47 protein-coding genes and 1 riboswitch (1 of these 48 cut by a window edge) are annotated in these 57,227 nt (G+C 72.4%); of the genes, 27 read left to right on the forward strand and 20 right to left on the reverse strand.

All coding sequences use genetic code 11. The features are described from left to right. Positions 1-255: 255 nt before the first annotated feature. Positions 256-723: a DUF4265 domain-containing protein gene (locus tag ACFPZN_RS00740; protein WP_378279011.1), complete on the reverse strand. Its 468-nt coding sequence runs from the start codon at positions 721-723 to the stop codon at positions 256-258. 1,220 nt (positions 724-1,943) lie between these two features. Between ACFPZN_RS00740 and ACFPZN_RS00745 the strand changes: the two genes are divergently transcribed. From ACFPZN_RS00745 to ACFPZN_RS00770, 6 genes are all read left to right on the forward strand, one after another. Further along, positions 1,944-3,548 carry a protein kinase domain-containing protein gene (locus tag ACFPZN_RS00745; protein WP_378279013.1) on the forward strand — a complete coding sequence of 535 codons (1,605 nt, stop codon included), beginning with the start codon at positions 1,944-1,946 and terminating at the stop codon, positions 3,546-3,548. An 868-nt stretch (positions 3,549-4,416) separates the two neighbouring features. Continuing rightward, the gene (locus ACFPZN_RS00750; RefSeq protein WP_378279237.1) at positions 4,417-5,274 is read left to right on the forward strand and encodes a DUF4232 domain-containing protein; all 858 of its coding nucleotides are present in this window, start codon (positions 4,417-4,419) and stop codon (positions 5,272-5,274) included. Between the two features lie 368 nt (positions 5,275-5,642). Beyond that, positions 5,643-6,407: a PIG-L deacetylase family protein gene (locus tag ACFPZN_RS00755; protein WP_378279014.1), complete on the forward strand. Its 765-nt coding sequence runs from the start codon at positions 5,643-5,645 to the stop codon at positions 6,405-6,407. 4 nt (positions 6,408-6,411) lie between these two features. Continuing rightward, entirely contained in the window at positions 6,412-6,825 is a 414-nt protein-coding gene (locus ACFPZN_RS00760; protein WP_378279016.1) for a YchJ family protein, read from the forward strand. 195 nt (positions 6,826-7,020) lie between these two features. Next, on the forward strand, positions 7,021-8,451 hold the full coding sequence (locus tag ACFPZN_RS00765) for a hypothetical protein (protein ID WP_378279018.1): 1,431 nt from the start codon (positions 7,021-7,023) through the stop codon (positions 8,449-8,451). 120 nt (positions 8,452-8,571) lie between these two features. Continuing rightward, positions 8,572-9,435 (forward strand): class I SAM-dependent methyltransferase, encoded by an 864-nt coding sequence (locus tag ACFPZN_RS00770; protein ID WP_378279020.1) that lies wholly within the window; start codon positions 8,572-8,574, stop codon positions 9,433-9,435. 575 nt (positions 9,436-10,010) lie between these two features. Here ACFPZN_RS00770 and ACFPZN_RS00775 read toward each other — a convergent pair. The 3 genes from ACFPZN_RS00775 to ACFPZN_RS00785 all read right to left on the reverse strand — a co-directional run bounded on the left by ACFPZN_RS00775 (position 10,011) and on the right by ACFPZN_RS00785 (position 15,076). Continuing rightward, positions 10,011-10,940 carry an SRPBCC family protein gene (locus tag ACFPZN_RS00775; protein WP_378279022.1) on the reverse strand — a complete coding sequence of 310 codons (930 nt, stop codon included), beginning with the start codon at positions 10,938-10,940 and terminating at the stop codon, positions 10,011-10,013. Positions 10,941-10,974: 34 nt separating this feature from the next. After that, positions 10,975-11,454 (reverse strand): SRPBCC family protein, encoded by a 480-nt coding sequence (locus tag ACFPZN_RS00780; RefSeq protein WP_378279024.1) that lies wholly within the window; start codon positions 11,452-11,454, stop codon positions 10,975-10,977. Positions 11,455-13,189: 1,735 nt separating this feature from the next. Then, complete coding sequence (locus ACFPZN_RS00785; RefSeq protein WP_378279026.1) at positions 13,190-15,076, reverse strand: ABC transporter ATP-binding protein; 1,887 nt, start codon at positions 15,074-15,076, stop codon at positions 13,190-13,192. A gap of 100 nt (positions 15,077-15,176) precedes the next feature. Here ACFPZN_RS00785 and ACFPZN_RS00790 point away from each other — a divergent pair, with 100 nt between their 5' ends. After that, positions 15,177-16,400, forward strand: a complete 1,224-nt coding sequence (locus ACFPZN_RS00790) for an aminotransferase class V-fold PLP-dependent enzyme (protein ID WP_378279028.1) — start codon at positions 15,177-15,179, stop codon at positions 16,398-16,400. A 3-nt stretch (positions 16,401-16,403) separates the two neighbouring features. On the opposite strand, the gene ACFPZN_RS00795 is transcribed toward ACFPZN_RS00790, so the two are convergent. Continuing rightward, positions 16,404-16,823, reverse strand: coding sequence for a CBS domain-containing protein (locus ACFPZN_RS00795; RefSeq protein ID WP_378279030.1), 420 nt, complete (start codon positions 16,821-16,823; stop codon positions 16,404-16,406). Between the two features lie 236 nt (positions 16,824-17,059). On the opposite strand from ACFPZN_RS00795, the gene ACFPZN_RS00800 reads away from it, so the two are divergent. Then, positions 17,060-19,534 (forward strand): D-alanyl-D-alanine carboxypeptidase family protein, encoded by a 2,475-nt coding sequence (locus ACFPZN_RS00800; protein ID WP_378279032.1) that lies wholly within the window; start codon positions 17,060-17,062, stop codon positions 19,532-19,534. A gap of 16 nt (positions 19,535-19,550) precedes the next feature. On the opposite strand, the gene ACFPZN_RS00805 is transcribed toward ACFPZN_RS00800, so the two are convergent. From ACFPZN_RS00805 to ACFPZN_RS00815, 3 genes are read right to left on the reverse strand one after another with little or no spacing between them, the layout of a single operon-like run. Beyond that, positions 19,551-21,026: a pyridoxal phosphate-dependent decarboxylase family protein gene (locus ACFPZN_RS00805; protein ID WP_378279033.1), complete on the reverse strand. Its 1,476-nt coding sequence runs from the start codon at positions 21,024-21,026 to the stop codon at positions 19,551-19,553. Then, positions 21,016-22,398, reverse strand: coding sequence for an MFS transporter (locus tag ACFPZN_RS00810; protein ID WP_378279035.1), 1,383 nt, complete (start codon positions 22,396-22,398; stop codon positions 21,016-21,018). Before ACFPZN_RS00810 ends, ACFPZN_RS00805 begins: the two co-directional genes overlap by 11 nt. Next, positions 22,395-23,000: a TetR/AcrR family transcriptional regulator gene (locus ACFPZN_RS00815; RefSeq protein ID WP_378279037.1), complete on the reverse strand. Its 606-nt coding sequence runs from the start codon at positions 22,998-23,000 to the stop codon at positions 22,395-22,397. Before ACFPZN_RS00815 ends, ACFPZN_RS00810 begins: the two co-directional genes overlap by 4 nt. A 200-nt stretch (positions 23,001-23,200) precedes the next feature. Between ACFPZN_RS00815 and ACFPZN_RS00820 the strand changes: the two genes are divergently transcribed. Both ACFPZN_RS00820 and ACFPZN_RS00825 read left to right on the forward strand, forming a co-directional pair. Beyond that, positions 23,201-24,037: a hypothetical protein gene (locus ACFPZN_RS00820; RefSeq protein WP_378279038.1), complete on the forward strand. Its 837-nt coding sequence runs from the start codon at positions 23,201-23,203 to the stop codon at positions 24,035-24,037. 195 nt (positions 24,038-24,232) lie between these two features. Further along, positions 24,233-25,189, forward strand: coding sequence for an ATP-binding cassette domain-containing protein (locus ACFPZN_RS00825; RefSeq protein WP_378279040.1), 957 nt, complete (start codon positions 24,233-24,235; stop codon positions 25,187-25,189). Positions 25,190-25,216: 27 nt separating this feature from the next. On the opposite strand, the gene ACFPZN_RS00830 is transcribed toward ACFPZN_RS00825, so the two are convergent. The 4 genes from ACFPZN_RS00830 to ACFPZN_RS00845 form a co-directional block, all read right to left on the reverse strand. Continuing rightward, positions 25,217-26,482 (reverse strand): PucR family transcriptional regulator, encoded by a 1,266-nt coding sequence (locus ACFPZN_RS00830; protein ID WP_378279042.1) that lies wholly within the window; start codon positions 26,480-26,482, stop codon positions 25,217-25,219. 276 nt (positions 26,483-26,758) lie between these two features. After that, entirely contained in the window at positions 26,759-27,388 is a 630-nt protein-coding gene (locus ACFPZN_RS00835) for a LysE family translocator (RefSeq protein ID WP_378279044.1), read from the reverse strand. 21 nt (positions 27,389-27,409) lie between these two features. Then, positions 27,410-28,627 (reverse strand): glycosyltransferase, encoded by a 1,218-nt coding sequence (locus ACFPZN_RS00840; RefSeq protein ID WP_378279239.1) that lies wholly within the window; start codon positions 28,625-28,627, stop codon positions 27,410-27,412. A gap of 229 nt (positions 28,628-28,856) precedes the next feature. After that, positions 28,857-29,705 carry a CHAP domain-containing protein gene (locus tag ACFPZN_RS00845; RefSeq protein ID WP_378279046.1) on the reverse strand — a complete coding sequence of 283 codons (849 nt, stop codon included), beginning with the start codon at positions 29,703-29,705 and terminating at the stop codon, positions 28,857-28,859. Between the two features lie 14 nt (positions 29,706-29,719). Further along, positions 29,720-29,857, reverse strand: a riboswitch (cyclic di-AMP (ydaO/yuaA leader). Between the two features lie 307 nt (positions 29,858-30,164). On the opposite strand from ACFPZN_RS00845, the gene ACFPZN_RS00850 reads away from it, so the two are divergent. Beyond that, a complete protein-coding gene (locus ACFPZN_RS00850) occupies positions 30,165-30,419 on the forward strand; it encodes a hypothetical protein (RefSeq protein ID WP_378279048.1) in 255 nt (84 codons plus the stop codon). Positions 30,420-30,480: 61 nt separating this feature from the next. Here ACFPZN_RS00850 and ACFPZN_RS00855 read toward each other — a convergent pair whose 3' ends face one another. Together ACFPZN_RS00855 and ACFPZN_RS00860 are read right to left on the reverse strand one after the other, a co-directional pair. Beyond that, positions 30,481-31,098, reverse strand: coding sequence for a TetR/AcrR family transcriptional regulator (locus ACFPZN_RS00855; RefSeq protein ID WP_378279050.1), 618 nt, complete (start codon positions 31,096-31,098; stop codon positions 30,481-30,483). A 98-nt stretch (positions 31,099-31,196) separates the two neighbouring features. After that, complete coding sequence (locus tag ACFPZN_RS00860) at positions 31,197-32,252, reverse strand: NAD-dependent epimerase/dehydratase family protein (RefSeq protein WP_378279051.1); 1,056 nt, start codon at positions 32,250-32,252, stop codon at positions 31,197-31,199. A gap of 306 nt (positions 32,253-32,558) precedes the next feature. Between ACFPZN_RS00860 and ACFPZN_RS00865 the strand changes: the two genes are divergently transcribed. From ACFPZN_RS00865 to ACFPZN_RS00905, 9 genes are all read left to right on the forward strand, one after another. Further along, positions 32,559-33,218, forward strand: coding sequence for a response regulator transcription factor (locus tag ACFPZN_RS00865; RefSeq protein ID WP_378279053.1), 660 nt, complete (start codon positions 32,559-32,561; stop codon positions 33,216-33,218). A gap of 66 nt (positions 33,219-33,284) precedes the next feature. Continuing rightward, entirely contained in the window at positions 33,285-34,811 is a 1,527-nt protein-coding gene (locus tag ACFPZN_RS00870; RefSeq protein ID WP_378279055.1) for a hypothetical protein, read from the forward strand. Positions 34,812-34,813: 2 nt separating this feature from the next. Beyond that, positions 34,814-35,989, forward strand: a complete 1,176-nt coding sequence (locus ACFPZN_RS00875; RefSeq protein WP_378279057.1) for a DegT/DnrJ/EryC1/StrS family aminotransferase — start codon at positions 34,814-34,816, stop codon at positions 35,987-35,989. A gap of 2 nt (positions 35,990-35,991) precedes the next feature. Then, a complete protein-coding gene (locus ACFPZN_RS00880; RefSeq protein ID WP_378279059.1) occupies positions 35,992-37,185 on the forward strand; it encodes an SDR family NAD(P)-dependent oxidoreductase in 1,194 nt (397 codons plus the stop codon). 70 nt (positions 37,186-37,255) lie between these two features. Further along, positions 37,256-38,455, forward strand: coding sequence for a glycosyltransferase (locus ACFPZN_RS00885; RefSeq protein ID WP_378279060.1), 1,200 nt, complete (start codon positions 37,256-37,258; stop codon positions 38,453-38,455). Further along, a complete protein-coding gene (locus ACFPZN_RS00890) occupies positions 38,452-39,852 on the forward strand; it encodes an O-antigen ligase family protein (protein WP_378279062.1) in 1,401 nt (466 codons plus the stop codon). Before ACFPZN_RS00885 ends, ACFPZN_RS00890 begins: the two co-directional genes overlap by 4 nt. Continuing rightward, complete coding sequence (locus tag ACFPZN_RS00895) at positions 39,849-41,213, forward strand: lipopolysaccharide biosynthesis protein (protein ID WP_378279064.1); 1,365 nt, start codon at positions 39,849-39,851, stop codon at positions 41,211-41,213. The genes ACFPZN_RS00890 and ACFPZN_RS00895 overlap by 4 nt, the downstream gene beginning before the upstream one ends. Positions 41,214-41,217: 4 nt before the next feature. Continuing rightward, on the forward strand, positions 41,218-41,970 hold the full coding sequence (locus ACFPZN_RS00900; RefSeq protein ID WP_378279066.1) for a sugar transferase: 753 nt from the start codon (positions 41,218-41,220) through the stop codon (positions 41,968-41,970). A gap of 25 nt (positions 41,971-41,995) precedes the next feature. After that, entirely contained in the window at positions 41,996-42,910 is a 915-nt protein-coding gene (locus tag ACFPZN_RS00905; RefSeq protein WP_378279068.1) for a hypothetical protein, read from the forward strand. Positions 42,911-42,953: 43 nt separating this feature from the next. Here ACFPZN_RS00905 and ACFPZN_RS00910 read toward each other — a convergent pair whose 3' ends face one another. Further along, positions 42,954-43,097 (reverse strand): hypothetical protein, encoded by a 144-nt coding sequence (locus ACFPZN_RS00910; RefSeq protein WP_378279070.1) that lies wholly within the window; start codon positions 43,095-43,097, stop codon positions 42,954-42,956. A 130-nt stretch (positions 43,098-43,227) separates the two neighbouring features. Beyond that, positions 43,228-44,793, reverse strand: coding sequence for a Rieske 2Fe-2S domain-containing protein (locus ACFPZN_RS00915; protein WP_378279072.1), 1,566 nt, complete (start codon positions 44,791-44,793; stop codon positions 43,228-43,230). Between the two features lie 328 nt (positions 44,794-45,121). Here ACFPZN_RS00915 and ACFPZN_RS00920 point away from each other — a divergent pair, with 328 nt between their 5' ends. The 3 genes from ACFPZN_RS00920 to ACFPZN_RS00930 all read left to right on the forward strand — a co-directional run bounded on the left by ACFPZN_RS00920 (position 45,122) and on the right by ACFPZN_RS00930 (position 47,585). Continuing rightward, positions 45,122-45,904 (forward strand): sensor histidine kinase, encoded by a 783-nt coding sequence (locus ACFPZN_RS00920; RefSeq protein WP_378279074.1) that lies wholly within the window; start codon positions 45,122-45,124, stop codon positions 45,902-45,904. Next, a complete protein-coding gene (locus ACFPZN_RS00925) occupies positions 45,901-46,593 on the forward strand; it encodes a response regulator (RefSeq protein WP_378279076.1) in 693 nt (230 codons plus the stop codon). Before ACFPZN_RS00920 ends, ACFPZN_RS00925 begins: the two co-directional genes overlap by 4 nt. A gap of 86 nt (positions 46,594-46,679) precedes the next feature. Continuing rightward, positions 46,680-47,585, forward strand: a complete 906-nt coding sequence (locus ACFPZN_RS00930) for a cytochrome P450 (protein ID WP_378279078.1) — start codon at positions 46,680-46,682, stop codon at positions 47,583-47,585. Here the strand turns inward: ACFPZN_RS00930 and ACFPZN_RS00935 are convergent. Then, a complete protein-coding gene (locus ACFPZN_RS00935) occupies positions 47,473-47,838 on the reverse strand; it encodes a hypothetical protein (RefSeq protein ID WP_378279080.1) in 366 nt (121 codons plus the stop codon). The genes ACFPZN_RS00930 and ACFPZN_RS00935 overlap by 113 nt on opposite strands. A 169-nt stretch (positions 47,839-48,007) precedes the next feature. On the opposite strand from ACFPZN_RS00935, the gene ACFPZN_RS00940 reads away from it, so the two are divergent. The 3 genes from ACFPZN_RS00940 (at position 48,008) to ACFPZN_RS00950 (ending at position 50,812) form a co-directional block, all read left to right on the forward strand. Next, positions 48,008-49,399: a sensor histidine kinase gene (locus ACFPZN_RS00940; protein WP_378279082.1), complete on the forward strand. Its 1,392-nt coding sequence runs from the start codon at positions 48,008-48,010 to the stop codon at positions 49,397-49,399. Further along, complete coding sequence (locus ACFPZN_RS00945) at positions 49,396-50,061, forward strand: response regulator (protein WP_378279084.1); 666 nt, start codon at positions 49,396-49,398, stop codon at positions 50,059-50,061. The genes ACFPZN_RS00940 and ACFPZN_RS00945 overlap by 4 nt, the downstream gene beginning before the upstream one ends. 136 nt (positions 50,062-50,197) lie before the next feature. Beyond that, positions 50,198-50,812 (forward strand): response regulator, encoded by a 615-nt coding sequence (locus tag ACFPZN_RS00950; protein ID WP_378279086.1) that lies wholly within the window; start codon positions 50,198-50,200, stop codon positions 50,810-50,812. A 37-nt stretch (positions 50,813-50,849) separates the two neighbouring features. On the opposite strand, the gene ACFPZN_RS00955 is transcribed toward ACFPZN_RS00950, so the two are convergent. From ACFPZN_RS00955 to ACFPZN_RS00965, 3 genes are all read right to left on the reverse strand, one after another. Continuing rightward, a complete protein-coding gene (locus ACFPZN_RS00955; protein ID WP_378279088.1) occupies positions 50,850-52,391 on the reverse strand; it encodes a serine/threonine-protein kinase in 1,542 nt (513 codons plus the stop codon). Between the two features lie 114 nt (positions 52,392-52,505). Next, positions 52,506-54,200: a serine/threonine-protein kinase gene (locus ACFPZN_RS00960; protein WP_378279090.1), complete on the reverse strand. Its 1,695-nt coding sequence runs from the start codon at positions 54,198-54,200 to the stop codon at positions 52,506-52,508. 199 nt (positions 54,201-54,399) lie between these two features. Further along, positions 54,400-56,148, reverse strand: a complete 1,749-nt coding sequence (locus tag ACFPZN_RS00965) for a serine/threonine-protein kinase (protein WP_378279092.1) — start codon at positions 56,146-56,148, stop codon at positions 54,400-54,402. A 174-nt stretch (positions 56,149-56,322) separates the two neighbouring features. Here ACFPZN_RS00965 and lysX point away from each other — a divergent pair, with 174 nt between their 5' ends. Continuing rightward, positions 56,323-57,227, forward strand: the start of a protein-coding gene (lysX, locus tag ACFPZN_RS00970) for a bifunctional lysylphosphatidylglycerol synthetase/lysine--tRNA ligase LysX (protein WP_378279093.1). It continues 2,413 nt past the right edge of the window; the window shows 905 of its 3,318 coding nt (coding positions 1-905); the start codon lies at positions 56,323-56,325; its stop codon lies off the right edge, out of view.

Below are 57,227 nucleotides of genomic sequence, written 5' to 3' on the forward strand. Positions count from 1 at the left end.
GGGCGTGCCTGTGGTCGAGCACTGTTGGAGTCGTCAGGGAAGATTGCCGGAAGACCGGTTGCGCGTGCGCTATTGGGGAACCCCGTGGTTCCCCAGACCCCTCCTGGAGCCGGAAGGCACTCCCGCGCGAATCTGTCTGTCAAGGGTTGCGCGCCGTTCGCGCGGGAGCACCCTCCGGACAGGTCCGTCCGTCCCTGTGCGGAGCACGGGATCGACGACAGACGAAAGACCAGGCGGTGAGAGGCGTGCGGGCCCTTACCACCAGTTCAGCGGGGCACCCTCATCATCCGTGACATTGCCGTACCACCATTGGGCGTTCGCGGTAGTGGCCCACTCGTCCATGATCGATTCGATGCGGGGAAAACTCACCGCCGCAGGGACGGTCACAACCACGAACCGCAGATCAGCAGGAGCTTCGACCAGTCCCCTCAGCGAAATCATCGTCTCGCGCAACCGATCGATGTCCGAGACATCGAAGTCCGCGGCAGGAGCCGCTTGCACCGCCACGTTGCCGCCCCGCTGGAGCACCTGAACCCGCATCGACTCGTCTAGGGACACAGTGTCGCCGGCAGCACATCCGAGCACGAGCGCAGGTGTTCCGACGAGCTTGTATCGATCCTCAAGCAGTCGTTCCGCGGGTACCAACTCATAGACCGGTTCCCCGTTTGACTTGGTCCCGGCCCAGACTTTGACGTGGTCATGAACGGTTTGGTCACTGGTCACACGCCATGCTCCCATGCAAGAGGGCCGTGCCCGTTGCGCACCCGTCTGAGGGAGCGACCACGATCAGGAACGGTCGCCAACGGGAGGACGTTGCTCATTACAGGTTAGAGGCATGCCGATGATCGTTGATCTAGGGAAGTGACTTTCCCAAGCAGACATTACCGACCCGAGGAACCATGATCCGGAACGGAACGGTGGACCGGGCAATGACGGCGAGGGAGCGCCCGCACGCAGGTCAGAGGGGCTCTCCGGGTTGATAAGGTACGCGCCCTCCGAAGCCGTGTGCGCAGGTTCAAATCCTGCAGGGGCACCCCACAACGATCAGCCGGTTTTTGGGCTTGAGCTGCGGAAACCGGCTGATTTCGTTCTCGGGTCGGGTGACGTCGCGGGACGTCGTGTGCCGAGGTGCGCGTTCCGTTGTTCCAGGGACTAGCGGCCTGGGGCGTCCTCTATGAGCCCCTCCCGCACGCGGTCTGGCCGGCGATGACCTTGGCGTAGATCTTCAGAAACACCGCGACGCTGTGGCCGCCCCAATCGGCGGTCTGGGTTGGCGGAACGCCGGGGTTGAGCCGTAGTGAGACGCCGGCGTGCCCGCAGGTCGTACGGTCAGGTCCGATGCCTTCTCGGCGGGTGTGAGCGCCAGCGGGCGTGCCTTGTGCCAGGTGCACCCGTAGCCGAAGGGGGAAACACTCCTCCGCGCGCAGCAGTCGGCCGGCTAGTGGCAACGCCGTACTGGTTGACGTGGTCTCGCAGGATCCGGACGAGTTCCGGCGGGATCGGTACGGGGTACTTGGCTTTGCGGTTCCGCCCTTTGGGTCCGAGACCATCGTGGTACTCCCCCGAATCCGTTCGCTCGGTTCTGGCTGAGGGCTTGGAACCGACGAACATTAGTCGCCCCCATCCCGCTACAGGAAGCTCACAGTCGGCTTTGCACAGATAGGCCAACTCCTGGCTGCAGCGTCGTAAAAATGGACGTGCGCGAAGAACGCCATCATTCGAGGGCAGCGCCGCAGCCGAATCTGCCTACTTCCACGCTTCATCATCTTCGGTTGACTTCCGACTGGGAGGCGTTTTTGCTGAGCGGCGCATTTGAGCACGTTGCCGCTTCTAGGTGGGGTCACTCTCCTCGGGTTGAGGCACGGCATGAGGTGGGAGAGATGGCCGAAAGGGGCTACTGGTGTCAGCCCGAAAGAAGTAGTGCCGCGGGTTAGGCTCGCCGCATGACGCATCCGGCGAATATCGGCCGTTATGAGATCCTGCGCCCGCTCGGGGCAGGCGGGATGGGCAAGGTGTACCTCGCCCGAGACGGCAACGGGCGGATGGCCGCAGTTAAGATCATGCATGAGCACATCGCTCAGCACTCGGACGGGCTCCCCCGCCTGCGCCGGGAGGTCGAAGCACTGCGCCGGGTCAAGAGCCCCCACGTGGCCCAGATCCTCGACTACGACGTCGATGGTGCCGTCGCCCACGTCGCGACCCGGTACGTCGAGGGCCTCACCCTCCAGGAGATCGTCACACGGCGGGGGCCTCTCTCCCGGGCGGAGCTGAGGCGTCTGGGGATCGGTCTGGGCCGCGCCCTGGAGGTCCTTCACCGGGCCGAGATCGTCCACCGCGACCTCAAGCCGAGCAATGTCATGATGGTCAACGGCGATCCCGTGGTCATCGACCTCGGCATCGCGCTCGTCGTCGGGATGACGCGCATGACGCACGGCATCGTCGGGACGCCCGCCTACCTTGCTCCCGAGGTCAGGGCGGGACGCACAGCGGAACCGGCCGCCGATGTCTATGGCTGGGGCGTGGTCATGGCCTTCGCGGCTACCGGAGGCGACGGTTCTTCCCTTCCTCGGGACCTGGCCCCTGTGGTCGAAGCCGCGCTCGCCGCCGATCCGGCGCGGCGCCCTCAGGCGAACGAGCTCGTCGACGCGGTCGAGCAGGCACTGGGACTGGAATCCGCCCGTTCGTCCTATCAACTGGCTCTGCAGAACGATGAGAGCGCTCAGGCAGAAGTGATCGCGGCACAGATCGATGCGCTCCTGCCGGAAATCTCCGACCTCGGTCAAGCCGTGCAGGTGTTGCTCGACGTGGCGCGTGACGCGCGCAACCACGAAGCCCTGGATCGCTCTGCGGACTGGTACGCGCGCGCACGGGCGCTTTCGATCGAGGACGGCGCCCGGGCGTCCGAAGGATGGGCTCTCGATGGCCTGGCGTTCTGCGCCCGGGCACGCGGCGATCACGATCGAGCCGCCCGGTACTCCGCCGAGGCGCTCGGCATCGCCGTGCAGATCGGCGAGCCCGCCATGCAGGCATGGAGCCTCTCCCACCTCGGCCATTGGGCCAGGCACACCGGCAAGGCCCAACGGGCGGTCGAGTTGTACGAGCAGGCCCGCGAGTTCGCCGGTCGGCACGGCCTCCGAGACGTCGAAGGCTGGGCCGGCGATGGCCTCGGCGGCACGCTCTTGGATATGGGCTCGCTGGAACGCGCGGCCACCGTTTTTGCAGAGACCCGGGATATTGCCCTGGAACACGGCGACCTCGCCCTGGCCGCGTGGAGCATGGACAATCTGGGTAACTGCTCGCGCCGCAATAACGCCCCAGCCACGGCCGAGACGGCCTACCAAGGAGCGCTCGAACTCGCGCGCCGCATCGGACACCGCGAAATCGAAGGCTGGGCCCTGGTGAACCTCGCCCGCTGCCGTGAATCCCTGGGCGACCCGCGCGCCGCCAGTGAACTATTCGACCGAGCCGAACCGATCGCCCGCGCTCTTGACAACGCGACGATGCAGGCGGAAGTGGCCGAAGGCTTCGACCGACTCCGACTCACCTGACACGACCCGGCGCCTGCAGCGTGGGCGGGTGGTGATGTGCGTCAGAAATGTTTCAGGCAGCTCGGCCGGCGGGCAGGCAGGCGGACCTGGGCCAGGTTCTCGGCGTCGTCCGCGAGGTAGCGAACCAGGTGACGCTGTAGGTCATCAAGTGGTGAGCCCGAACCGGCGCCGTACTTCAGCCTGCGGGATCGCGGTCACCTGCTGCATCTTGCTGGGCTCGGTACTCAGTTAGGGCTTGTTCCTCTTCCGCGTCGGTTTGCTCGGGGTTTCGAGTTCACGCAGCCGCCGGTACTCGTCTAGGTGGATGACCTGGTGGCTGTCGACTTCCGGAGGGTCGGTCATGGCCGGCATGATAAATGAGGGGCCTGACCAAGCAGAGGTGACTTGATCGTCGTCTACTATTCACTGGGCGAATTGTGAGGTGGCGGTTGGCGGTGACGGTATTGAGTGAGGTTAGTAGGTGATCGATTGGGGGCGTTTGTTTGGGGGATGAGTGGTCACCGTGGTTTTCACGGCAGCGTCCATAAGGGCGGTGCTGATCTCCGGCAAACTTCTGGCCGCCTTTGAGTCGGGTGTGTGTGGCGCCGTCAGCGAATCAGTAGACGGTCCGCCGCCCATCTCTGGGGATGGGACCAATGTGCTCGTCCTCGCTGATCTCCTAAGCGGCTCTATGCGTGGGTCGGCATCGGGGCGACGTCTTTGTTGTGACGGAGCGGAGCTGGATTGTTACCGGTGGCGGAGGGGCGCGCTGGACGGGCCATGATCGGCCACTTTCTTAGGCCGGATGGCTGGTTCCATATCGGACATGAGAAACCATCGTGCCGTTGCCGCCCTGACGGTGGTCCTTGCGGTGTCGGGTTGCGGGGACATGCTTGCGGAGGAGCCCTCCGGGCGGTCGGGCCCTGCGGCGGCGGGCACTGGTCGTCCGGCCCCATGCCCTGAGTCGGGGATTGCGATGTGGGTTCGCGAACCGGACGCGGCGATGGGGCTCAGGTCGATGAGCGTCGAGCTTTACAACTGCGGCGCCAAGGTCCGCGTGCTCGAGGGCTACCCCAAGGTCAAACTGCTGGACGCCCACCTGAAGTCGATCAAGGTGAAGGTGGGGCACGGGTCCTCCTCTGTGGCCATGGTGGAGTCCTACGATCGGCCGCCGGGGAAGGTGACGCTGAAACCCGGCGAGGTGGCCACCGCCGGGATCCTGTGGCGCAACCTGGTGACGGGCGATCCAGACGGCGCCGTTCTTGCGGAGACCTTGGAGGTCACGCCGGGACCGGGGCACCGGGCCGAGCGGGTACCGGCCGTCGGGATCGACCTCGGGACGACGCGCAAACTCGGTCTGAGTCCATGGGCGAGGGCCCGTCAGGTCAACGGGGGCAGGTCCAGTAATGCCCCTCATTACGGCGCGAAGCGTGTCTGGAAGCAGCGCTTGGAGCTGAGTCCGGCTGACCGGTGGACGGGTGAGCTGGCAGCCAGGAGGATCCGTCCCGCGCTGGAACAGCTCCGAGCCAAGGGCGGCTTCACCGCGGCTTCGGTTCGGACCACACTGCTGGGCCTGGGGTTCCCGGGGAACACCACTACCGCCTACCCGCTCAAGACGTCGCCGGGTATCGGGTTCGAGGTCTATCCCGGGGGCGCCTCGTGCGTCCACGGCTCGCTCCAAGCCGACCGGCGGGTGACGGCGAAGGTGGACGGTGTCCGCGAGGAAGGCGGTTGCGCCAACTTCTGACCGATGTCACGCTCGGCGGTCCACACGCGGATGGCGCGGCAAGCCGTCGGCGGTCCTGCTGCCCTCGGGGACGATGCCCCGACACGGTCAACGGCTTGGGCGCCTCGCTGGACCAAGTGCAACGCCTGCACTCTGGCCCCTTGGTCACAGGCGCCGGCTCGGTGGCGTCGGCCTTCGCTGCCGAGGTCCGTAGTCGGCAAGGGCACGACGGTCTATGTGACCGGGCCGCGGACGTTTTCGCCCTCCACCCGTCCGGGTGGTCATGCGGCTCGCCTGGGATCGGTCCGAGATTGTCCTGTCGCACCTCGGAGCGGTGTGGGCTCGGTGAGTTGACGGATCTTGCTTCCGGGCTGGGCCATGATGGGGGGATGGCGACGGTCGTGGCTCTGCATGCGCATCCGGACGACGAGGTGATCACGACCGGAGGGACCCTGGCCCAGGCCGCCGCCTCCGGCCATCGAGTGGTGATCGTGGTGGCCTCCGACGGGATCATGGGGGCCGCGTACGATGCCGAGCCGACGCGGATCAACGAGCTTCGGGCGAGCGCGGCGATCCTCGGCGCGGAGCGCGTCGTCCACCTGGGGTATGCCGACAGTGGGCACGGTCCCATCTTCTATCCCGATCCCCCGGACCGGGTGCGCTTCGCCAGGGCGGACACCGAGGAGGCGGCCGGGCGGCTCGCGGCGATCCTGCGTGAGGAGAACGCGGCCCTCCTGCTCAGCTACGACGCCAATGGCGGCTACGGGCACCGCGACCACGTGAAGGTGCACGAGGTGGGCCGGCGCGCCGCCGAACTGGCCGGGGTGCCGCGTGTCCTGGAGGCGACGATGCCGCGGGACTTCGCCGAGCGCATGCTGGCGCTGGCCCGGTTCCTGCGCATTCCCGTCCGGTACGACCCGGCGGACCTCCGCAACACGTTCAGCCCGAGCTCCGCCATCACGCACCGCATCGATGTGCGGCGGTTCGCGCGGCAGAAGCAGGCCGCCCTGGCCGCGCATCGTTCACAGGTGAACGGGTCGGGACGGCTTTCGCCCGCCATGAGGTTCCTGATCCGGGTTCCGGCGCCGGTTTTCGGGGTGTTGCTGGGCCGCGAGTGGTTCGTCGAGGCCAGACGCAAACGGCCGTCACAATAGACGCATGGCCAAGCGTCGCACTCCAAGCCGTTCCGGTGGTCCATGTCCCTGCGGGCTGCCCGCGACGTACGACGAATGCTGCGGGCGGCTGCACCGCGGCGAGGCCCAGGCGAAGACCGCCGAGGAGCTCATGCGCTCCCGCTACAGCGCCTTCGTGGTCCAGGACGGTGCCTACCTGCTGAAGAGCTGGCATCCCGCGACCCGGCCGCAGTCTGTTGATGTGGAGAACGACCTGCGCTGGGATCGCCTGGAAATCCTTGGCGCGTCCGAAGGCAGCCCGTTCCACACCAAGGGCACGGTGGAGTTCCGGGCCCACTACACCCAGGGTGGCCGGAAAGGGCTGCTTCATGAGCGCAGCGACTTCGTCCGGCACGAGGGCGCCTGGGTGTACGTGAAAGGCACGCATCCCTCTCCGTGAACGTTCTGTCGGAGGCATTCCCTATGCTTCTCGTGCGCCTGCGGGCGGGGCCCGGTGCGATGGCCGCGGTTCGCGACAGGAGGGATGGAGCGGCCGCACCCCTGGGTGTGACGGCTCACCCCTCGCCGGTTACCAGCCTGCCGCCTGACTGATCTCGGGTCGCCCGCCCGCAGGCGCGCACCCTGGAAGGAGGCGGTGATCGAGAAGCCGGAAGAGCTGTTCCTTGCTGCGCTGACCCGGCTCGGGCACGCTGACGGCTTCTTCCTGTGGAAGCCTGCGGCCCGCGACCGTTTCAGAGCGCTCGTCCGCGACGCCACCCGGCAGGACCCCGAGTGGACGGCGCGGTTCCTGAGCTGGCTGCGCACCGCGACGCCGATGCGGTACGTGGCGCTCGTCGGCGCGGCGGCGTTCGCGCACGAGCGCTTGGCGGCGGGACAGCCGGGCATGTCCCGTCAGGTGGTCGACTCGGTGCTGCGGCGTGCCGACGATCCGGGCCTGTTCCTCGCGTACTGGAGATGCGCCCACGGCCGCGCCCTGCCCAAGCCGGTCAAGCGAGGCATCTCCGACGCCGTCACCCGCCTGTACGACGAGCGTGCGCTCCTCGCCCACGACACCGGCCACGCCGACCTGTCGGTACCCCGGTCGCTCCTCACGGTCAGGACGTTCCGCCACTCCCACGAGGCGGAGCCGACGCCCGCGCCGTACCGGTTCGGCGACGTGATCGAGCTGGTCCATCCGCGCGCCCGCGACCCGCGCCAGGCCGACCTCTACCGCCACGCCCTCGACCGGCGGCGCCGCTCGCGCCCGGAGATCCCCGCGTCCCTGCCGCTCGTCGGCCGGCACCGGCGGTTCCTGGACGGCGGTCTGCTTCCGGTGGCGGGCGACGATCTCGGGCTGACCTGGCAGCGTGCGAGCGGCGTGCTGCGCCGCCCGCTCGGCGCCGATGATTGGGAGCGGCTCATCCCGTCGATGTCCCTGGGCGATCTCGTGCGCTGCCTGACCCACTTCGACGCGGCGGGCATCTCGTTCGAGGCGGCGATGGCGGTCGCGTCCCGGCTCGCCGACCCCGCCGCGATCCGCGCCGCCGGGCTGCTCCCACTACGGCTCGCCGCCGCCCGCAAGGCCCTGACCCACCAGCGCTGGGCGCCCCTTCTCGAACGCGCCGCCGCCCACGGCCTCGCGACGCTCCCGCGCATCCCCGGCCGCACGCTCATCGTCTTCGACGACACCGTTGACGACGCCGCCGTTCTCGGCCTGACCCTCGCGCAGTGCTGCGACACCGCCGACATCGTGACGGCCGAGGGCAAGCCGTTCAGCGTCGTGCCCGGAGAGTCGCCCCTGCACGGCCTGCACCGCTGGCGCTCGGGCGACCTTCCCGGGGTGCCGCTGCCGTTCGAGCCCGCGGTGCGGAACGCCTTCGCGGGCCACGACCGGGTCGTGATCGCCGACGGGTACCGCGAGAAACTGGACGATCTGGACGTCCCCGCGCCCGTCTACCTCTGGACGCTGAACGGCGAACCGGCCGCCCCGTCCCGCGACCGGCTGGTCCTCGCCGGTATGACGGACGCCGCCTATCCCGCCATTCCGTGGGCCGAGGCCGCCGCCCAAGGAATCTGGCCTTTCTGAAGAAACAGAACCTCACCCGGCCCGTTATCGAGAATTTATTTGTTTCTGCCATGCTTGAAACATAAGCCTTTTCTCTTGGCTAGCATCGCCATTCCTGACGGCGCTGAAGGGAAACGGCTCATGGAGAACGGGCGGCTCAGCCAGACCGCGGTGTCGGCCGCCGCGGCACGGGCGGCGCACCTCCTCGTGGACGGCGAACCGCACATCTTCCGCGACACCCTCGCCGCGACGCTCCTGGACGGCCTCGCGGACGAGATGATCGGCTACCACCGCACCCACGGCGACCACATCATCCTGGCGGGAACCCGGGCGATCACCACCGCACGCGGCCGCTACACCGAAGACCGCGTGGCCCGGCTCGGCTCCCCCGCCCGGTACGTGATCCTCGGAGCCGGCCTCGACACCTTCGCGTACCGTACGCCCCGCGAAGCCGGCGTCCAGGTCGTCGAGATCGACCATCCCGCGACCCAGAAGGGAAAACTCGCCCTCCTTGAATCCGCCGGAATCCCGGTACCCGAGAACGTCACCTTCGTTCCGGCCGATTTCGAGTCGGCGCCTTTCACCGGCCTCTCCCCCTCGCCGCTCCCGACCCTGGTGAGCTGGCTGGGCGTCAGCGTCTATCTCACGCGCGAAGCCATCGAGGCCACGCTCGCCGCGGTCGCCGCCCTGGGACCCGGCACGCAATTCATCATGGAATACATGCTCCCGGCCGGCCTCCGCGACTCCACGGGGAACAGCTACGCCGACATCGCCACGCAGGCGGTCTCCGACCGCGGCGAGCCGTACGCGACCTTCCTGACCCCGGAAGAAGTAGCGGACCTCCTCACCGGCCAAGGTTTCGAGGTCCTCGAACAGACCTCCATGCGGGAGGCCGTCCCCGCGGCCCTCTGGACACGCGACGACGCCCTCCGGCCCTTCGCCTTCACCCACCTCGTCCACGCCACCACGACCCCCTCCAGTCGTTCGCGTACAGGACGGCGTTGAGCGGCCACGGAACGCCCCGACGGAGCCGCGGCCTTGAAACCCGGAGATCGGAGAGCAGCGCTTTGGTCCCGGCGGTCTCGTCCCGGGTCGCGCCCGGCAGGCGGCGCTCGCCGATCGAGATGACCTGCGCCGCCACCGGAGAGCGTCCCCATCCACTCCCCCTCGCACGGAGAGGGATCAGCCGGATGGGACTGCGGGCGGGTGCCGTCGCGGTGGAGCGTTCCGTACGCTCCGGCGCGGAGTCGCACACCGGCCGAGATACGCCCTTCCGCCATGGACGGGGCGAGCGTTCCCGGCGTTGAAGTCGACGATCCCCCTGTCCCGAACCGCACTCGGGCGGCATCGGCGATGCGCTCGACGCAGTCCCGCATCGGCGGGAACTCGTCTGCTGCGGGCGCGGGCCGGTGCTCGTCCACGCCACGCAGACCGGCAGGGGAACACGCCATCCAGGTTGACGCCGTGCCGGTGCAGGCAGGCGTCGTCCGCGTCAGCGGGCAGGTCGCCCGGCGCGGGCGGCGACGGTCTCCACGCCCCTGGCCGGTGTCGAGGACCGTCCGCCGCCCGGCGCGCCTGACTCAGCCGGCCTCCTGGTACTCCTTGTCCGAGCCCTCCTTCTCCTCTTCGGCGACGGTGTCATCGTGCGACTTGACGACCTCGCTGTCGTGGATCTCGCCACGCCAGCCCTCGACCCGGTCGGGGTCGAGGAGCGCCTGCGTCATCACGTGGCGGCGGAAGTGCTTGAGCTCCAGCCGGACACGGCGGCCCTGCGCGCGCCACAGGTTGCCGGTGCGCTCGAACAGGCCCTGCGGGTGGTACTCCAGGACGAGCAGCACCCGGGTCAGGTTGGGGGCGATCTTGTGGAAGCTGACGGCGCCGTCCACATGGCCCTTGTCACCCGTGGACCGCCAGATGATGTGGCGGTCCGGGACCTGCTCGACGATCGTGGACTCCCACTTGCGGCTCGACCAGAAGATCTTCGCCTTCCAGTTGAGCTTCTCGTCGGCGGCCTGGTCGACACTCACGACCTTCTTCATGAACTGCGGGTAGTCCTGGAACCGCGTCCACTGGTCGTACACCAGCCGACGGGAGGCACCGATGTCGATGTGCTCCTCGATGTTGGTGACCTTGACCTTCTTGGCGCCGCCGGAGCCCTGCCCGCGGCTCATCTTCTCCTTGAGCCGTCCGAAGAGGTTGGCGTTGTCGGCGTCCTCGTACTGGTCGTCGGAGTCGGACTCGCGCTCGCCGGCCCGGGGTTCGTCGGCCGTCCCCTCTTCGTCCTGGTTTCGCCGGCCGCGGCGCTGCACGGCCTGGCCCGCCGCCAGCGCGGCACCCGCGCCGAGCAGCAGACCGCCCGCGGCGCCCGCCGTCCGGCCGCCGGGAATGCGGGACTTGGAGCCGCCGCCGGGCAGCTTGTCGAGGCCGAACGGCTTCTTGCGGCCTCCGGTGGGGAGCCGCTTGGTGATCTGGTCGGAGGGCAGCTTGGCCGCCCAGTTGCCTCGTTTCATGGTGATTCCTCCGTCCTGTCGGGGGGTGGGGCTGTCATGACGTGCGAGCCGGCGCTCGGACGACCTCGCCGTCACGGATCTCGCCGCGCCAGCCGCCCACGCTCTCGGGTTCGAGGAGTGAACGGGTCATCATGTGGCGGCGAAAATGCTTGAGTTCCAGCCGGGTCCGGCGGCCTTGCGCGCGCCATAGGTTCCCGGTGCGTTCGAAAAGTCCGCGCGGCCGGTATTCGATGTTCACCAGCACGCGGGTGAGGTCCGGTGCGATGGCGTGAAAACTGACCGTTCCCTCGACGCGTCCTCCGGACCGCCAGGTGATGTGGTCGTCGGGAATCTGCTCGACGATCGTGGTCTCCCAGCGCCGGCTCGACCAGAAGATCTTCGCCTTCCAGTTGAGCTTCTCGTCGGCCACCTGGTCGACGCTCACGACCTTCTTCATGAATCGCGGGAAGTCCTGGAACCGCGTCCACTGGTCGTACACCAGCCGACGCGAGGCACCGATGTCGATCTGTTCCACGATATTGACGGGACGGCGCTTTCCACGGGATCCGAAGATCCGCGCGAGTGTCTCTCTCAGAGCGGTCCATCCCGCGCTCAGCAACGCCCGTACGGGCGATCTCCCCTCGCTCAACGCCCGGACGCCCGCCAGCGCCGCCTGCGTGAGGGGGCCGCCGCGCTCGGCCTTGGCCGTGAGGTCGCGAACGGCCTGTTCGAGCCTGGCCTCGGCGTACGCGCGCAGCCTCCGGACCGGTCGCAGCCGGCGCAGGCCGACACGCGCCGCCCGCGCGCCCAGGTAGCCCGTGGCTCCGATCACCACGCCAGCCCGGAAGTTCATGTGTGCGTCACCTCGCCGTTCGCCGGGGTCCTGCGCGAGTTACCCGAACAAAACCCGGCAAAACAAACCCCGGTGCGTCCTCGGCCTCATCCCCGCAAAGCGGATCCGCTTCTGTAGGTGCCCGGTAACAAGGCGTGCTCGCGGCCGGGAGACCACAAAGCCCGAAGGGAAGGGAGTTCCCGACGCCCGCGATCGCAATACGTCAAGGCGGCGTGGCAGCGAGTCATTGACCTCACGGCTTTCGGTCAACACTTTTCTCGGCCGACAACACCCACGTTGCCATCTTCCCGACCGTGAGCGTCCTCACTTCGCAGAGACGGAATCACGCCCCGATAATCACTCGCTACTCAACGCATCGACTTTCGCGCAAGTTCACCCATGAATCCGCCCACGCGCAAGCCCGCGCTCTTGCGGCCCTCGTCCAACCCGATCCCAGCGTTCAAGACCACCCGGCACGGAGCGCCGCAAGCCGAACCAGCGCCCGCCAGCAGACGCCGCTGCCCCGTTGAGACCATGTCGCTGTGAATGGCCGCGATGGTGCCTGTCGAGGCCGTGGACGGTCGATCGCCGGGGCGCCTCGCACACCAACGCCATGACCGAAAGATCGTCCAACCGGTGGTGCACGAGGGTCGCGCCCGTGCGAAGCATGTCCCAGGCGTGCCTGGTCGTGAGTGCCACGCCGAGAAGACGAGCTAACACTCACCCCGCCAAACCACAAAAGCCAGACCACGCTCAAGTGAGAGCCCACGCACAGCGCAGGCGCGCTATGCGCGGGTGCCACACAAAGCAGACAAGCCGGTCTCGGCCAGCACCCCGCGCGCTGGTCGGCCCGGCTACCGCTGGCACGCTGGCCGTGTGCCCCCGCTTGAGCGCCGCCACCGCAACCACGCCTGGACGCAAGCATGCTGCGCGGCGTGAACGCGCCCACAACCACCGGCACCACGCCCGTGAGAGCGCGCATGCAGCGCAGGCGCGGCCATGGGCGGGTGCCGCGCGCAGCCGCCGAACTGGTCTCGGCCAGCACCGCACGCGCTGGTCGGGCCCGGCTACCGCTGGCGCGCTGACCGCGTGCCCCGCTTGAGAGCCGCCGCTCGCGACCACGCCCGGACGGGAGCATGCCTTGTCGCGTGGACGCGTTCACGACCACCGGCACCACGCCGTGAGAGCCCGCGCACAGCGCACCGCGCGTCATGCGTGAGTGCCGCGCGCAGCCGTCGAACTGGTCTCGGTCAGCACCGCGCACGCTGGCCGTGTGCCCCGTTTGGGAGTCGCCGTCCGCGGCCACGCCCGGACGGGAGTGTGGTGTGTGGCGTGGGGGCGGTTACATCCACTCGGCATTCGGAGTGGTGTTGTGTGGCCGCGGTTAGGGGGATGCGCGGTCTCCCATTGAGGGAGACCGCGCATGGGTGGTGGGTTGTTAGGTGAGGGCGGCTTGTTTGGGTTCTTCCTGGCTGAACTGGGTGCGGTAGAGGTCGGTGTAGCGGCCTCCGGCGGCCAGGAGTTGGTCGTGGGTGCCTCGTTCGACGATGTGGCCCGCCTCGACGACGAGGATCTGGTCGGCGGCGCGGACGGTGGAGAGGCGGTGGGCGATCACTACGGCGGTGCGGCCGTCGAGGGCCTCGGTGAGGGCCTCTTGGACGGCGGCCTCGGAGGTGGAGTCGAGGTGGGCGGTGGCCTCGTCCAGGATCACCACGCGGGGGCGGGCCAGGAGGAGGCGGGCGATGGTGAGGCGCTGGCGCTCGCCGCCGGAGAGGCGGTAGCCGCGCTCGCCGACGATGGTGTCGAGTCCGTCGGGCAGGCTCTCGATGAGGTCCTTGAGGCGGGCGCGGTCGAGGACGTCCCACAGGTCGTCGTCGGACGCCTCCGGGCGGGCCAGCAGCAGGTTGTCGCGGATGGACTCGTGGAACAGGTGGCCGTCCTGGGTGACCATGCCGAGGGTGGCGCGGATGGTGGCGAAGTCGAGGTCGCGGACGTCGACGCCGCCGAGGCGGACGGTTCCGGAGTCGGGGTCGTAGAGACGCGGGAGCAGCTGGGCGATGGTGGACTTGCCGGCCCCCGAGGAGCCGACGAGGGCGATCATCTGGCCGGGCTCGGCGCGGAACGAGACTTCGTGCAGGACGTCGACGCCGCCGCGGGTGTCGAGGGTCGCGACGTCCTCGAGGGAGGCCAGGGAGACCTTGTCGGCGGACGGGTAGGCGAAGGTGACGTCGTCGAACTCGACCGAGGCGGGGCCGTCGGGCATGGGACGGGGCTTCTCGGGCTCGGCCACCAGGGGCTTGAGGTCGAGGACCTCGAAGACCCGCTCGAAGCTGACCAGTGCGCTCATCACCTCGACGCGGGCGCTGGCCAGGGCGGTGAGGGGCGCGTACAGGCGGGTCAGGAGCAGGGCCAGGGCGACGACCGCGCCCGCGTCGAGCTGGCCGCGCAGGGAGAAGTAGCCGCCCAGGCCGTACACCAGCGCGAGGGCGAGCGCGGAGACCATGGTGAGCGCGGTGATGAAGACGTGCTGGACCATCGCGGTGCGCACGCCGATGTCGCGGACGCGGCGGGCGCGGGCGGCGAACTCGGCGGACTCGCGGTGCGGCTTGCCGAACAGCTTGACCAGCGTGGCGCCGGGTGCGGAGAAGCGTTCGGTCATCTGGGTGCTCATGGCGGCGTCGTGGCCGGCGGCCTCGCGTTCGAGGCGGGCGAGGCGGGTGCCCATGCGCCGGGCGGGCAGCACGAAGACCGGGAGCAGGATCAGCGTGAGCAGCGTGATCTGCCAGGAGATCTGCACCATGACGACGAAGGTCAGCAGGACCGTCACCAGGTTGCTCACGACGCCGGAGAGGGTGTCGCTGAACGCGCGCTGGGCGCCGATGACGTCGTTGTTGAGCCGGCTGACCAGGGCGCCGGTGCGGGTGCGGGTGAAGAACGCGACCGGCATGCGCTGCACGTGGTCGAACACGGCGGTGCGCAGGTGGAGGATCAGGCCCTCACCGATGCTGGCCGACAGGAAGCGGTTGGCGAGGCCGAGCGCCCCCTCGGCGAGGGCCAGGCCGGCGATCAGCACGGCCAGCCACACGACGGTGGAGGTGTCGGAGCCGCCGACGATGGCGTCGACCACCCGGCCCGCCAGCACGGGCGTGGCCACCGCGATCACCGCCATGACCACGCTGCCCAGCAGGAAGAGGGCCAGCAGCCGGCGGTGCGGGCGGGCGAACCGTCCGATCCGTTTCAGCGTGGCCTTGGAGAAGGGCCTGCGGTCGTCCTGCGCGTTCATGGCGTGGTGGAGTGACATCCACGCCGTGACCTCCATGTCCATCGGGATCACCGCCGTCCGGTCGTCGTTTCGCCACCGGTGGCACGGCGGCCGTTCACGAAGATGATGGAACCTCAAGAATGGTTGAGGTCAAGTCCTCGTCTTGCCCAGACTGGCACCCGGGTACGACACTCTGGGCCGGACGAAGGACGAAGGGGAGAAATTGGACATCGGCAAGCTGCGGGCGGACACCCCCGGGTGCGACCGGGTCGTTCATCTCAACAACGCCGGGGCCGCGCTCCCCGCCCGGCCGGTGATCGACGCCGTCACCGGGCATCTGGAGCTGGAGTCGCTGATCGGCGGTTACGAGGCCGCCGACCGGGCCGCGGCGGAGCTGGAGCGTTTTTACGACGCGACGGCGGACCTGATCGGCGCGGAACGCGACGAGATCGCCTACGTGGAGAACGCCACCCGCGCCTGGGACATGGCCTTCTACTCCATCCCGTTCCGGGCCGGCGACCGGATCCTCACAACGACCAGCGAGTACCCCAGCAACACCATCCCCTACCAGCAGCTCGTGGAGCGGCGCGGCGTCCGCGTCGACGTCGTGCCGGACGATGGAGACGGGCAGATCTCCCTGGACGCGCTCGAGGCCGAGCTGGCCAAGGGCGACGTGCGGCTTGTGTCGCTCAACCACGTCCCCACGCACAACGGCCTCATCAACCCGGCCGCCGAGGTCGGGCGGCTCTGCCGGGCGGCGAACGTGCTGTACCTGCTGGACGCCTGCCAGTCGGTCGGGCAGTTGCGGGTGGACGTCGGGGAGATCGGCTGCGACATGCTCTCGGCGACCGGGCGCAAGTTCCTGCGCGGCCCGCGCGGGACCGGGTTCCTCTACGTGCGGCGGCCGATCCTGCACACGCTCGAACCGCCGTTCCTGGACCTGCACGCGGCGTCCTGGACGGAGTCCGGCACCTACGAGATGCGGGACGACGCGCGCCGCTTCGAGAACTGGGAGCGGTACATCGCGGGCCAGATCGGCCTGGGCGTGGCCGTCGACCAGGCCGCCGCCATCGGGCTCGAAGCGATCGAGGAGCGGGTGACGAGTCTTGCCGCCGGCCTGCGGGAGGCCCTCGCGGAGCGGCCCGGCGTCACCGTCCTGGACCGCGGCCGGCGACGCTCGGCGCTGGTGACCTTCACGCTGGACGGCCATGACCCGGCCGCACTGAAACTGTCACTGCGCGAGAAGGGCATCAACGTCAGCGTCACCAACGGCGGGCAGCAGCGCTACGACGTGCGGGCCGCGCCCGCAGCCGTGCGCGCCTCGGTGCACTACTACAACACCGAGGAGGAACTGGAGTCGTTCCTGGCGGCCCTGCCCGCGCCCTGAGGTTCAGGTGTTGCCCTTGGCCGCGCTGATGTCGGCCAGGGCGGACTGGGCGCCCTCCGCGATGGCGAGGTCGCCCAGGGAGACGATGCCGATCGGACGGCCGTTCTCGATGACCGGCAGCCGCCGCACGGAACGTTCCCGCATGCGGTCGGCGGCCGTGTCGAGGGAGTCGTCCGGTCCCACCGTCGCGGTCACGTCGCTGCACACCCCGGCGACCTTGGTCTGCCGCGGGTCGTCGCCCGCGGCCAGCCCGCGCACCACCAGGTCGCGGTCGGTGACCAGGCCGTAGAGCGTGTCGGAGTCGGCCACCAGCACGGCGCCGATGTCCTCGTCCCGCATCGCGCGGGCGACCGTGACGATGTCGAGTTCGGGAGAGACCGAGGTCGGCGACCCCGTCATGATGTCGCGGACCTTCGTGGCCATGGAACGGTCCTCCTCGGATCGGGTTCGTGTGAGACTCCCAGGACACCTCCCGCCTTACCCGACGACAACGGCCTCATTCACGCGGGAGGTCGCGCGGTGACACGGCGCGCAGAGCGCGGCGATCGCTTAATGCGCCGAAGTTTCCGACTAAACTGCACAGCCTTGAATGGTGTACGGGGAGTCGCCGGCGAGACCGCTCCCGCCCGCCCGTGAACACGAGCCGAGGAGGTCGCGCCGTGCAGGATCCGGCGCCTCTGAAGGATCCGGCGCAGCCCCCGGCCGAATCGTCCGATGCGGACGGGGCCCCGGAATCCCCCAGGTCCGGGACCGCCGCGTTCCGTACCGCCCCGGCCTCCGGCGCGCGCGAGGACGACGCCGAAGGCTCCGAGCGGGACGAGGATGGTCCCGAGGGCGGTGGCGGCGAACCTCCCGAGGACGACGCGGAGGCGGAGGCCACCGGTGAGGACAGCGCGCCGGAGCGCGCCGAGGCCGAGGAGGCGATCGGGGAGAAGCCCGAGTTCTCGGCGCTGATCTTCAATTCGGCCGGGCAGTGGACGATTCCGGCGCCCACGGACGAAGCTCCCGCGGCGGAGCCGTCCCCTCCCGAGCCGCCGGCTCCCGAGCCGCCGGCCGCTGAACCGGCGGCCGCGGAGGCGGCCGTCCCTGAGGCGGCCGTCCCTGAGGCGGCCGTCCCTGAGGCGGCCGTCCCTGAGGCGGCCGTCCCTGAGGCGGCCGTCCCTGAGGAGCCTGAGCAGGAGGTCTCCGAGCCGGAGGCGCCTCCGGCGGACGAGCCGGTGGCGCCGGCCTCCGCGACCGTCCCGGAGATCGATCGGAAGATCGCGCCGAAGGTCGCGCCCGAGACCGTTCCCGAGATAGACGTGGCGGCGGCACGCCCCAAGCCGCCCCCTCCCCCGGAGGAGCCCGACCCGCTCGGCCTCACGCCGGAGCCCGTACCGGACGAACCTCAGGGGCCGCCGGACGTTCCCGCGCCGGAACCGGAGCCCGAGCCCGAGCCGGATGCGCAGGCGTTCTACGAGGATCCCCTTCAGCAGCGCGGTGCACCTGAGGCACGGCCCAGCGCGCCCGTTCCCGCGGATGCCTGGGAGGGGTGGCCGCAGTCTTCGCACACCGCGCCGCCCGTACCGCGAGAGGTTCGGCCACAGCAGGAGATCCGGGTCCTGCCTCAGGAGGTTCGCCTGCCGCAGGGCTATGCGAGCCCGCCCACGCCTGCTCCTGCGGCGCCGCAGGAGCAGACACCCCAGGCTTACGCACAGCCGCCGGCCCAGCCTCAGCCGCGCGTACAGCCGCCGCCCCCGCAGCCCGAGCGTCCCCAGCAGCCGCCGCAGGAGTACTCCCCTGGCCCGCCGCACCACCAGTACGGGGAGACGCCCCCTGCCTACGGGGCCGCCGCCCCTCCCCACTACGGTCCGGTCCAGCAGGACGACCAGCAGACCTTCGGCGAGGCGCGCGACTTCGCCGCGGCGTACGAGGCCGCTGCCAGTGAAGTCAAGGGGCGCAAGAAGCGGCGCCGGGGCCTGATCAGCCTCATCATCGTGCTCGTCCTGCTCGCGGGCGGGGCGGCGGGGCAGCTGGTACGGCCCGTGCCCGAGCCCAGGATGCAGTTGACGCTCCCTGCGTCGACCCACACCTTCCCCGGGTCCGCCCCAGTGCTGCCTCTGCCCGTTCAGGGGCAGTCGGCCCTGTACGTGGACGGCATCGGGCCGATGGGCGCGTCCGGTGGGACGGTCCCCACGCCGACGGCCAGCGTGGCGAAGGTGATGACGGCCTACGTCTTCCTGCGCAGCCACCCGCTCGCCTCGGGGCAGCCCGGCCCGATCTACACCGTCTCTCCGCAGGCGGCGGCGCAGATGCCCGAGCGCAGGGAGCGCGGCGAGTCGCTGCTCGGGGTGACCGCGGGCATGCGGCTGACCGAGCGCAAGGCCCTCGAAGCCTTGATGATCATCTCGGCGAACGACGTGGCGCACGAGCTGGCCCGCTGGGACGCCGGCGATCCGCGCGCCTTCGTCCAGAAGATGAACGACACGGCGCGGACGCTCGGCATGACGAGCACCCGCTACACCGACCCCAGCGGCTACGACTCGGGCACCGTGAGCACGGCGGCCGACCAGGTGAAGCTGCTGCGCGCGGCGATGGACGTCCCCGCGTTCGCGGAGATCGTGAGCAAGCGCTCCTACGTGCCCGACGACGGCGGGGCGGTCCGTGCCGGCGGCAACGTCCTGATCGGCCAGTACGGGGTGGTCGGCGGCAAGACCGGCTACACCGACGCGGCCGGCGGCAACTTCGTCTTCGCCGCGCGCCGGCGGCTGGCCGGGGTCGACGTCCTCTTCCTGGGCGCGGTGATGGGGCAGCGGTCGCCCAGCGCACTCGGGGCGCTTCGGGCCAGCCGTGATCTGCTCGCGGCCGCCCAGCGGACGCTGACGTCGGTCACGCTGGCCCAGGGCGGCGCGCGTGTGGGCCGGGTCGACGACGGGTTGGGCGGGTTCACGCCGGTGCGCGCGGCCGCGCCGATCACCGTGGTGGGCTGGCCCGGGCTGACCGTGCGGATCCGGGTGGACGGCGACCCGCCGCGAACGGCCGCCCAGGGCACCCGCGTGGGTTCGGTGAAGGCCGGTGCGGCGGACGTCCCGCTCGAACTCGGCCAGCGGCTGGAGGAGCCGTCCATCCTGAAGCGTCTGATCCGCCTCGGCTAGACGGGCCGCGCACGGCTCAGACGTGGCCGGAGTAGAGGGCGGACAGGAAGCGGATCAGGAGTTCCTCGCGGGTCGCGGGCGGGAGGGCGTCCAGGACGGCGTTGACGACGGCCATCTCCGGCTGCCCGCCGGAGCCTGCGCCGATGTCCACGCCGACGGCCCCGAGCAGGCCGGCGAAGCCTTCGTCGTCCACGTCGTCGAGGTCGAGTGAGGCCAGCGCCTCGATCAGGCCGTCGGGGACCTCGGTGGGCCCCGCCGCACGCGCCGCCTTGGCCGCTTCGGCCAGGGTGTGCAGGAGCGCGTGCACCCCGGCGAGGCTCACTCCGGTGAGGGTGAAGTGGACGTTCGCCGGAATGCCCATGAAGGAGAGCTGGGGCTGGAAGAACCAGCCGCGCGCCCGGGCCTCGTCCGCGAGGACGAAGATGTCGAGCTCGGGGTCGTCGGAGGCCACGGCCACCAGAGGCGCGTCCGGTGCGCCGAGCACGCGCAGGCCGGGTATGGCGGCGACACCGGCGATGAGGCGTTCGGCCGCCTCCATCGCGCCCGCGGCGAGGTCGCGGTAGCCCTCCGCCCCGAGCGACATCATGGTCGCCCAGGCCGCCCCGAGCGGGCCCGCGGTCTTGCTGCTCTGGACGGTGGCGTTGATGACGGTGTAGCCGGGCCAGCCCGCCGAGGCGAAGTAGGCCCGCCTCCGCATCGACTCGTCCCGGAACAGCACCACCGACGCGCCCTTGGGCGCGTACCCGTACTTGTGCAGATCGCAGGACAGCGACGTCACTCCGGGCACGGAGAGGTCGAACGGGGGGATCGTCCGGCCGTTCTCGCGCAGCCAGGGCAGCACCCAGCCGCCGACGCACGCGTCCACGTGGCACGGCACGCCCGCCTCCGCGGCCAGGGCGGCGATCTCGGCGACAGGGTCGATGACGCCGTGCGGGTAGGACGGGGCCGAGGCGACCACCAGTGCCGTACGCGGCGTCAGCGCCGCGGCCATCGCTTCGGGGTCGGCACGGTAGGACGCGGGGTCGACCGGAACGGCCACCACGTCCATGCCCAGGTAGTGGGCCGCCTTGTGGAAGGCGGGGTGCGCGGTCACGGGGGCGACGATCTGCGGAGGCCCGTCCTCTGTCCTCTCGGCGGCAGGACGGGCGTCGCGGGCGGCCTTGACGGCGAGCATGATCGATTCCGTGCCGCCGCTGGTGAAGATCCCCGAACCGCCGCCCAGCCGGTCCGCGACCGCGCCGAGGACCTGCCGCTCCAACGTGACGATGCTGGGGAACGCGGTCGGGTCAAGGCCGTTGACCTCCAGCATCTCCTGGTACGCGCGGGCCGCCAGGTCGTGCACCGCGGCGCGTCCGGTGTCGTACACGTAGGCGGTGACCTGCCCGCCGCGTACGGGAAGGTCCCCGGCCTTGAGGCGGGCCAGCCGGTGCAGCAGTTCGTCCGACGCGATGCCGTGTTCGGGCAGGGCGTGGGGGGTGGCTTCAGGGGGCATGGCGCTGGGACTCCTCCAGGTGAGGGCGGGAACCGGACCCCGGGCCGGTGGCCAGGTGGCGATAGGCCAGGAGCATGGGCACGCTGAGCAGGAGCAGCAGGGCCGGTACGAGGGTGAAGCCCGCCGTGAGCCCGTTGAGGGCCGATTCCGGTTGCCGTGCGGGGGTGTCGAAGTCCGCGGACTGGAACGAGGTCCAGGCGAGGATCAGCGCGAAGATGCCCGGACCGAGGGCCAGTGCTCCGGTTTCGGCGGCCGTCCACAGGCCCGTGAAGGCTCCCGCCTGGGCGTGCCCGGTCCGTTCCGTGTCCGCGTGGACGGTCTCCGGGAGCAGGGACAGGGGCAGCAGTTGCACGGCCGCGTAGCAGACGCCCACCAGCGCCGTCAGGCCGAGGACCGGCGCGACGTCCCCGCCGTCCAGCAGCGGGTACAGGGCGCAGGCCGCGCCCGCGAACGCCGTGACCGCGGCCAGGTAGCAGGGGATGTGGCCGAAACGGCGTGCCAGCGCACCCCACAGCGGCACCGCCAGGGCGCTGGGGCCGACCATGCAGACGAACATCGTGGACGTGAGCCCGTAGTCGTCGAGCCGGTAGGTCGCCGCGTAGGGGGCGCCCGCCAGCATCACCGCCACCGCCAGGGACTGCAGCACGAAGGCGGCGAGCAGTGCGAAGAAGGGCCGGTTGCCTCGCGCCAGGCGCAGCGCGGCGGCCAGTCCAAGCGCGCGCGGGCCGGGGCGGGAGGGGATCCATCGGGTGGCCAGCGCACTGGCGAGCATGGCCGCGCCCATGGCCAGCCCTATGACCACGCCCATCACGGCGTAGCCGCCTCGGCCGCCACCGTCCACGGCGTCGACCAGGGCCGGGGCGAGGCCGCCCGCAAGGAGGATGCCCACCGTCAGGCAGACGATCCTCCAGGCCATCGCACGGCTCCGCTGGTCGGGTCGCGCGGAGATCTCGGCGGGCAGCGCCACGTACGGCACCTGGAAGCACGCGAACGCGCTCGCGGCGAGCAGGAACGCCAGCCCCGCCCACACCGCCGCGAACCCGGGCGAGTGGACGGGCACGGCGAACATGGCGGCGAAGCACAGCGGCAGGGCCATCGCGCCCAGCAGGAGCAGGCGTGTGCGGCGTCCGCTGCGCACGGCCTCCCGGTCACTGGCCGCGCCCACGATCGGGTTGAGCAGGACGTCCCACGCCTTGGGCAGCACCAGGACGGCGCCCGCGATCGCAGCGGAGACGCCCAGCACATCAGTCAGGTAGTAAAGGAGCAGCAGGCCCGGGACCGCGGAGAAGACGCCCGTCCCCACCGAGCCGATGCCGTATCCCAGCAACCGCCCCCGGGGCAGGCGTGAATCGGCGGTGGCTTCCGCGTTCATTCCGGGAGGTCCAGCATCCGGGCCACGAGGCGGTGCAGGTGGGCCCGGAAGCGGGCGACCTGTTTGGGGTCGTCCAGGCCGGTGCGCCGCCCGTCCACGTCGAGGACGCCGCCGCGGCAGAAGCCGTGGGTGGTCCAGATGACCGTCATCACGGCGTAGTCCACGTCCACCCCGTCCCCGACTACCTCTTGGACGGCCTCGCCGACCCTGGCGAGCAGGGGTTTGACGTAGAGGCCCTCCAGGTGGACGACGTCGGCCGCGTCCGAGAGCCAGCGGTGCATCCACAGCGCCGGGATCTCGGGGTGGTCGAGGCAGAAGTCGAGATAGCGGTCCACGAGCCGCCGCACGCCGCCCGGGTCGGGGGTGAGGCCGGCGAGCGCCTCTTCCAGGACGGCCCGTTCGGCGCGGTGGGCGCGTTCCATGACCGCCAGGTAGAGATCGCGTTTGCCGCCCACGTGGTAGGCGACGGTGGCGATGTTGAGCCCGGCGGAGTCGGCGATGAGGCGGGTGGAGGTCCCGTCGTAGCCGAGCTCGGCGAACAGCCGGGTGGCGACGTCGAGGATGCGCTCGCGCGCGGAGTCGCGCGCCGGTTCGCCGGGCATGCGGTCACGCTACGCCGCCGCCCGTTCTCCGTCAATCACTTGATGGAGAGTGGGGATCATGGAGCGCCCTTTTGGTTACTCAGGGCTGACTCCGGGCATTCAGGAGTCTGACGCAGTGGAGACATCACGCAGGTCAAAGCGTGGACAAGGACGGGAACCGGCGGGTAATGCGCCGGAGTCGAACGTTTCGGGGGACGACAGTGAGCATCCTGCGCCACGGTGGGGACGTCCGCGGTCCCGCCCTACGCCTTCTCACGCTCCGTGACACCCCGGGCCGCCCGTCCTCCCGCGAACACCCGGCCGGGCCGCCGGCGCCGTCCCCCTCCACCGCGGCCTCCGCCGCTCCGCCCCCGTGCGGCGCGGCTTCGCAGCCCGGCGGGCGCCCGGCGACGTCGGCGGTCCGCGCGGTCGCCAGCGTCCTGACGCTGGGCGCGGCGATCTTCTATCTCGCCGTCGCCGTGAAGGGCGTGGGCGGGCTGCTGCTGGGGCCGCCGCCGGAGATGGTGACCACCGCGGGCGATCTGGGCGCGAGCACCCGGTCGGCCCAGCTGCCGCCCGCCGAACTCGCCGGGGCCCGCTCCGGCACCGCCGAGGCGGAGACCGCGACCGATGCCGCGCCCGGTCCCGGAGACCAGGACCTGGAGGTCCTGCTGCGCCCGCTGGCGATCACCGGGGCGGCGCTGGCCGGACTGCTGCTGCTGTGGTCCGGGGTGCGCGGCCTGCACGCGGTGCGCGACCAGCGGCGCTGGCGCGGGCGGCAGATCTCCGGGCTGATCGGCTTCGGCCTCGGGACGCTGGCCTTCGGCCTCGGGCTCGCCGCGGCCGACGGCCGCACGGCCGCGTACGTCGGATCCGTGTGGCAGGGCGTGGAGCCGATCCGTCCGAGCGTGGTCCTGGCGCTCCTGATCGGCTCGCTGGCGCTGCTCCTGCCGGCGCGCAGGCGCGACCCCGGCCCGCGCCAGCCCGCCCGGGCCTCCACGGTGCCCGATTGCGCCGCGGCGCACCCGGCCCCGGTTCGTTCTCCTATCGGACGCTGATCCTTTCGGGCGCTGATCCTTCGGGCGCCGCCCGTTCGTCCGCGCACGCGCTCCTGGACTCATGCACGTGCGAATGGACGGCGTTCTTTAGCAGAGATCTTCACACTGGTTACGCCCGCGATCCGAACCGTCCTGCAAGCTGGCGATAGCTCCAAAGAGGACGAATCACCCAGCATGCGATTTCGGGGGAACTGCATGACGATGCCGCGGATCACCCACCCCATCAGTACGCGGAAGCGGACCTTCCGGCAGCGGGCCGACGAATGTCTGGTGGCCGCCTATACCACCGGTCTCACCAAGACCTACGACCCGTCCGGCGGCCCCGCGCTCGACAACGTGAACGTGGCATTCCGGGCGGGCGAGCTGTGCGCTCTCATGGGGCCCTCCGGCTCCGGTAAGAGCACGCTGCTGGCCTGCCTGGCCGGGCACGAGCCGCCCAGCGTCGGCCGCGTCTACGTGGGCCGCGGCGACGCGCGGCCGTGGCTGCCGCAGCAGATCCGGCAGATCTGCCGGGGCGAGGTCGGGTTCGCGCTCTCCCACTCCCGGCCGTTCCTCGACCGGACGGTCGAGGAGAACCTGGAGTGGGCCGCGGCGCTGGCCGGGACGCCCCCGGCCGCCGCCCGCGCCCGCACCGACCGGGTCGCCGCGGTCACCGGCCTCCTGGACGATCTCGGCACCCCGGTCGGCCTCCTCCCCGAGGACCGGCGCCACCTCACGATGTGCGCCGCCGCGCTGCTGCCCGGTCCCAGCGTGCTGCTGGTGGACGAGACCGAGTCCGGCGGCGCGATGACCGCCGACACCTTCGCCGTGCTCCGCCGCTGCGCGACCGCGTTCGGCACGACGGTGGTCGCCGTGACCGAGAGCCCGGCCGCCGCGGCGCTCGCCGACCGGGTGCTGTTCCTGTCCTGCGGGCGGGTCGCGGGGATCGTGGCGCGTCCGGCCGAGGACGTGGTCTACGAGCTGCGCGAGGTCTTCGCCGCGCAGCAGGCCGAGGAGGCCGGGAAGGCCGAGCCGGTCACGCCCCAGACGACGACTACCTCAGGACCCCCGGCCTCCGGGCAGCGCGGCCAGTTCCCGCCGGCCCCGGCCCAGCCTCGCCCGGCGCGGCGGGAGCCGCGCATACCGGGCATGCGGAACCCGGCCGAAGCCTAGGACCGCAACCGCGCCCCGCGGTGTGGTCTACGTGGCAGGCGAGACGGAGGCGCCGGAAGAGGAGGAGGCGGCTTCGGTGGGGCGCTGTTCGGCGTCCGCCGAGGTGAGCCAGACGGTGAGCACCATCTCCATCTCCATCCGCGACTCGGGGTCGTAGAGGTTTCCCCCGAACAGTTCCTCCAGCTGGTGCAGGCGGTAGCGGACGGTCTGCGGGTGCACGTGGAGGCGGCCGGCGACCTCGGTGGCGTTGAAACCGTTCTGGATGCAGGCCAGGAGAGTGCGCATCAGGCGTTCACGATGCCGGGGCCTGATCGCCTTGAGCGGCGCCAGACGCAGGTCCGCGATCGCCCGCACCAGTTCCTCGTCCTTGAAGACGACGAGGGTGGGCATGTGGTCGGCGCAGCGGATCAGCCGTTCGGACGGAAGGATGCCGCGCCGGGCCAGCGGCAGCGCCTCGCGGGCCCAGCGCAGCGACTTGGCGGCGTCCTCGGTCTTGACGGTGGGGCCCATGGCGGCGACCCACGTGCGCAGCGACGACTCCAGCATCCGCCCGCGCCCCGGCCCCTCCGGGTCCGGCACGATCAGGCACGGCTCGCGCCGGTTGACGTCGGCCAGCACGTCCGGCGGCAGCGACGGGTGCGAGAACGGCTGCCGGCTCCGCTCGTACAGGACCACGGCGGCGACGGTGCGCGGCACCCGCCACTGCGCCAGCCTGGCCAGGTCGGCGATCGCCTGCGGGGCGGCCGGGGGCTCGGCCAGCAGCAGGTCCAGCAACCGGCGGCGGCGGTGCTCCAGCTCGCCGGCCTCCTGCGCGCGGGCCTTGGTGTAACCCTCGGCGGCGGCGCGGGCGATCTCGTCCAGGAACGCGAAGATGGCCTCGGCGAGGCTGGCCAGGGCGCGCCGGGAGATGTTGAAGGTCTCCGACTCGGCCGCGAGCCGCCGCCACGCCACCCGCGCGCAGAGCCGCATCGAGGTCTGCAGGACGTCGAGGCTGCGGCCCTCGCGCGCCTCGGCCCAGCCGATCTCCCGGTAGACGGCCGCGACGGGCTCCCAGGAGCTGTCGGGGTCGACGATGAGGTCCACGAACTGCTGGAGCGCCCCCTCGACGGCCAGCCGCACCAGCCGGGAGTACTCCTCGTCCTGCGGGCGGGCGTACTCGGGGATCTCGGAGAGGATCTCCTGGATCATCTCCTCGGCCAGCGCGTCCAGATGGGGCCGCATGAGATCGGACATCTCACAGGGGACGCCGGCCCACGGTTTCAGGGGCGTGCGTTCCTCGAGCGTCGTGGTCACCGTTCGCACCTCCCGCCCCGTCGGCAACCAGGGGCTCATCGGAAGTTACAGAGCGGTGTACGCGTCCGCTGCGAACCGGGCCACGCATTGCGCGCACATCGTTGTCATCCGGATGACAAACCGTCGTTCCCGTGAAGGGATACAGCCGTCATATCCGCGCAAGGGGGCGCATCGGACAACAGCATCGCGCCTTGGGAAGCACCGGGTCAACGACCGCGCCCCCGTGCGTCCCCTGCCTGGTCCCCCACACGGGCCGTGCCCACCGTGAGGCCCCTGTCAGGCGCGCCTGGGGCCGGGGCCCGCGAACGCGGCGACCGCGCCGAGCCCGAGGTAGATCGCCCCGGTCGCGTAGCGCTGCCCGCGCCGGAAGCGCGGCCGGCCCCGCAGCATCGCGCCGATCGACCCGCCGGCGACGGCGTAGAGCACGTCGCTGACGAGCCCGATCAGCGCGGTGACCAGGCCCATGACCACGATCTGCGCCGGGACGGCGCCCGCCCGCTGGTCCACGAACTGCGGCAGGAACGCCAGGAAGAACAGCACGACCTTGGGATTGAAGATGTTGATCAGAACGCCGTCGAGGTAGACCCGGCGCAGCGGCTTGGGCGAGGTCTCGGGCCCGTCCACCCGGTCGCCGCCGCGCAGCGTCCGCACCGCCAGGTACACCAGGTACGCGGCGCCCGCGTAGCGCAGCACGCCGAAGGCGGTCGCGGACGCGGCCACGATCGCCGACAGGCCCGCCGCCGCGGCCGCCACGTGCACCAGCGTGCCGGTCTCCACGCCCAGCGCGGAGGCGATGCCGGCCCGCCGGCCGTCCGCCACGCTGCGCGCGGCGATGTAGAGGTGGTTCGGACCGGGGATCACGATCAGCGTCGTGGCGGCCAGCAGGAACAGGATCGGATGGGTCATGGTCCGTACGCTAGGGCCGGTTCAGTCACCGGGCACAGGTCCAATCGGCTTCGGCGATCGGGGTCCAACCCCGCCCCGGCGCAGGGCCCGGGCCACAGACGCGGCCGGGACGCGCGGCGCCGCCGGCGCCGTGGTCCGGGCGGAGGACGGCTCCCGGTGGAGCACGTCGAACATCCGCTCCCAGCGGTCCAGCGCCGCGCCCGCCTCGAACCGGCGGGCCGCGCGCGGCGCGGCGCCGCCCAGCCGCTCCCGCAGTTCCGGGTCCATGATCAGCCGGTCCAGCGCGGCGGCGAACCCGGCGGTGTCGCCGGGACGGGCCAGCAGCCCGTCCGCCCCGTCGGTGACCAGGTCGCGGACGCCGGGAGCGCCGTCGAACGCGACCGCCGGCAGCCCGGCCGCCATCGCCTCCAGCAGCGCCGTCGGGAAGCCCTCCCGGCGGGACGGCAGCGCGAAGATCGACGCCCGGGCCAGCGCGTCCGGCACGTCCCGCGCCACCCCGGCGAACTCCACCGCGCCCGCCGCGCCGAGCCGCTCCGCCTGCTCCCGCAGCGCGCCCTCGCGCGGGCCCGCCCCGTACAGCCGCAGCCGCCAGCGCGGATGCCGGGCCGCCATGGACGCCCAGGCCTCGATCGCCAGGTCCGCGCCCTTCTCGTGCGACAGCCGGCCCAGGCAGGCGATCACCGGCTCGCGCGGCACGGCCGCGCGGCCGGGCACGGCGAGCAGCGTGTGGGGCGTGTGGCCGGCGTTCTCGGCGGGCAGCGCCAGCACCCGCAGCCCGGCGCGGCCGCCCAGCCCGGCCAGGCGCACCCATTCCATCGCCCACACCTGCGCCACGATCACCACGGCGCCGGGGCGGGCGCCATCCAGCAGAGCCGCCAGCCGGACGGCCCCGTCCCTCCTGGTCGCGGCGCGCCTGCGGTCGAGCAGCCGCGCCCGCAGGTCGAGACGGTTGCGCAGCGTGCGTGGACGCCGTTCCAGGGCGGGCAGCGGCCAGGACTCGTGCAAAGTTTCGACGGCGTACGGCCGCGCCCGAGCCGCCTCGCGCGCTTCGTGCGGGGCGGCCTCCGCCGATCGGGTGACGCCGACCAGGGTGACGCGGTGGCCGCGTCCGGACAGCAGCCCGGCCAGGCCGTGCGCCCAGCGCTGGACGCCGCCCGGCCCGTCGACGTCGTCGCAGACGATGACGATGTCGCGGCGGGCACCGCGCCCGCCGTCCCGCGCCCATTCCGGTGCTCGCATGTCAGCCACGCCGCGCTCCCTCCCCGTCCCCCCGCATCGCGGTGCGCGCGCCGCCGGACGGCGTCGAGCCCGGTCTGGTCCAGGTTCTCCTCCTTCGTGCACGGGGCGTGGAAGACCATCGGTCGGTCGGGGGGCGCGCAGTCGAACATCACCTGTGCCCCGTCCGGAAACGCCGGAGGGCGCCCCGCCACGGATGGCGGGGCGCCCTGGGCGCACGAGCGGGTCGGGGTCAGCCCCGGTACTGGGGGTAGCCGTACCCGGCGACCTGCGCCTCGTCGCGGGTCTTCTTCATGACCTTGTTGCTGGTGTTGCCCTCGATGGTGTCGATCGTGCCGTCGCCGTTGTCCTTGACGACCATGCCGACGTGCTGGATGCCCTCGACGCCGCCGCCGTTCCAGTTGAAGAACACCACGGCGCCGGGCTTGGCCTTGTGGCCCCAGTGGCCGGTCTTCTCGAACCACTTGGCGTGCGCGACGGTGTAGGCGTCGGCGCCCATGCCCTTCGTGCCGGTCTGCGCACCCAGCCAGGACACGAACATGTTGCACCACTGGGCGCCGTTGTAGCTGGACACCGAGCCGCCGTCGCGCGCGGCGGTCGCCTTGGCCGCGTTGCTCCTGACGTACCAGTCGTGGAACTTGGTCTGGCCGCCCCTGCCCTCGGAGATGCCGACCTGCTTCTCGGCCAGCTTCAGGACCTGCTGGGCGGAGGCGGACTGGGTGGTCTTGGCCGCCCTGGCGGACTGGGCCTTCTCGCCCGAGCCGGGCTCGTTCCGGGCGGCCTCGGCGTTCTGGGCGGTGGAGCCGGTCTTCTCGGCCAGCCCCTCCGCGCGGACGGTGCCGTGGCCGTTCTTGCCGGCCGCGGCGGCGCCCGCGACGGCGCCGGTGCTGCCGGTGGACGAGTCGGAGGAGGCCACGGCGCCCACGGCCGAGCCGAGGGTCAGCGCGCCGAGGGCGACGCCGCCGACGACGCCGGCGGCCGCACGGCCGCGCAGCGCGATGGTCTGGGAGGTCAGCTCGCTCGCACGGTCACGGAGAGTGGCGAGCAGGGCCGTATAAGCGGGGTTCGTACGGAACGACAAAGCAGGGGTCTCCTGATTCCTTCCAAGGCCGCCTACCGGGTTAGCTGTCGGATTCGGGCGTGGAAGTCGCCCTACGGCGCACAGACGTGCGCCGATTCACCCCAGAGAGTTGGGTCCCCGGCTCCGGACGCCGTCGTCGGCGTGGAATGGACTCGGCGGAGCGGCGGCCTTCAGGGCCGCCGGCACTGCGATCAGATGGACACGGGTTCGCGCGGGTTCGTTGGTCCGCACACGCGACCGTTGAGGCGGTTCCGACCCCTACGGGGCGGGTTCGCCGGCTCCGACGACGCATGGGTCGCATCACCAGAACTGGACAGAAGGTATCAAACTTCCAGCTCAGCGCAAATCTGGGGCAAAGCACTCAGGACCGGAACAAAGTCCGCCCCTGGGACGCATCAGGTCCCGACATCGGGGAAGGATCCGGACTTCAAAGTCGAGTCATGGGGCGGGAGGACGACGATGGGGCCGGATCTGGGCCTGCTGCTGATCACTCTGCTGGGCCTGGCGGGCGCGGGTCTGGTGGGCCTGGCGCTCGTGGCGGTGGGGGCTCTGATGCTGGCGCGGGCCCTGGCCGAACGGGTGCCCGTACGCGCCGAGGGGACGCCCTGGCCGGTCCGGCGGACGACGCCCGCGGCCACCAGGGACAGCGCACGGCGAACCCCGGGAGAGGCTCCGCGGAACGCCCCGCGAGAGGCCGCGCGGGCCGGACGGTGAGATACGTCACACCCTGTGCGGGACGGCCCAGGGCCGACTCAAGGTCGACTCACGGGCCGGCTCAGGGGCCGGCGGCGCCGCTGCCCGCCATGGCCCCGGCCAGCACCAGCCGGCCGGAGGTCCGCACCATCGCCGCGACCTCGTCCACCGGCCGCCGCAGCGAGGCCAGGCTGACCAGGCCGGCCAGCAGCACGTGGCCCAGCACGATCTCGACCTCCTCCCGCTCCGGGACCGGGCCGCCGATCGCCGCCGCCAGCCGGTCCCGGACGAACAGGAAGAGCACCGTGCGGGCGTCGTCCACGCTGGAGTCGTCCGCCGTCACCGCCTGGACGATCGCCGAGGTCAGGGTGAGCTCCTCGGCCGCCACCCGCACGATCCGCTCCAGCATCGCGGTGAGCCGCTCCACCGGGGTGCCCCCGACCGCCAGCGCGTCGATGTCGTCGGTGATCCGGTGCGCCCAGGTGGCGGCGACCTCGGTCAGCAGGTGGTCCTTGGTGGCGAAGTAGCGGTAGACCGTGGCCCGGGCCACACCGGCCCGGTCGGCCACGTCGTGCATGGTCACGGCGGCGTAGCCGCCCTCTAACGCCAGCAGGCGCGCGGCCTCGATCAGCCGCTCCCGCCGCGCCTGCTGCTCCTTGCTCAGGGTCCGCGTCACGGTGATCCGCACATCGCCGCTCAACGCGCCTCCTCGGGGGTACCGAACGTGTGACCGATCCCATACTCTCGCACGTCCGTTCCCACCGCGCGGGCGGCGGCCCCCGAAGATCAGGTCATGGCTCAGGCCACGTCCGTGCGGCTCCGGAGCGCGGCCCATTCCAGGGAATGGCGGATGGCGTCCTCGATGGAGTACTCGGGCTTCCAGCCGAGCAATTCCAGCGCCTTGGCGGGATTGACGAACGCGCCGACCACGTCGCCGGGGCGGGCGGGCGCCTCCTCCGCCTGGAAACCGTCCCCGACGACGCCGCGGAAGGCGTCCACGAGTTCCCGCACGGTGGTTCCGCCGCCGGTGCCGAGATTGATGACCTGGTAACCGGTTCTGCGGCCGCCACCGCCGCCCGCGCCGTTCTTTCCGTTCTTTCCGTCGGAACCGTTCTGGTCATGCGGGACGATGGCGTCGAACCGCGCCGCCGCCTCGCAGAAGGCGCGGGCGATGTCCCACACGTGGATGTAGTCGCGAACCGCCGTGCCGTCGCGGGTGTCCCAGTCCACCCCGGTGATCCGGAACGGCACGCCCAGCTCGTACGACTCGATCATCTTGCCCAGCGCGTGCGTGGGCTTGCTGCTCTGCAGGCCGGTGCGCATCCGCGGGTCGGCGCCGATCGGGTTGAGGTAGCGCAGCGACACCACCCGCAGCCCGTAGGCGGCGCACAGGTCCTCCAGCAGCAGCTCGGCCATCATCTTCGAGCGCGTGTAGGGGTTCTGCGGCTCCAGCGCGGAGTCCTCGGTCACCGACAGGTCCGGCCCGGGGCGGTACATCCCCGCCGTCGAGGCGAAGATCATCCGGTCGCATCCGTTGCGGATCAGATGGCCGGCGAGACTGAGCGTCCCGGTCAGGTTGACCTGGTAATAGCGATGCGGATCCGACATCGAGTCGGGCACCACGATGAGCGCCGCGCAATGGACCGCGACGGCGATGTCGGGATGGGCGGCGAAGATCTCGTCCACCACGGTCCCGTCGGCGATGTCGCCCTGATAGAAGATCTTTCCCTCGGTGAACTCGGACCGTCCGGTGACGAGGCTGTCGAGCACGACCGGAACGATTCCGCGCTCGGCGAACGCCGACGCGATCGTGCTTCCGATGAAGCCCGCGCCCCCGGTGATCAGGACCTTCATGAAACTCCCCCTGCCCGCATTCCGCGCCCCCTTTGATCGATGAGCACAGCTTCGGCAGGCGGTGGCGGCCGGTCAACGCCGCGCCCCGCGGCTGACCGGCTCCGGACGGCCGTGAACTCCGCGCCCGCCGCGGGCGTCCGCGCCCGGCTCTTCCCCCGTCCCACCGTGCCCCCGCCGCCCGCGGGATCCGACCGGCCGATTACGCGCGGTTCGCTCGGGCGGGCCGGCCTGTCCAGAACCGGAATCCATGCCGAAGTACAGCGTTTGCAGGATCCGCCCGGCCCGCCGAACGGCGATCGTTCGGGGATGCGACCGCCCATCCGCGTCCTCATCGTGGACGATCACACCCTGTTCGCCGAGGCGCTGGCCGCCCGGCTGGGCCGGGAGCCCGACCTGGTGATCCTGCCGATCGCCGCCGACGTGCGGCGCGCCCTGGCGCTGGCCGCGACCGAGCGCCCCCAGGTGGTGGTGCTGGACATGACCCTCGGCGCCGAGAGCGGCCTGGACGTCCTGGACCGCGTCCGGGAGCGGCATCCCGGCATGCGGGTGGTGATCCTGTCGGCCATGGCCGAGGTCGACGCGATGGTGCGGGCGGTGCGGCACGGCGCGATCGCCTGGCTGTCCAAGACCGAGAGCGCCGACCTGGTCGCCCGCGTCATCCGCGGGGCGGCGCACCGCGGCGGCTGGCTCCCGCCCGACGTGGCGGGCGAGGTGCTGCGCCGCCTCCTGGCGGACGGCGCCGAGCCCAACGGCGGCGCCCGGCTGCTGGCGGAGCTGACCCCGCGCGAACGCGAGGTCCTCCAGTGCATGGTGGACGGCCTCAACCGGGCGGAGATCGCCGAACGGCTGGGCCTGTCGGCCAACACGGTCCGCACCCACACCCAGAACCTGCTGGCCAAGCTGGACATGCACTCGGCGCTGGAGGCCATCACCCTGGCGATGCGCGCCGGCATGAAACCCCGCTGACCCCGCCCCCGCCGCCCCGCACGACGTGGCGGCCCCCACCAAATGACGTAGCGGACGCTCGTCTCGATGGGCGATTCGATCTCCTCGGGCGGTTCCTACGCTCGGCCTGACGAGGCCGGAGGGAAGATCGTGGAGATCGACGAAGTCGCGGCGCGCGTGGTCCGCACCTACTGGGCGCTCCTGCTGGCGATGACCGTGCTGCCGGTGGTGCTGGTGGGCCTGGTGATGGGCGGGCAGGAGCCGCCGCACTCGGCCACGTCCCGGCTGCAGGCCAGCAGCAGGGCGACCGACGCGGCGGCCGGGGACGCGGGCGTCAGCATCGTGGTGAGCCAGGTCAAGGCGTTCGCGACCGGGCGGACGCTGCTGGACCGGGTGCTGCGCGAGCAGCGGATCGTCCGCGACCCGGTGAAGCTGGCCAAGGAGATCACGGTGGCCGGGCTCGGCACGTCCACCGTGGTGGAGCTGACGATCAAGGACCCGGACGCGGCGGTGGCGCGGCGGCTGACGGACGCGCTCGGGGCCGCGGTGGTCGCCGAGATCAACCAGTCCAACCAGGGCGCGATCACCCAGCAGCTGGCCGCGATCGAGAAGCGGATCCGGGAGCTGGAGGGGCAGCTGGGCCCGCTGTCGCGGCGGGCGGGCGCGGTGCCGGTGCCCGACATCGGCGCGGCGAACGAGCGGGAGCGGGTGGCCGCGGAGCTGAGCGACCTGCGCACCAGCCGCAGCGAGCTGCGGACGGACCTGACCACGGCGGGCACCGCGACGGTGGTGCAGCCGGCGGTGCTGGCCGAGCGGACGAACCCGGTGGTGATGCTGGCGGCGATCGCCGGCCTGGTCGGGCTGGTCGGCGGCGTGCTGGTCGCGGTCGTGGCGGAGATGTTCCGGCCGACCGTGCCGGGGCAGTCCCGGGCGGCGCGGCGGCTGGGCGTCCCGCTGCTGGGCCGGGCGGACGGCGGCGAGGCCGAGGCGGCCGACCTGGGCCGCCGGATCCGGCTGGCGGCGCGGCGGGCGGGGGTGGAGCGGGTCGTGCTGGTCAGCACGGGCGGCCCGCTGCCGGCCGAGCTGCTGTCGCGGATCGCGGCCGCCGCGTACGGGGACGACGCCGGCGTCCTCAAGGCGGCCCCCGCCGAACCGGAGCCCGAAGCCGAAGCGGACGCCGCGCCCCACGACGAGAGCGGCGATGGCGAGCCCGGCGGAAACGTCAACAGCACCGTCCCGGCGTCCGGCGGCGGGACGTCGGTCGTGCGGGCCGGGTCGAAGGCCCCCGGCTCCGGCACGGCGGTCATCGCCAGGAGGTCGGGTGAGCCTGCCCGGACGGCCGCCGAGCCCGCCCGCCGCCCCGCCGCCGCGAGGCGCGCGACGATCCAGGTGCACGCCTTCGAGGACATCGACACGGGCGCCGACGACGGCGCCGGCGTGGTCGCCGTGGCGGGTCCGGTGACGCCCGTGCCGGGCCTGGAGTCGGTCCGCGACCTGGTGTCCGCGTCCGGCTGGCCGCTGCTGGGCGTCGTCGCCACCGACCGGAAGATCACCGGCAGGCGGAAGCGCGCCGCCGGGCGGAAGATCACCGCGAACCGCGAGAGCAAGGGGTGACCATGGGCCAGGCCGGGCAGACCGCGCCGCCGGAGCAGAGCACGGTGCCGTTCACCGTGCCGTCCTTCGCCGGGGAGGTGTCGGACGCCGTCGTGAAGGTGCTCGACTCCGGGTGGGTGACGACGGGGCCGCAGACCGCCGCGTTCGAGCAGGACTTCGCCGACTACCTGGGCGCCGCGCACGTCGTCGCGGTCGCCTCGTGCACCACCGCGCTGGAGCTGTGCCTGCGCGCGATGGACCTGCCGCCGGGCTCGGCGGTCCTCACCCCGAGCCTGACGTTCTGCGGTGCGATCAACGCGATCCTGCACGCCGGGCACCATCCCGTGCTGGTGGACGTCGACGCGGGCACGCTGGTGCCGGGCCCCGCCGAGGTCGCCGCCGCGGCGGCCCGCCGCGCGCCCGCCGCGATGGTCGTGCAGAACCAGGGCGGCTACCCGGTGGACGTCGCCGCGCTGGCGGAGGCGGCCGGGCTGGACCGGACGCGGGTGATCGAGGACGCCGCGCACGGGCCCGGCGCGGCCCGGGACGGGACCCCGGTCGGCGCGTCGTCGTACGCGGCCTGCTTCAGCTTCTACGCCACCAAGAACATGCCGATCGGCGAGGGCGGCGCGGTCGCGACCTCCGACCAGGAGTTCGCCGACCGGATCCGCGCGACCCGGCTGCACGGGATGAGCAAGGACTCCTGGCGGCGCTACCTGCCCGGCGGCAGCTGGCGGTACGACGTCAAGAACCTGGGTCTCAAGGCCAACATGACCGACATCCAGGCGTCGATCGGCCGCGCGCAGCTGACCGCGCTGCCGGAGTGGCAGCGGCGCCGCGCCGAGCTGGTCGCCCGCTACGACGAGGCGCTGTCCGGGCTGCCCGGGCTGGTGCTCCCCCAGCGCGACCTGGACGGCGTCCAGCACGCCTGGCACCTCTACCAGGTGCTCGTGCCGGACCGGGACGCGATCATCGCCGAGCTGGAGGCGGCGGGCGTGTCGACGTCGGTGCACTTCATCCCGGCCAGCCACATGACCGCCTACCGGGAGATCCTCGGCGAGGAGGAGTGCGGGGCGGTCCCGGTGACCGACCGGGTGGCCGAGGAACTGCTGTCGCTGCCGCTGTACCCGGGGCTGTCGTCCGACGGCCAGGACCGGGTGGTCTCCGCCCTCGCCGGGGCGCTGCGGGCCCGGGGCTGACCGTGCGCTGGTTCCCGCTGCCGCGGCTCCGCCGCCCGGTGCCGCCCGCGCCGCCGCCGTCCCCGTCCCCGTCGGCGGAGGCCGGGCCGATGGCGCTGCTCATGGGGCGGGACGAGGTCGCGGTGGCGGGGCCGCGGGTGCGGCGGCTGGTCGCGGGCCGGCGGGTGCTGGTCACCGGTGCCTGCGGGACGGTCGGTTCCGCGCTGTGCCACCGGCTGCGGCGGCTGGAACCAGACGCGCTGTGCCTGATGGACCGGGACGGCCGGCGCCTGGACCGGCTGGCGGGCGAACTATGGGGCGCCGGGCGGGTGGCGGCGGCCGAGGCCGATGTCCGCGACCGCGGCCGGGTCGAGGCGATCCTCGGCGAGGCCCGTCCCGACCTGGTCTTCCACGCCGCGGGACAGAACGAGCTGGGCAAGGTCGAGGACGACCCGTGCCAGGGCGTGGCCGCCAACGTGTTCGGCACCCGGCATCTGGTGGACGCCGCCGTCCGGAACGGCGTGGAGAGGCTGGTGCTGGTGTCGTCCGACAAGGCCGCCGACCCGACCTCGGTGTTCGGGGCGACGATGCGGCTGGGCGAGCTGCTGCTGCAGACGGCCACGCCCGGCCCGACCCGGTTCGCGGCGGTGCGGGTCGGCAACGTGATCGGCGCGCACGCCTCCCTGCTGACCGCGCTGGCCAGCCGGATCTCCTCGGGCGAGGCCGTCACCATCACCCATCCGGAGGTGGCGCGGCACTTCATGACGGTCGCGGAGGCGGCGGGGCTGCTGCTGGAGGCGGCGGCGCTGACCGAGGAGGCCGAGACGTTCGCGCTGGACATGGGCAGCCCGGTGCCGGTGGTGGAGCTGGTGCACCGGTACGCGGCGCAGCTGCGGCTGCCCGAGGTGACGATCCGGTTCAGCGGCCTGGGGCCGGGCGAGAAGCTGGCCGAGAAGACCTTCGCCGACTCCGAGCGCCGGATCCGCACCGCCCATCCCAAGATCTGGGGGACCCGTCCGGCGCCGCCGCCCGCCGGGCTGCCGCGGCTGCTGGACGCGCTGCAGGCCGCGGCCGGGCGCGGCGGGGCCGGCGAGGTGCGGCTGCTGCTGTGCCGGCTCCTGCCCGAGTACCGGCCGGCGCGGCGGGCCCGGCCGCCGGCCGGGCCGCCGCCGCTGGCCGGGGCGGGCGGCGCCCGCCCCGATCCCCCCGTGTTGTGAGGTGCCGTGTTGTGAGGTGCCGTGTTGTGAGGTGCTCGTGAGGTCTGATCGCAAGCTCAGGGTGGCCACCGTGATCACCCGTTTCAACGGCGGCGCCGGGCAGGTGGCGCTGAACGGGGCGCTGGCACTGGATCCGTCCTGCTACGAGCGGGCGGTGATCACCGGCGGGGTCGGGATCGACAGCGCGGCCGCGGCGGGCGCGGACGGACCCGGCGCGGAGGTCCGGTACGGCGAGGACGCGGTCGCGCACGCCGCCGCCGGGGACTTCACGCCCCGCGCGCACGCGGCCGGGATGGAGATCGTGCAGGTGCGGCCGCTGGTGCCGCAGATCTCGCCGCGCGACGACCGGGCGGCGCTGCGGACGCTGACCCGGGTGCTGGCCGAGGGCCGGTACGACGTCGTCCACACCCACAGCGCCAAGGGCGGGGTGATCGGGCGGATCGCGGCGGCGCGGGCGGGGGTGCCGCGGATCGTGCACACCTGGCACGGGTTCCCGTTCAACGAGTTCCAGTCGTGGCCGCGCCGCGCCGCCTACATCCGGCTGGAGCGGATCGCGGCCCGGCGCACGGACGCGTTCCTGGCGATCGGGTCGGAGACGGTGACGACCGCGCTGCGCCTGGGCCTGGCCACGCCGGAGCGGATCCGGCTGTCGTGGCCCGCCGTGGACGTGGACGCCTACGCCGCAGCGCCCGGCTCGCGGGCGCAGGCCCGGCGGCGGCTGGACCTGCCGCTGGGGGTGAAGGTGGTCGGGTCGATCGGGCGGCTGACGTACCAGAAGGGTCCGGAGATCTTCGCGCGGGCGCTGGCGCGGCTGCCCGAGGACGTGTTCGGGCTGTGGGCCGGCGGCGGCGCGATGGCCGGGGAACTGGAGAGCCTGACCGAGAAGCTGGGCATCGCGGACCGGATGCGCTGGCTCGGGCACCGCGACGACGTGGCCGAGGTGATGCCGGCGTTCGACGTGATGGCGATGGCCAGCCGGTGGGAGGGCCTGCCGTGCGTGCTGGTCGAGGCGATCGGGGCGGGGATCCCGCTGGTCGCGACGGCCGTGCCGTCCAACCAGGACCTGGTGCTGGCCGGGGAGACCGGGCTGCTCGTCCCGCCGCAGGACCCGGCCGGGCTGGCCGCCGCGATCGCGCACCTGCTCGACCACCCGGCGGAGGCCGCGCGCATGGCCGGACGGGCACGGGAACGGGTCGGCGACTGGTTCTCGCCCGAGTACCTGGGCGCCGTCCTGGACGAGACCTACCGGGGGAGCTCCAGGCGGCCATGACGACGATCACGACGGCCCGGCCGCCCGCCACGTCCCGCGCGGCCGGCACGGCCCCGGACCCCGGGCCGGGACCGGAGGCGCCGGAGGAGGAGCCGCGGGCGCGCGGGCGCTCGCTGGTGGGCGCGGTCCTCGTCGGTGGGATCGCCTCGCTCCCGATGCTGATGCCGTTCGGGCTGCCGCCCGGCCCCGGCAACACCGGGCTGCCCGACCTGGCGCTGATCGTCGTGACGATGACCGCGCTGCTGTGGGCGGCCACCCGCCGCGTGCCCGTCCGGTGGCCGTTCCTCGTCCCGACGCTGCTGACGATCGTGGCCGGCGGCATCGCCGCGGTCGTGAACGACGCGGGCGCGCTCACGCTGGTCAAGGACCTGTTCGTGCTCCTGTGGGGGGTGAGCGTCGCCAACCTGGCCCGGGACACGGGGCTGCTGCGGCTGGCGATCCGGTCGTGGGTGTGGATCGGCACGTTCTACGCCCTCGTGATGATCGCCGGCTTCCTGATCGGGAACGACACGCTGTCGGGCAAGCAGGTGGACGGCGAGCGGGCCATGTTCACCTTCGGCGACGCGAACTACGCCTCGAACTGGTTCATCTGCGTCTTCTTCATCGCCCGGGCCGCCCGCGTGCCCGAGAAGGCGTGGCAGCGGTGGGCGGTGTGCGGGATCCTGCTGGTCGCCGAGGTGCTGACCGGCTCCAACGGCGGCGCGCTGTCGCTGGGCATCGCGATCGTCGCCGGGTACGTGTTCCGGCTGTTCCGCGAGGGCAAGGCCCACCACGCGATCGCGGTCGTGTCGCTGGCGGCCTTCGCGGGCGGCGGCGGGATCGCCGTGATCTCCACCGTCGACATCCAGCCGTACCTCGACCGGGCCAGCGAGGCGTCCCCCATCCTGCGCGACTCGATCGGCCGCACCACCGGGGAGAGCACCGAGTCGCGCAGCACGGTGTTCGCCACCACCGTCGAGATGATCGAGCGGCAGACCCATCCGTGGGGAATCGGGCCCGGCCACACCGAGGCCGCGATGCTGGAGAACCAGGAGACCTACGTCCGCGAGGCGCACAACGACTACGTCGCGGCGGTGCTGGAGCGCGGGTTCCTGGGCGGGGTCGCGCTGGTCGTGCTGGTGTTCGCGCTGCTGATGGCGTGCGTGCGGATCGCGCGCCGGGACGCGCTGACACCCGCGTACGCGCGGGTCGTGCCGAGGCCGGAGCTGTTCGGGGCGCTGGTGCTGGTCTTCCTGGTCTCCGGGCTGTTCTACGAGACGCTGCACTACCGGCACGGCTGGGCGTTCTTCGGCCTGATCGCCGCGCTGCACCTGTTCGGGCGCCGCGACGCCGTCCAGCCCGAGTCCGTCCTGCTCGCGGATGGGCCGGGCACCGCGCGCGAGGGGGGAGCGCCGTGACCGAGACCCGTCCGCGGCCCGGTGACGCCGTGCCGGACACGGTGCTGCCCACCGAGCACTCCGCCGCGCCCGCCCGTACCATCACCGGCCGGATCGCCAAGCTGATGGCGGGCAACATGGCGGGCCGGGTCGGCGCGCTGGCCTCGCTCGGCATCGCGACGATCATGGTGGCGCGGATCGGCGGGCCCGCGCTGGTCGGGGCGTTCACGCTGGTGCGGATCCTGCCGGGGCTGGTGTGCCACCTGTCCAACGCGGGCCTGCCCGCCGCCGCGCCCTACTTCCTGGCCGGACGGGACGGCACGGGCCGCGAGTACGACCAGTCGGTGGTCCGGCCCACGCTGGCGTGGCTGACCGTCGCGGGCGCGCTGGCCGGGGCGCTGGGCTGGCTGGCCCTCAGCCCGCTCATCCATCTCGCGTTCTTCCGGTCTTTCGGGTTCTGGGTGGCGCTGGCGGCGACCGTCCCGGCGTTCACCCAGGGGTTCGTGTCGGTCGGCAAGGGGCTGCTGCAGGGCACCGACGACCTGCGCGGCGCCAGCCTGGCGATCGCGGTCGAGGAGTTCGTGTTCCTGCCGATCTACCTGGTGATCCTCATCGGCTGGTACGGCCCCGGCGCGCTGGTCACCGGGCTGGTGCTGGCGGACGTGGCGGCCGCGGCCTGGATCATCGCGCGGCTGGCGCGGCGCGGCTTCTTCAAGGGCTGGGGCCGCCCCGACCCGCGGCTCGGCCGCACCATCGCCGGCTACGGCCTGCGCGGCTACCTCGGCCAGCTCATCGACCTGCTCCAGCTCCGCTTCGACATGGCGCTGCTGGGCGCGCTGGCCGGGCCGAAGGTCCTCGGCGTCTACACGGTGGCCAGCAAGTTCGCCGAGCTGGTGCAGCTGCCCGGCCTGGCGCTCAACTACGTGCTCTACCCCGACTTCGCCCGCGACGACCGGGCCGAGGCGACCCGCCGCACCCGGCGCATGATCCTGCCCGCGCTGGGCGTGTCCGCGCTGGCCGCGCTGCCGCTGGCGCTGATCGCCGGGACCGCGCTGCCGTGGGTGTTCGGGGAGGTCTTCGACGACGCCGTGGTGCCCACCTACATCCGGCTCGCCGGGGTGGTCACCTTCGGCGTCACCGGACTGGTCATGGCCTACCTGTACGGCGTCGGCCGGCCCGGCGCCGCCTCGACCGGGCAGGCGATCGGGCTGGTCGTGGTGGTGCTGTGCGGGGTGTGGCTGATCCCGCGGTACGAGGCGGCGGGCGCGGCGACCGCGACGGCGGTGTCGTTCGTCGCGACGACCGCGGCGCTGCTGATCTTTTTCCGCCGGGTCGGCCGCCGCGTCGGCGGGGGCGCCGGGGCCGAGGGCGACGGAGGGTGACCGCATGACGGAGAAAGAGCTGGACACGCGGCCGGTCGACCCGGCCGACGGCGTCGCCCCGTCCACCCCGCGCCGGGTGCTGGACGTGGCGGGCGCGCTGGCCGGGCTGGTGCTGCTGAGCGTCCCGCTGCTGATGATCTACCTGCTGGTGCGGGCGTCCAGCCCGGGGCCGGGGATCTTCCGGCAGACCCGGGTGGGGCAGGGCGGGCGGCCGTTCACGATGTACAAGTTCCGCACCATGCGGCAGGGCGTCGGCGGGCTCACCGTCACCGCCAACCGCGACCCGCGGCTGACCCGGATCGGCAAGCTGCTGCGCGAGTGGTCGCTGGACGAGCTGCCGCAGCTGGTCAACGTGCTGCGCGGGCACATGACGCTGGTCGGGCCGCGGCCGGAGACCTACGACCTGGCGGTGCACTACGACCCGGGCAGCCGCTGGATCTTCGACCACCGGCCCGGGCTGACCGGGGTGTCGGAGGTCCGGTTCCGCGACTTCGACGTGCTGCCGCCCGGGGAGGAGGTCGACCTGGTCAACTACATCGAGCGGATCGTCCCGGCCCGGGTGGCGGTGGACGCGGTGTACCTGCGCGACCCGTCGATGCGGGCCACGCTGGGGGCGCTGTGGGACACCGTCCGGCACATCCTCGGCTTCTCCGTCCCGCCCCTGGAGCCCTCGGCCCCCGCCAAGCCCAAGACCGCGCCGAAGACCACGCCCAAGGGCGACGCCGGACCCGCCGAGGAGACGGGCTCCGCCGCCTGACCGTTCCGTCCCCGGGGAGGCAGCGATGGACACGCGTGTGAAGGGCGCGGCCGTGGTGGCCGCCGTCGCCGTCCTGGTCGCGGGGGCCCTCTTCTTCGTGTGGCGCGGCGCGTCCGGACCGTACGAGCCGTACCGGGGCCCGCTCGCGACGCCGGGCACGACCGCCCCCGGTCCCGGCCGGACGCTCAACATCGCGCTGAACACCGAGCCGTCGGACTACCCGCGGCTGCGGGAGCTCGGCTACGACCTGGTGGACGTGAAGCCCGACGCCGCCTCGGTCGCGGGCGTCCCGGACGGCATGCGCGCCATGCTCTGGGTCGGCAACTTCACCTGCGAGGACTTCGAGCTGTCGTTCGAGGAGTTCGCCGCGGCCGTGCGGCGCCTGGCGCGGCATCCGAAGGTGTACGGCTGGTACCTGTCCGACGAGCCCAACCCGCGCGAGTGCCCGGACATCGCGGGCGAGATCCGGCGCCGCGCCGACCTCGTCGAGCGCGAGGCGCCGGGGCAGATCTCGTTCATCTCGCTGACCGACTGGCCGATGCGGACGCTCACGCCCGCCCGGGTGAACGTGGATCTGGTGGGGCTGGACCCGTACCCGTGCAAGGGGTCGGCCCGGACCGGCGCCCGCTGCGACATCGGCGCGATCGACCGGATGGTGCGGATGGCCGACCGGGCGGGCATCCCGCGGAAGGCGGTCGTGCCCGTCTACCAGACGTTCGGGCAGAGCTGCTCCCGCGGCGACAAGCAGTACTGGCTGCCGACCGAGGAGCAGATGCGCGAGATCCTGCGCCGCTGGGACCGGCTGGTGCCGAACCCGCCGATGGACATCGCCTACTCGTGGGGGCACCAGGGCCGCTGGGCCTGCCCGACGCTCGCGGACGCGACCGGCGGCGCGCACCCCGACCTGCAGTCGATCATGCGGGCGCGCAACACCCGCTGACGCGGGCTCGGGCGTGGACGCGGAACGGCTCGACCGGAACGGGTCAGGGGGCGGGGTCCTCCGCCATCGCGGGCGCGTGCGGCAGCTCGAGTTCGAGCGAGCCGAGTTGGAGGGCGAGCACTTCCAGCGTGACGACGAGCAGCACGAAACCCACGGCCAGCAGGCCGATTCTCTTCTTTTCCAGCACTCCCCGACCCCTTTGAACCCCCCGGATACCCCCAAAACCTAGCACGGCTAACAAATACGAAGTGCACCAGAACGGTTACGTTCAGGAGACATTGAGGAACACCCGTAATACCTTTGCGGGGCGGTCGCCGTCACCGGACCCGGCGGCTCGCCAGCCCGGCGGACCGGGCGTTGACGCAGCGGCCGGTCGAGAGGTCGAACGCGAAGTTGTGCGCCAGGCAGTGCACCTGCCCGTCGCGCACCACGGCGCCGACCGACAGGTCCTCCCCGGCGTGCGGGCAGTAGCGCGGGATGTCGTAGCTGACGCCGTCCGACTCCACGACGATGCGCTCCGACTCGTCCCGGCCCGTCTCGTAGGCCTCCACGGCCTGCAGCGCGGGCGCGTTGGCGTGCTTGAGCAGCCCGACGAGATGGTCGTTGTAGACGTCGGGGTCGCGGTAGAGGCTGAGGCGGAAGGAGATCAGCAGGTCCTCCCAGGCGATCCGGCCGTCCAGCACGCCCTCCACCCAGCGGCCCGCGGTGGTGATGCGGTAGTGCGGCCGGGTGCCGGGGGCGGCGTCGCCGACCTTGACGCCGTCGGGCGAGATGTCCACGTCCCAGACGCCGCCGTTCGGGCCGGTGATCTCGAAGCGGACCACCATGTCGATCCGGCCGAGGAAGTAGTCGCTGAGCCCGCCCAGGTACTCGAAGTGGGCGGCGAAGCGGTCGTGGAGGCCGGGGCGGGGCTCGGGGAACTCCGCCAGTACGCCCGCGATCGCGCCGGCCCGGTCCTCGGCGTACTTCCGCAGGTAGCCCTCGCGGAAGGAGTCGTCGAACGAGAACGCGGCCGAGACCGGGTCGCGGGTCACCTCGCCGGTGTCGAGGTCCAGGGCGTCGCCGGGCCTGAAGTGGTCCCAGCGCTGGCCGGGCAGGTGCTCGCGCAGCCAGTCGGTGGCCATGTCGGGGTCGATGAACGCGCCGTCCTCGCGGTCGAGGACCCAGTTGAGCCGTCCCACCTCCGCGTCCAGGAAGCAGGGCGGCCCGGCGAACGGCACCGCCAGCTCGGGGGCGGCCTGCCGGACGAGCCGCTGCACCGAGCGCAGCTTGGAGACCCGCTTGGCCATGGAGACCTCCGCCATCTCCGCGGCCGGGTACTCGTAGCAGATCGGATGCCAGGACGCGCCCGCGGTCTGCAGCGCCATCAGGTCCAGGCGGCCGCCGGCCAGGTGCTTGGCGCGGCGGGCCTGGGCGGCGGTGAGCCGGGCGTCGTTGCAGTGCAGCATCGAGCGGCCGTCCGCGACGATGAGAAAGGCCGCGTCGTGGCACATCGGCGAGAGCTCCGGAATTACGGTGATCCAGGACCCGCGATTGTCCAGCGGGAATCGCTCCCAGGCCGGTATCTCGATTACCTGGCGGGAACCGGCGGCCGCCGCCATCCGTTCACGGAAGGCGGGCCCCGGATAGCGCGGAATGAGGATTCGGGTCCGGCGGGGGAGCCGGTCGATGAACCACGGATCGAAATGATCTAGGTGTTCGTGCGAGACGGCGACCCAGTCGGCGTCGGCGAGCCCGGCGACGTCCAGGTGATCGTTTCTCGGATACTGGTGCCAGGCCCCGAGGAAGGCGCCGGCCGAGGTGAGCCAGGGGTCGGCGAGCAGGCGGAACGCGGAGGCGCGGACCGCCGCCCCGGCATGTCCGAGAAAGGTGATCGTCGGCATGCCATGACTGTCCCTCCCGGCCCGCCCGGCCACACCCACCGGAATGCGCAAGACGGCTACGCCGTAGGTATGAAAGAAATGGCGCGCAGTGGCCGAGAATCTCTCTCGGGCATGCTTGCGAACGCGCTCGCGCGCGCTTGGCGGAACGTCCGAAGAGATACCCCGAGACGTATCTAGGACGTACCGGGAAAGGGCCCGGTTGGCCGGGTCGCATTGCCATGTCCACTTCCGGTCAGCGACTGGTCGGTTGCGGTCAATTGTCTGGACAGCCGTTCCCGCGCGAGTGACCGTCGTCACGGTGCTGGTATTACGGGACGGGGGTCCTTCCATGAACCACGGGCAGTATCGGTCCTCTCCGGTCGACACGCCCGCCCACGTCGCGACGCTCCCGGCGGCCGGCGCGCCCCAGCCCGGATCGGAGGAGGATCCGGGCCTGTGGCGGCGGCGGCTGCGTCACGACATCCGACACGAGTTGGGCACGATCATCATGCTGGCCTCGGCGGTGGCCGTGGCCGACGACATCGGCGCCGGCAGCCGCGAGCGGGTCGAGCAGCTGCTGGGCGAGACCCGCTGGCTGGACCATCTGCTGCGGCAGCTGGACGAGGGCGACGACGCCTACGAGAGCACGGGCGACGACCGGCGGCCGGTGCCCATGCCGGAGCGGATCCGGGTGGACGACCTGGCCGCCGAGGTGGTCACCGGCATGCGGCTGGCCACCCCGCACGAGGTGTACTTCAGCGGCACGGAGGCATGGGCGCACATGGATCCGGTGGCGCTGTGGCGCGCGCTCCGTAACGTTCTCGACAACGCCTGCCGGGTCGCGGCCGGCCGGGTGGACGTCCGGGTCACCACCGACAAGGGCTGGGTGGCCGTGCAGGTCGACGACGACGGGCCGGGCTTCGGCGCGGGAAAGGCGGGGCTGTCCTCGCTCGGGCTGGGCATCGTGCACGACCTCATCTCCGGGTACGGCGGCGGGCTGGAGATCCGCACCGGGGAGATGGGCGGCGCGCGGGTGCGGGTGCTGCTGCCGTCGGCGCCGCCCGCCGGTACGGTTCCGGCCGGGACACCGGCGGCCTGGTCGCACGCCGACGACTGGCGGCCCCATCCATGAGCGGGGCCGTGGCGCTGCCGCCTCCGTCGTCGTCCATGCGGGTGGTGATCTGCGACGACCACGCGGTCTTCGCCGACTCGCTGTCACTGGTCCTCGCCGACGCGGGGCACGTCGTGGTCGGCGTGGCCTACTCCCCCGAGGCGCTGCTGCCGGTGCTGCGCGGGCGGCGGGCCGACGTGTGCCTGATCGACCTGCGGTTCCCGTCCGGAACCGTGCTGGAGTGGATCCCGCGCCTGCGGGCGTCCTCGCCGGCCACCCGGTTCGTGGTGCTGACCGGCTTCCTCGAACGGCACGTGCTGGAGGCCGGGCTGGCGGCGGGCGTGCGGGGATTCGCGCACAAGGGGCAGCAGGCCGAGGAGGTCCTGGAGGTGCTCCGGCGGGTCGCGCACGGCGAGGTCGTGGTGGACCGGGCCGCGCTCGACGGCGGCCCGGCCGACCGTCCGCGCAGCCAGGCGCAGAAGGTGGCGCGGTTCCTCACCCCGCGGGAGCGGGAGGTGCTGACCCGGCTGGCGCGCGGCGAGTCCACCCAGGCGCTGGCCAAGGCGATGGGCGTCACCCGCAGCACCGCCCGCAGCCATGTCCAGAGCGTGCTGAGCAAGCTGGGCGTGCACTCGCAGCGGGAGGCGGTGATCGAGGCGGCCCGGCACGGACTGGTCAGCGTGGAGACCGGCGAATGGCTCGCGGGCTGAGCCCGCACTCAGCCCGCGGGCCGGACGGTAGGCGGCGGCGAACCGGGAATGGACGGGAAAGGGCGACGGGAGGGAGGTGGACCGCCATGGCCCACCGGCGGGACGCGCCGCCCGTCTCCGACGCCGACGCCCTGGCCTCCCCCGACACCTACGCCCTCGGCGTGCCGTACGACCGGCTGGAGCGGCTGCGCGCCAGGACCCCGGTGGTGTGGCAGGAGGGGCGGCCGGCCGGCGATCCCGGCGCGTGGGCGGTGCTCCGCTACGTCGACGTCCGGTCCGCCCTGGCGCACGCCGAGCTGTTCGCGCCCGATCCCGCCGAGCCCCGGCACGGGCCGGTGACCGGGGCGGCCGGCGACCCCGACCTCCCGATCGACATGGAGCCGCCGGCGCGCTCCCTGGTGGCCCGGATGCGCCCGGAGGAGCCCGCCGACTTCGTCGGCGAGGTGACCGCCGAGCTGCCCGAGACACTGCGCAACACGCTGGCCGGGGGCGTGTACGCGCTGCTGCGCTCGCCCGAGCAGTACGCCCGGCTGCGCGCCGCGCCCGGCGACGACGATCTCCTCGACGCCGCCGTGGAGGAGATGCTGCGCTGGTGGACGCCCGTCATGCGGGTGCGGCGGGTGGTGCTGCGCGCCACGTCCGTGGGCGGCGTCCCGCTGCTGGCGGGCGAGCGGGTGTCGCTGTGGCTCACCGCCGCCAACCACGACGAGGACGCCTTCCCCGAGCCGGGACGGTTCGTCCCGGACCGGTTCCTGCCCGCGAGCCTGGCCGCCCAGCGGCCCCAGGGCACCGGGCCTGTGCGCCCGCATCTCTGCTTCGGGCACGCCGCGCACGCCTGCCTGGGCGGGACTCTGGCCCGGGTGCACCTGCGGGCACTGCTCAGCGCCCTGCTGGACCGGCCTGGCAGGCTGGTGCCGGCGGGCGAGCCGGTGCGGCTGCGTTCGAGCTCGCGGCACGGTTTCGAGCGGCTGCCCGTCCGCTGGACCGCCTGAGCCCGCGGGCCTCCCAGCGGGGACGGAGCCGCTCGGCGAGGCCGTACAGCAGCGGCGGCAGCAGGAAGCGGCCGATCCGCGCCAGCGTGTCGGTCCCCAGGAGTACGGCCGCGCCCACGAGCAGGCCGTGGTCGTCGAGGGTCTCGGTGACGCAGGCGTCGCGGAACAGGTCGACCCAGAGGACCAGCGTCCACACCCCGGCGCCGTAGCGGATCAGCAGCCCGGCCAGGGCGAGCGGATCGAGCGGTCTCATCCCGGTCCCCTCCCCTCGGGCTCGATGTGGATCAAGCCTGCCGGGCGGGCACCGCGCCGGACGTCGGCCGGATGGAGGCAATCGGGTGCCGCCGGTACCCCGCGGGGAGTACGGGCGATCACTCCTCCCGGCCGACGCCCGGCCGGGACACGTGACCTAACGTGCTGCAATGAGCAGTTCCCCGTCGAGCGCCGCGACCCCGGGCGCCACCGCGCCGGACGGCGCCCCGCCGGGCGCGGACCCGCCGGCCGGACCGCACCGGGGGCACTTTCCGCTGCCCGGCACCTGGCCGGTGTGGGTGGTCCCGCTCCTCCTCGCGATCTTCCAGGTCGTGGGGTCCCTCGGCGCGCAGAGCGGCGAGCGCGGGCCCTGGGGGCACGACGGGTGGGGTCCGTCCGAGGGCGGACACGGGCCGGGCGCGCCCGGCGGGGTCGACGACTACTCCAGCACACCGCTCGACGCCCTCGGCATCGCGCTGCTGGTCGGCGGCCCGGCGCTGCTGCTGCTGCGCCGCCGGAACCCGGTCTTCACGCTGGCGTCCGTCGGCGCCGTGACCGGCCTCTACCTGCTGCGCGCCTACACCTACGGGCCCGGCGTGTTCGCCGCCGCGGTCGCGATCGTGGCGGCGGTGACGGCGGGGCACCGGCTGTTCGCCTGGGCCGCGACGTTCGCCGGGCTGGCCGGCTACTTCGTGCTCACCTGGCTGATCGGGGTGCCGTTCGAGCAGCGCGGCCGCCCGGACCGGGTCTTCCCGGTGGAGGAGCCCAGCCTCGGCTCGACCGCGTTCGCGGTCGCCTGGGTGGTGGTGCCGCTGATCAGCGGGGAGCTGATCCGGATGCGCGCGCAGCGGGCCGCCGCGGCGGCCCGCACCCGGGCCGAGGAGGAGCGCCGCCAGGCCAGCGAGGAGCGGCTGCGGATGGCCCGGGAGCTGCACGACGTGCTGGCGCACAACATCTCGATGATCAACGTGCAGGCCGGGGTCGCGCTGCACCTCATCGACCAGGACCCCGAGCAGGCGCGGACGGCGCTGGCGGCGATCAAGGAGGCCAGCAAGGAGGCGCTGACCGAGATGCGGTCGGTGATCGGGGTGCTGCGCTCGCAGGGCGAGAGCGCGCCGCGCTCCCCCACCGCCGGGCTGGCCCGGCTGGAGGAGCTGCTCGGCCGGGCCCGGTCGGCGGGGCTGCGGGTGGACGCCGAGATCGTCGGCGAGCGGCGGCCGCTCCCGGCCGGCACCGACCTGGCCGCGTTCCGGATCGTCCAGGAGTCGCTGACCAACGTGACCCGGCACGCGGGCCCCGGCCCGGTGACGGCCACGGTCCGGATCGCCTACGGTGAGCGTGACGTCGCCGTCCGGGTCGAGGACGACGGCCAGGGGGTGTCGCTGCTGGACGACCATCCGGGCGGCAGCGGCGTCAACGGTATGCGGGAGCGCGCCGCCGCCCTCGGCGGCACGTTCTCGGCCGGGCCGCGTCCCGGCGGCGGGTTCCGGGTGAGCGCCTCGCTCCCCGTCGACGAGGAGCCCGGCCCGCGGGGCGGGCCGGGGCCGGGAGGTGCCGAGTGATCAAGGTTCTGCTCGCCGACGACCAGGTGCTGGTCCGCGCCGGGTTCCGGGCGCTGCTGGACGCCCAGCCCGACATCGAGGTGGTGGGCGAGGCGGGCGACGGCGAGGAGGCGGTGGCGCAGGCCCGGCGGCTGCGCCCGGACGTCATCCTCATGGACATCCGGATGCCCGGCCTGGACGGGCTGGAGGCCACCCGGCGGATCGCCTCCGACGAGCGGATGGACGGCGTCCGGATCGTCATCCTCACCACCTTCGAGCTGGACGAGTACGTCTTCGAGGCGCTGCGCGGCGGCGCGGGCGGCTTCCTGGTCAAGGACACCGAGCCGGTCGAGCTGATCCACGCGGTGCGGGCGGTGGCCGCCGGCGACGCGCTGCTGTCGCCGAGCGTGACCCGCCGGCTGATCGCCGAGTTCGCCACCCGGGCCAAGGAGCCCGCGCCGTCCCCGCGGCTCAACTCGCTCACCGAGCGTGAGCGGGAGGTGATGGCGCTGGTCGGCGAGGGCCTGACCAACGAGGAGATCGCCACCCGGCTGGTGGTGAGCCCGGCCACCGCCAAGACCCATGTGAGCCGGACGATGGTCAAGCTCGGCGCCCGCGACCGCGCCCAGCTGGTCGTCTTCGCCTACGAGTCGGGGCTCGTCAAGCCGGGATGGCTGTCCTGAAAATCCCCTGGGATCCCGACCGAAAATCGGGATGGAATTCTCACACCTTGCCGATTCGCCCTTGACCGGCTGTCGTCCGGGGCGGCGGCATGACAGGGTGGTCGGACGTAGCACCCACCGACGCCCGGAGGAGCCGGTGCCGCACGCCACCAAGATCCTGGCCGTGGACGACCGGCAGGAGAACCTGGTCGCCCTCTCGGCCGTGCTCGACGCGCTGCCGGTGGAGGTCGTCCCGGTCTCCTCCGGCCGGGCCGCGCTCCGGGAGCTGCTGAACGACGAGTTCGCGCTGATCCTGCTGGACGTGGTGATGCCGGAGATGGACGGCTTCGAGACCGCCGGGCACATCAAGAGCCGCCCCCGCACCCGCGACATCCCGATCATCTTCCTGACCGCGGCGGGCGAGGCCGGCGAGCAGGCCTACCAGGGCTACGCGGCGGGCGCCGTCGACTACCTCACCAAGCCGTTCGACCCCTGGCTGCTGCGCGCCAAGGTCTCGATCTTCGTCGACCTGCACCGCCGCACGCTGCAGCTGCGCCGGCAGGCCACGCTGCTGCGGCAGGCCCTCGACGGCGAGGACGGCGCCGGCCTCGACCAGATCCTCAAGGCCCTCGACGAACGGATGGCCCGGGTCGAGGGCGACGTGTCCCGGCTGCGCGAGGAGGGCACGGGCTCCGCGGGCACGCTGGACGATCTCGAAGCGCACATCGCCGACCTGCGCCTGGCCCTGAACGCCCTGGTCGCGGGCGGCTGACCGGCCCCGGCCTCCGCCCTCGCCTCCGCTCGACGCCCTAGGGCAGGGCCGGCGGGAGGTCGTCCACCGGCGGCGAGAGCGCGGACGCGGGCGGCGCGACGGGCGCGGCGGCGGAGGAGTTCAGCTTGGTCCGCAGGATGAACGCGCCCGCCAGCACGGCGACCACCACCAGGATCACCGCGACGGTGACGATCACGACGGTCTTGCGGCGCTCCCGCTCCCGGTTGCCGGACGGCCCGGCGGGCTGCTGCCACTGCCGGTGCTGCGCCGGCTGCTCCCACGGCGGCGGCGTCTGCGGCCCGGGCGGCGGGATCGCCCAGTCGGTCTCCAGCAGCGTCCGCACCTCGGGATCACGCGGCGAGCCGCCACCGGCACCCGCGTTGCCCCCGGCCCCGGCGTCCCGCCCCTGGCCGCCGCCCGCCTGGTGTCCCTGGCCCTGGCCCTGCGCCGGTCCGGGCTGCTGCCCCTGACCGCCGCCCTGCTGTTCCTGGCCGCCGCGACCGGACCCGCCGGCCGTGCCGGAAGGGTGCGTGTTGGGCCGGAAGACCGCGCTGTTCTGGCCGTAGGAGGAGGACGGGGACGACGACGAGGGCGACGAGGGGGACGAGGTCCCCGGGTCGACCCGGGTGACATCCTCGAACTCGGACGAGTCCAGCACGGTGTCCGCGGGCTCGTCGACCACCGTCTGCTCGTAGAAGGCGGGCGGCGGCTCGTCCAGGACGGTGTCCTCCGACAGCCGGGCCGGTGGCATGGGCGGGCGCGGCTCCGGCATCGTGGCCACATGGGTCAGCATCGGCTGCGCCTGCGCGGCGGTGATCCGCCTGGCCGGCTCGCGCGCCAGCAGCCCCTCCAGCACCGACGCCAGCGGACCGGCGTTCCGCGCGGGCGGTACCGGCTCGGTGAGCGCCGCCTGGAGCGAGGCCATGGCATCGGGCCGCTCGTAGGGCGAATGGCCCTCCAGCGCGGCGTACAGCGTCGCGCCCAGAGCCCACAGGTCGGAGGCCGGCACCGCGCGCTCCCCCTGCGCGCGCTCCGGCGGGATGTAGGCGGGCGACCCCATGACCAGGCCCGTCTGGGTGAGCGTCGCGTCGCCCTCCACCTGGGCGATCCCGAAGTCGGTCAGCACCACCCGCCCCGAGTCGGTGATCAGGACGTTGCTGGGCTTGATGTCGCGGTGCAGGATCCCCTTCTCGTGGGCATGCCGCAGCGCCGCCAGCATCTGCAGCCCGATCTCGGCCACCCGCCGGTGCTCCAGCAGGCCCACCTCCAGGACGTCCTGGAGCGAACGGGCCCGGACCAGCTCCATCACGATCCACGGCCGGTCGGACTCCTCCACCACGTCGTGCACGGTGACGACGCCCGGGTGGTTGAGCCGGGCCGAAGCCCTGGCCTCCCGGAAGGTCCGCTGGTACAGGATGTCGCGCTCCGCCGGCGTCAGCCCGGGCGGCAGCACCACTTCCTTTACCGCGACCTCGCGGTCCAGCATGACGTCATAGGCGCGCCAGACCGTGCCCATGCCGCCACGGCCCACCACCGCGTCCAACCGGTAGCGGTTGGCGAGCACATGACCCTCTCCCATGTCTAAATGTTCCCCCGTCGCGCGTGGCGCTGCCTAGAGGAACGCCTCGCGCACACCTCACGGCCTTCTGTTTTGTCAGGGACGCTCCCACCCGTCCCGATGTTCATTTCACGCTCATGGCTGGAACGTGTCGATGACATTGTTCACGGTCGGCTGGTACGTGTTCCACCGGGACGCCGGAACCGCCACCAGGACGGCGTACGAGCGCCCGTCGACGATGACCCCGCGGTCCTTGGCGCGGGTGCCGTTCCAGGCGAACTCGATGTCGGCGGCCGGGCGCCCTGCCACGGTCGCCCGGGTCAGGTCGATCGTCCGGTAGCCGGGCAGCGACCTCTTGGCGATCACCTCCCGCTGCCACTGCTGCCAGTGCTGGAAGGGGTCGCCGGTCCAGCCCGTCCGGTCCACCTGGACGTAGGCGTCCGAGGCCGGGTCCAGCCAGAACGTGCTGTTGCCCCTGACCTGCCGCGTCCAGCCCGCCGGAACGCCGATCGTGAACCCGGGCCCGCGCTGCCGGACGAACCCCTGCGGAAGCGCCGGCAGGACGTCCTTGGGCGGGCTCACGGCCGCCGTGGCCGGCCCGGACTGCGGCGGGGCGGCGCTCTGCGCGGGCGGGCTCTGCACGGGCGCGCTCGGCGACGGCCCGGCATCGCCCCCGGACTCCTTGTCCGGCCAGAGCACGAACCCGAAGACGCCCACGACCACGAGCGCGATCAAGGCGCCCGTCATCACCGGGACCAGCACCTTGCCCCGCCGGCCCGTCCCGCCGCCGGGGCCGCCCGTGCCGTGGACGGTGCGCTCCGGGCCCGGCAGGTCCGGCACCGGGATGTCGGAGTTGTAGTCGGGCACGCGAACATCCGAGACCAGGGCCGGAGCCCCCTGCGTCCGGTCCGCCGCGGGCGCCAGGGTCTCCGCATCCCCGCCGGACACCGCCCCCGCGGTCACCGCGCCCACGGGAGCCGAGCCGTGCGCGGCCGGGGCGGTGCCCGTGGCGACCTGGCGCAGCATCTCCTCGGCCTGATCGGCCCGCAGCCGCTGGACGGGATCGCTCCGCAGCAGCCCGTACAGGACGGGGGCGAGCGGCCCCGCGTTGCGCGGCGGGGGCGGCTCCTGCGTCATCACGGCGGCCAGCACGGCCATCGCGTCCGAACGGTGGTGCGGCGGCTTCCCCTCGCACGCCGCGTACAAGGTCGCCCCCAGCGCCCACAGGTCCGACGCCGGGATCGCCCGCTCGCCCTTCACCCGCTCGGGCGACATGTAGGCGGGCGAGCCCACCAGCGCCCCGGTCCGGGTGAGGGTGGCGTCCCCCGCGACCTGCGCGATGCCGAAATCCGTGAGCACCGCCCGGTCCTCGGAGGTGATCAGCACGTTGGCGGGCTTCACGTCGCGGTGCAGGATGCCGATCGCGTGGGCGGCCCGCAGCGCCCCCACCACCTGCCGCCCGATCCCGGCGACCCGCCCGGGCGGCAGCGGCCCGCCGTCATCGACGATCTCCTGCAGCGACCGCGCCCTGACCAGCTCCATCACGATCCACGGACGGTCGTCCTCGTCCACGACATCGTGTACGGTCACCACGCCCGGATGGTTCAGCCGGGCCGACGCCCGCGCCTCCCGCAGCGTCCGGCGATGCCGCTCCTCCCGCTCCTGATCGCTCAGATCCTGGCGGAGCAGCACCTCCTTGACCGCCACCTCGCGGTCGAGCATCTCGTCCTGGGCGCGCCAGACGGTCCCCATGCCGCCGCGTCCCACCACCGCGATCAGCCGGTAGCGACCGGCGACCACCCGTTTCCCGTCCGATTCCCCGTCCGACATAGATGCCCTTTCATTGTGGGGGGCGACCCCCCACACCCCCCGGGACGGCGGTGAACGCCTCCTCCGCTCGCCTGGGGGCTCGCTACGGACCCGCTCCCCGCCGCCTGCCCGTCCCTCCACTCCGCTGGCGCTCCGCTCCGGGCCGGACAGTGGACAAGCGAGGTGGGTGCCGAGTTGGGCTGGCGGGGAACGGGGGAGGTCAGTTGTCCTTGGGCTTGAAGAATTGGTAGATGGGGGCCATTTCGGAGAAGGTCTTGTCCCAGTCGGCGTCGGGGGCCACCAGCACGATCGCGTAGCCGGTGTCGTTCATGACGAAACCGCGGTTGAGGGCGTGCAGCCGTTGGCCGCCCTTGCCGTCGTAGGTCCACTCCCAGTCGGCCGCGTCGTCGCCGTCGGGGTCGCTGACCGGCTCGCCCTGGGCCACGGGACCGATCCTGACCTTGTCGTAGCCCGGGAACCGGCCGCGCGCGTTCGGCTCGTACTTCTCCCAGTCCTCCAGCGCGCTGTCGTTGGGGTCGGAGGTCTGGTCGACCTGGATGTAACCCTCGCCGCTCGGCGGCTCGAAGAACACGCTGGAGGACGACGAGCCGCGCCGGAGCGGGCCCTTCCAGTCCTTGGGGATCGCGATGGAGAAGCCCGTGGGGTCCTCGTGCAGGCGGAACCCGGCGGGGATGCCGGGGCTGCCGCTCGGCGACGGTGACGGCGTCTCAGAGGCGCTCTGGGACGCGGAGGCGGGGGCGGTGCCGGTGGGCGTGCTGCCGCGCGTGTCGGCCTCCTTGCCGTCGCCGTCCCGGGTTAGCAGGAAGACCACCACGGCCACCAGCACGGCGAGGACGATCACGCCGATGAGGAGCGGGTTGCGGTTGCCCGGCGGGCGGTCGCCGGAGGGCGCGAGGCTGCCCGCCGGTTCGGTCGGCGAGCCGGGGCGCCACGCCATCGGGCCGGACGGCCGCTTGCGCGCGGGCGCCTCGGGAGCCGGCTCGATCCGGGTCTGCCCGCCGGGCGGTTCGGCGCGGGACGTGTCGCGCACGGTCTCGTCGGAGGCGGGCGGGGCGGCGGATTCGGCCTGGGCCTCGCCCAGGGGGAACTCGACGGCCTGCGTGCGCTGGGTGTCGAAGGTCTCCTGCCGGACGATGTCGTCGAGCAGCGCGCCCGCCTCGATCGCGTCCATCCGCTGGTCGGGGTCCTTGCGGAGCAGGCCGCGGATGACCGGTGCGAGACGGCCGGCGTTGTCGGGCGGGTCGGGGTCCTCGGAGATGACCGCGACCAGGGCGGCCATCGGTTCGGAGCGTTCGAAAGGCGACTTGCCGTGCGTCATCGCGTACAGCGTGACGCCGAGGGACCACAGGTCGGAGGCGGGTCCGGCGGTGCGGCCGCGGGCGCGCTCGGGAGCGATGTAGGCGGGCGAGCCCATCACCAGGCCGGTCTGGGTGAGGGTGGCGTCACCGGAGGCGGTGGCGATGCCGAAGTCGGTCAGCACCGCGCGGTCGCCCCTGGTCACCAGCACGTTGCTGGGCTTGACGTCGCGGTGCAGCACGCCGGCCTCGTGGGCGGCGTGCAGCGCGGCCAGCATCTGCCGGCCGATCTCCGCGGCGCGCCGCGGCTCCAGCGGGCCCTCCCCCTTGATGACCTGGTCGAGCGACCGGGCCAGGATGAGCTCCATGATGATCCAGGGCCGGCCGTCCTCCTCGACCACGTCGTACACCGTGACCACGCCGGGGTGGCCGAGGCGCGCGGCGGTGCGCGCCTCACGGAACGTGCGCTTGTGGTGGACCGTGCGTTCCTCATCGGTGAGACCATGCGGCAGGATGACCTCTTTCACCGCGACGTCACGACCGAGGACCTCATCGTGAGCCTGCCAGACCGTGCCCATGCCGCCGCGGCCGACCTGCGTCACCAGTCGGTAGCGGCGGGCGAGCAACCGCTCCCCGGTGGACTCATTTGGCATATCCGCGACCATATCGACTTTTGCTGACAACCTTGGACCGACTCCGATGGGGGGTAGGTCTCCCCGTAGGGACATCATCCCCCAGCTGCCCCGTCCCCTACCCGTGAGACGTTCACCGTGTCGCCGAGGTTGGCGCCAAGGTGGACCTGAGAGCCGACGAAGACAGAAGCGTGCATGAACGTGACACCAGGTACAGGTAAGGGCAGGCCCGGCGCGGGACTCGCCGCAGGCTGGCACGGCCTCATCCAGACCGTGCCGACCATCTTCTTCTGGTACACCCGGCTCTCCGGCATCCTGTCCATTCTGGCCTGGCTGTCGTCCGACCTCATCCTCGAGGTCGCCGACATCTGGGCACTGCGCTGGATCTATTATCTGGGATTCACCGCCAGCGTGCCGTTCGGCCTGCTGCTGATCCTGCTGTCGATGGGGGTGCGGCGGCGCAAGAAGGCGGCGTGGCGGATCCTGGTCCTGCTGTTCGGCCTGTATTCGGCGACGTCCACGCTGCTGCTGCTCGCGCTGATCCTCGACCCGACGGAGCCGACGCCGGTCGGCGAGGCCATCACCACCGGCGTGTTCCTGGCCGCGCTGGCGCTGCTGATCGCGGCGCGCGGCGAGTTCACCACGCTGCCCGACCGCGCCAACCGGCGGCTCGCCGCGATCGTGTTCACCGTGCTGGTGGTGGTCAGCGGCGGGATCGGCACGTTCCTGGTCACCGTCACCGACCAGGACCCGCGGGGCGGCTTCTGGACCCATCCCTGGTACGTGGTGATACAGACCGTGCTGGGGTCGGGCGTCACCGGCGAGCCCATCGACGTGCTGGTCCCGGGCTGGGTCGACACGATCATCGGGGTGCTCGGCACCGGGCTGCTCATCGTCACCTTCTGGGCACTGTTCCGTCCCGGCCGGGGCGACGCGGTGCTCGACTCCGACGAGGAGATCGCGGTGCGCACGCTGCTGGCCGAGTACGGCGAGGAGGACTCGCTCGGCTACTTCGCGCTGCGCCGCGACAAGGACTTCGTCCTCGCCCCCAACGGCAAGGCCGGCATCGCCTACCGGGTGGAGGGTTCGGTCTCGCTGGC

This window comes from Actinomadura rugatobispora (assembly GCF_042656285.1).
Taxonomy (GTDB): Bacteria; Actinomycetota; Actinomycetes; order Streptosporangiales; family Streptosporangiaceae; genus Spirillospora; species Spirillospora rugatobispora.

Bases quoted from the DNA above. Each gene is read 5' to 3' on its own strand.
- ACFPZN_RS00955 (WP_378279088.1), bottom strand. From the start codon at position 52,391: ATGGGAGAGGGTCATGTGCTCGCCAACCGCTACCGGTTGGACGCGGTG.
- ACFPZN_RS00960 (WP_378279090.1), bottom strand. From the start codon at position 54,200: ATGTCGGACGGGGAATCGGACGGGAAACGGGTGGTCGCCGGTCGCTAC.
- ACFPZN_RS00825 (WP_378279040.1), top strand. From the start codon at position 24,233: ATGACGATGCCGCGGATCACCCACCCCATCAGTACGCGGAAGCGGACC.
- ACFPZN_RS00810 (WP_378279035.1), bottom strand. From the start codon at position 22,398: ATGAACGCGGAAGCCACCGCCGATTCACGCCTGCCCCGGGGGCGGTTG.
- ACFPZN_RS00915 (WP_378279072.1), bottom strand. From the start codon at position 44,793: ATGCCGACGATCACCTTTCTCGGACATGCCGGGGCGGCGGTCCGCGCC.
- ACFPZN_RS00965 (WP_378279092.1), bottom strand. From the start codon at position 56,148: ATGCCAAATGAGTCCACCGGGGAGCGGTTGCTCGCCCGCCGCTACCGA.
- ACFPZN_RS00870 (WP_378279055.1), top strand. From the start codon at position 33,285: ATGGGCGATTCGATCTCCTCGGGCGGTTCCTACGCTCGGCCTGACGAG.
- ACFPZN_RS00865 (WP_378279053.1), top strand. From the start codon at position 32,559: ATGCGACCGCCCATCCGCGTCCTCATCGTGGACGATCACACCCTGTTC.
- ACFPZN_RS00935 (WP_378279080.1), bottom strand. From the start codon at position 47,838: ATGAGACCGCTCGATCCGCTCGCCCTGGCCGGGCTGCTGATCCGCTAC.
- ACFPZN_RS00940 (WP_378279082.1), top strand. From the start codon at position 48,008: ATGAGCAGTTCCCCGTCGAGCGCCGCGACCCCGGGCGCCACCGCGCCG.
- ACFPZN_RS00755 (WP_378279014.1), top strand. From the start codon at position 5,643: ATGGCGACGGTCGTGGCTCTGCATGCGCATCCGGACGACGAGGTGATC.
- ACFPZN_RS00850 (WP_378279048.1), top strand. From the start codon at position 30,165: ATGGGGCCGGATCTGGGCCTGCTGCTGATCACTCTGCTGGGCCTGGCG.
- ACFPZN_RS00840 (WP_378279239.1), bottom strand. From the start codon at position 28,627: ATGCGAGCACCGGAATGGGCGCGGGACGGCGGGCGCGGTGCCCGCCGC.
- ACFPZN_RS00770 (WP_378279020.1), top strand. From the start codon at position 8,572: ATGGAGAACGGGCGGCTCAGCCAGACCGCGGTGTCGGCCGCCGCGGCA.
- ACFPZN_RS00750 (WP_378279237.1), top strand. From the start codon at position 4,417: ATGCTTGCGGAGGAGCCCTCCGGGCGGTCGGGCCCTGCGGCGGCGGGC.
- ACFPZN_RS00890 (WP_378279062.1), top strand. From the start codon at position 38,452: ATGACGACGATCACGACGGCCCGGCCGCCCGCCACGTCCCGCGCGGCC.
- ACFPZN_RS00835 (WP_378279044.1), bottom strand. From the start codon at position 27,388: ATGACCCATCCGATCCTGTTCCTGCTGGCCGCCACGACGCTGATCGTG.
- ACFPZN_RS00785 (WP_378279026.1), bottom strand. From the start codon at position 15,076: ATGGACATGGAGGTCACGGCGTGGATGTCACTCCACCACGCCATGAAC.
- ACFPZN_RS00860 (WP_378279051.1), bottom strand. From the start codon at position 32,252: ATGAAGGTCCTGATCACCGGGGGCGCGGGCTTCATCGGAAGCACGATC.
- ACFPZN_RS00900 (WP_378279066.1), top strand. From the start codon at position 41,218: ATGACGGAGAAAGAGCTGGACACGCGGCCGGTCGACCCGGCCGACGGC.
- ACFPZN_RS00905 (WP_378279068.1), top strand. From the start codon at position 41,996: ATGGACACGCGTGTGAAGGGCGCGGCCGTGGTGGCCGCCGTCGCCGTC.
- ACFPZN_RS00775 (WP_378279022.1), bottom strand. From the start codon at position 10,940: ATGAAACGAGGCAACTGGGCGGCCAAGCTGCCCTCCGACCAGATCACC.
- ACFPZN_RS00805 (WP_378279033.1), bottom strand. From the start codon at position 21,026: ATGCCCCCTGAAGCCACCCCCCACGCCCTGCCCGAACACGGCATCGCG.
- ACFPZN_RS00815 (WP_378279037.1), bottom strand. From the start codon at position 23,000: ATGCCCGGCGAACCGGCGCGCGACTCCGCGCGCGAGCGCATCCTCGAC.
- ACFPZN_RS00930 (WP_378279078.1), top strand. From the start codon at position 46,680: ATGGCCCACCGGCGGGACGCGCCGCCCGTCTCCGACGCCGACGCCCTG.
- ACFPZN_RS00795 (WP_378279030.1), bottom strand. From the start codon at position 16,823: ATGGCCACGAAGGTCCGCGACATCATGACGGGGTCGCCGACCTCGGTC.
- ACFPZN_RS00760 (WP_378279016.1), top strand. From the start codon at position 6,412: ATGGCCAAGCGTCGCACTCCAAGCCGTTCCGGTGGTCCATGTCCCTGC.
- ACFPZN_RS00920 (WP_378279074.1), top strand. From the start codon at position 45,122: ATGAACCACGGGCAGTATCGGTCCTCTCCGGTCGACACGCCCGCCCAC.
- ACFPZN_RS00925 (WP_378279076.1), top strand. From the start codon at position 45,901: ATGAGCGGGGCCGTGGCGCTGCCGCCTCCGTCGTCGTCCATGCGGGTG.
- ACFPZN_RS00745 (WP_378279013.1), top strand. From the start codon at position 1,944: ATGACGCATCCGGCGAATATCGGCCGTTATGAGATCCTGCGCCCGCTC.
- ACFPZN_RS00875 (WP_378279057.1), top strand. From the start codon at position 34,814: ATGGGCCAGGCCGGGCAGACCGCGCCGCCGGAGCAGAGCACGGTGCCG.